The sequence below is a fragment of the Streptomyces sp. NPDC059355 genome (assembly GCF_042752335.1).
In the GTDB taxonomy this organism is placed as follows: Bacteria; Actinomycetota; Actinomycetes; order Streptomycetales; family Streptomycetaceae; genus Streptomyces.
On record NZ_JBHYXN010000006.1, the window covers coordinates 1 to 55743 of the forward strand.

The 55743-nt window shown below is 72.0% G+C and carries 55 protein-coding genes and 3 pseudogenes (1 of these 58 only partly in view); 32 read left to right on the forward strand and 26 right to left on the reverse strand.

Annotation, left to right across the window (positions count from 1 at the left end):
- Both ACFXGI_RS07670 and ACFXGI_RS07675 read left to right on the forward strand, forming a co-directional pair.
- Window positions 1-503, forward strand: a pseudogene (locus ACFXGI_RS07670) (IS5 family transposase); the annotation flags it as partial.
- A 20-nt stretch (window positions 504-523) separates the two neighbouring features.
- Complete coding sequence (locus tag ACFXGI_RS07675) at window positions 524-1375, forward strand: hypothetical protein (RefSeq protein ID WP_384704550.1); 852 nt, start codon at window positions 524-526, stop codon at window positions 1373-1375.
- Window positions 1376-1410: 35 nt separating this feature from the next.
- Here ACFXGI_RS07675 and ACFXGI_RS07680 read toward each other — a convergent pair whose 3' ends face one another.
- On the reverse strand, window positions 1411-3237 hold the full coding sequence (locus ACFXGI_RS07680; RefSeq protein WP_384704552.1) for a hypothetical protein: 1827 nt from the start codon (window positions 3235-3237) through the stop codon (window positions 1411-1413).
- Window positions 3238-3434: 197 nt separating this feature from the next.
- Here ACFXGI_RS07680 and radA point away from each other — a divergent pair, with 197 nt between their 5' ends.
- A complete protein-coding gene (radA, locus tag ACFXGI_RS07685) occupies window positions 3435-4838 on the forward strand; it encodes a DNA repair protein RadA (protein WP_384704553.1) in 1404 nt (467 codons plus the stop codon).
- Between the two features lie 152 nt (window positions 4839-4990).
- Complete coding sequence (gene disA, locus ACFXGI_RS07690) at window positions 4991-6115, forward strand: DNA integrity scanning diadenylate cyclase DisA (protein WP_384704554.1); 1125 nt, start codon at window positions 4991-4993, stop codon at window positions 6113-6115.
- 140 nt (window positions 6116-6255) lie between these two features.
- Here disA and ACFXGI_RS07695 read toward each other — a convergent pair whose 3' ends face one another.
- The gene (locus ACFXGI_RS07695) at window positions 6256-7035 is read right to left on the reverse strand and encodes a hypothetical protein (protein WP_384704749.1); all 780 of its coding nucleotides are present in this window, start codon (window positions 7033-7035) and stop codon (window positions 6256-6258) included.
- Between the two features lie 169 nt (window positions 7036-7204).
- Here ACFXGI_RS07695 and ACFXGI_RS07700 point away from each other — a divergent pair, with 169 nt between their 5' ends.
- The 5 genes from ACFXGI_RS07700 (at window position 7205) to cseB (ending at window position 10986) form a co-directional block, all read left to right on the forward strand.
- Window positions 7205-7834, forward strand: coding sequence for a phosphatase PAP2 family protein (locus ACFXGI_RS07700; RefSeq protein WP_384704555.1), 630 nt, complete (start codon window positions 7205-7207; stop codon window positions 7832-7834).
- A gap of 21 nt (window positions 7835-7855) precedes the next feature.
- On the forward strand, window positions 7856-8821 hold the full coding sequence (locus tag ACFXGI_RS07705; protein ID WP_384704556.1) for an A/G-specific adenine glycosylase: 966 nt from the start codon (window positions 7856-7858) through the stop codon (window positions 8819-8821).
- Window positions 8822-9001: 180 nt separating this feature from the next.
- Window positions 9002-9574: a SigE family RNA polymerase sigma factor gene (locus ACFXGI_RS07710; protein ID WP_229337378.1), complete on the forward strand. Its 573-nt coding sequence runs from the start codon at window positions 9002-9004 to the stop codon at window positions 9572-9574.
- Window positions 9575-9612: 38 nt separating this feature from the next.
- Window positions 9613-10251, forward strand: a complete 639-nt coding sequence (locus ACFXGI_RS07715) for a hypothetical protein (RefSeq protein WP_384704557.1) — start codon at window positions 9613-9615, stop codon at window positions 10249-10251.
- Window positions 10252-10272: 21 nt separating this feature from the next.
- A complete protein-coding gene (gene cseB, locus ACFXGI_RS07720; protein WP_384704558.1) occupies window positions 10273-10986 on the forward strand; it encodes a two-component system response regulator CseB in 714 nt (237 codons plus the stop codon).
- On the opposite strand, the pseudogene ACFXGI_RS07725 reads toward cseB, so the two are convergent.
- A pseudogene (locus ACFXGI_RS07725) lies at window positions 10976-11671 on the reverse strand (zinc ribbon domain-containing protein). The gene cseB and the pseudogene ACFXGI_RS07725 overlap by 11 nt on opposite strands.
- A 116-nt stretch (window positions 11672-11787) precedes the next feature.
- Here ACFXGI_RS07725 and cseC point away from each other — a divergent pair.
- Together cseC and ACFXGI_RS07735 are read left to right on the forward strand one after the other, a co-directional pair.
- Window positions 11788-13104 carry a two-component system sensor histidine kinase CseC gene (cseC, locus tag ACFXGI_RS07730; protein ID WP_384704559.1) on the forward strand — a complete coding sequence of 439 codons (1317 nt, stop codon included), beginning with the start codon at window positions 11788-11790 and terminating at the stop codon, window positions 13102-13104.
- A gap of 122 nt (window positions 13105-13226) precedes the next feature.
- Window positions 13227-14408, forward strand: a complete 1182-nt coding sequence (locus tag ACFXGI_RS07735) for a LamG-like jellyroll fold domain-containing protein (protein WP_384704560.1) — start codon at window positions 13227-13229, stop codon at window positions 14406-14408.
- 81 nt (window positions 14409-14489) lie between these two features.
- Here the strand turns inward: ACFXGI_RS07735 and ACFXGI_RS07740 are convergent, their stop codons facing one another.
- Both ACFXGI_RS07740 and ACFXGI_RS07745 read right to left on the reverse strand, forming a co-directional pair.
- A complete protein-coding gene (locus ACFXGI_RS07740) occupies window positions 14490-15119 on the reverse strand; it encodes a M23 family metallopeptidase (RefSeq protein WP_384704561.1) in 630 nt (209 codons plus the stop codon).
- Between the two features lie 816 nt (window positions 15120-15935).
- Complete coding sequence (locus ACFXGI_RS07745) at window positions 15936-18461, reverse strand: ATP-dependent Clp protease ATP-binding subunit (RefSeq protein ID WP_384704562.1); 2526 nt, start codon at window positions 18459-18461, stop codon at window positions 15936-15938.
- Window positions 18462-18911: 450 nt separating this feature from the next.
- On the opposite strand from ACFXGI_RS07745, the gene ACFXGI_RS07750 reads away from it, so the two are divergent.
- Complete coding sequence (locus ACFXGI_RS07750) at window positions 18912-19559, forward strand: SCO3374 family protein (RefSeq protein WP_384704563.1); 648 nt, start codon at window positions 18912-18914, stop codon at window positions 19557-19559.
- Here ACFXGI_RS07750 and ACFXGI_RS07755 read toward each other — a convergent pair.
- The 7 genes from ACFXGI_RS07755 to ACFXGI_RS07785 all read right to left on the reverse strand — a co-directional run bounded on the left by ACFXGI_RS07755 (window position 19538) and on the right by ACFXGI_RS07785 (window position 23614).
- A complete protein-coding gene (locus ACFXGI_RS07755; protein WP_030867899.1) occupies window positions 19538-19876 on the reverse strand; it encodes an Lsr2 family protein in 339 nt (112 codons plus the stop codon). The genes ACFXGI_RS07750 and ACFXGI_RS07755 overlap by 22 nt on opposite strands.
- A gap of 165 nt (window positions 19877-20041) precedes the next feature.
- Window positions 20042-20572, reverse strand: coding sequence for an amino-acid N-acetyltransferase (locus tag ACFXGI_RS07760; RefSeq protein ID WP_384704564.1), 531 nt, complete (start codon window positions 20570-20572; stop codon window positions 20042-20044).
- A gap of 9 nt (window positions 20573-20581) precedes the next feature.
- A complete protein-coding gene (locus ACFXGI_RS07765; RefSeq protein ID WP_384704565.1) occupies window positions 20582-21061 on the reverse strand; it encodes a BlaI/MecI/CopY family transcriptional regulator in 480 nt (159 codons plus the stop codon).
- A gap of 142 nt (window positions 21062-21203) precedes the next feature.
- A complete protein-coding gene (locus ACFXGI_RS07770; protein WP_384704566.1) occupies window positions 21204-21377 on the reverse strand; it encodes a hypothetical protein in 174 nt (57 codons plus the stop codon).
- Window positions 21378-21390: 13 nt separating this feature from the next.
- Window positions 21391-22050 (reverse strand): hypothetical protein, encoded by a 660-nt coding sequence (locus ACFXGI_RS07775; RefSeq protein WP_384704567.1) that lies wholly within the window; start codon window positions 22048-22050, stop codon window positions 21391-21393.
- Window positions 22051-22115: 65 nt separating this feature from the next.
- Window positions 22116-22301: a DUF397 domain-containing protein gene (locus ACFXGI_RS07780; RefSeq protein WP_030867911.1), complete on the reverse strand. Its 186-nt coding sequence runs from the start codon at window positions 22299-22301 to the stop codon at window positions 22116-22118.
- A 197-nt stretch (window positions 22302-22498) separates the two neighbouring features.
- Window positions 22499-23614, reverse strand: a complete 1116-nt coding sequence (locus tag ACFXGI_RS07785) for a threonine aldolase family protein (protein ID WP_384704568.1) — start codon at window positions 23612-23614, stop codon at window positions 22499-22501.
- 98 nt (window positions 23615-23712) lie between these two features.
- Here ACFXGI_RS07785 and ACFXGI_RS07790 point away from each other — a divergent pair, with 98 nt between their 5' ends.
- The 6 genes from ACFXGI_RS07790 (at window position 23713) to ACFXGI_RS07815 (ending at window position 30050) form a co-directional block, all read left to right on the forward strand.
- Complete coding sequence (locus ACFXGI_RS07790) at window positions 23713-24618, forward strand: Rossmann-like and DUF2520 domain-containing protein (protein WP_384704569.1); 906 nt, start codon at window positions 23713-23715, stop codon at window positions 24616-24618.
- On the forward strand, window positions 24615-25616 hold the full coding sequence (gene panC, locus ACFXGI_RS07795) for a pantoate--beta-alanine ligase (RefSeq protein ID WP_384704570.1): 1002 nt from the start codon (window positions 24615-24617) through the stop codon (window positions 25614-25616). The genes ACFXGI_RS07790 and panC overlap by 4 nt, the downstream gene beginning before the upstream one ends.
- Window positions 25613-27346: an L-aspartate oxidase gene (locus ACFXGI_RS07800; RefSeq protein ID WP_384704571.1), complete on the forward strand. Its 1734-nt coding sequence runs from the start codon at window positions 25613-25615 to the stop codon at window positions 27344-27346. The genes panC and ACFXGI_RS07800 overlap by 4 nt, the downstream gene beginning before the upstream one ends.
- Window positions 27343-28341, forward strand: coding sequence for a carboxylating nicotinate-nucleotide diphosphorylase (gene nadC / locus ACFXGI_RS07805; protein ID WP_384704572.1), 999 nt, complete (start codon window positions 27343-27345; stop codon window positions 28339-28341). Before ACFXGI_RS07800 ends, nadC begins: the two co-directional genes overlap by 4 nt.
- The gene (locus tag ACFXGI_RS07810; protein ID WP_384704573.1) at window positions 28341-29150 is read left to right on the forward strand and encodes a type III pantothenate kinase; all 810 of its coding nucleotides are present in this window, start codon (window positions 28341-28343) and stop codon (window positions 29148-29150) included. The genes nadC and ACFXGI_RS07810 overlap by 1 nt, the downstream gene beginning before the upstream one ends.
- Window positions 29151-29312: 162 nt before the next feature.
- On the forward strand, window positions 29313-30050 hold the full coding sequence (locus ACFXGI_RS07815) for a GntR family transcriptional regulator (RefSeq protein WP_384704574.1): 738 nt from the start codon (window positions 29313-29315) through the stop codon (window positions 30048-30050).
- A 33-nt stretch (window positions 30051-30083) separates the two neighbouring features.
- Here the strand turns inward: ACFXGI_RS07815 and ACFXGI_RS07820 are convergent, their stop codons facing one another.
- Window positions 30084-30293, reverse strand: a complete 210-nt coding sequence (locus ACFXGI_RS07820; RefSeq protein WP_384704575.1) for a hypothetical protein — start codon at window positions 30291-30293, stop codon at window positions 30084-30086.
- A gap of 108 nt (window positions 30294-30401) precedes the next feature.
- On the opposite strand from ACFXGI_RS07820, the gene ACFXGI_RS07825 reads away from it, so the two are divergent.
- Both ACFXGI_RS07825 and ACFXGI_RS07830 read left to right on the forward strand, forming a co-directional pair.
- Entirely contained in the window at window positions 30402-31523 is a 1122-nt protein-coding gene (locus tag ACFXGI_RS07825) for a DUF5937 family protein (protein WP_384704576.1), read from the forward strand.
- Window positions 31524-31681: 158 nt separating this feature from the next.
- Window positions 31682-33235 (forward strand): M28 family metallopeptidase, encoded by a 1554-nt coding sequence (locus ACFXGI_RS07830; protein ID WP_384704577.1) that lies wholly within the window; start codon window positions 31682-31684, stop codon window positions 33233-33235.
- A gap of 44 nt (window positions 33236-33279) precedes the next feature.
- Here ACFXGI_RS07830 and ACFXGI_RS07835 read toward each other — a convergent pair whose 3' ends face one another.
- On the reverse strand, window positions 33280-34275 hold the full coding sequence (locus ACFXGI_RS07835) for an SAM-dependent methyltransferase (protein WP_384704578.1): 996 nt from the start codon (window positions 34273-34275) through the stop codon (window positions 33280-33282).
- A gap of 107 nt (window positions 34276-34382) precedes the next feature.
- Between ACFXGI_RS07835 and ACFXGI_RS07840 the strand changes: the two genes are divergently transcribed.
- Window positions 34383-35585: a sensor histidine kinase gene (locus tag ACFXGI_RS07840; RefSeq protein ID WP_384704579.1), complete on the forward strand. Its 1203-nt coding sequence runs from the start codon at window positions 34383-34385 to the stop codon at window positions 35583-35585.
- 17 nt (window positions 35586-35602) lie between these two features.
- A complete protein-coding gene (locus ACFXGI_RS07845) occupies window positions 35603-36271 on the forward strand; it encodes a response regulator (protein WP_384704580.1) in 669 nt (222 codons plus the stop codon).
- Window positions 36272-36338: 67 nt separating this feature from the next.
- Here the strand turns inward: ACFXGI_RS07845 and ACFXGI_RS07850 are convergent, their stop codons facing one another.
- Together ACFXGI_RS07850 and ACFXGI_RS07855 are read right to left on the reverse strand one after the other, a co-directional pair.
- Window positions 36339-37661: a PH domain-containing protein gene (locus ACFXGI_RS07850; RefSeq protein ID WP_384704581.1), complete on the reverse strand. Its 1323-nt coding sequence runs from the start codon at window positions 37659-37661 to the stop codon at window positions 36339-36341.
- Window positions 37658-38149, reverse strand: a complete 492-nt coding sequence (locus tag ACFXGI_RS07855) for a PH domain-containing protein (RefSeq protein ID WP_384704582.1) — start codon at window positions 38147-38149, stop codon at window positions 37658-37660. Before ACFXGI_RS07855 ends, ACFXGI_RS07850 begins: the two co-directional genes overlap by 4 nt.
- A gap of 88 nt (window positions 38150-38237) precedes the next feature.
- On the opposite strand from ACFXGI_RS07855, the gene ACFXGI_RS07860 reads away from it, so the two are divergent.
- The 3 genes from ACFXGI_RS07860 to ACFXGI_RS07870 are packed head-to-tail and all read left to right on the forward strand — an operon-like array spanning window position 38238 to window position 40527.
- Entirely contained in the window at window positions 38238-39380 is a 1143-nt protein-coding gene (locus ACFXGI_RS07860) for an NADH-quinone oxidoreductase subunit D (protein WP_384704583.1), read from the forward strand.
- Between the two features lie 54 nt (window positions 39381-39434).
- Entirely contained in the window at window positions 39435-40283 is an 849-nt protein-coding gene (locus tag ACFXGI_RS07865; protein ID WP_384704584.1) for an arylamine N-acetyltransferase, read from the forward strand.
- 28 nt (window positions 40284-40311) lie between these two features.
- A complete protein-coding gene (locus tag ACFXGI_RS07870; protein WP_030867954.1) occupies window positions 40312-40527 on the forward strand; it encodes a hypothetical protein in 216 nt (71 codons plus the stop codon).
- 3 nt (window positions 40528-40530) lie between these two features.
- Here ACFXGI_RS07870 and ACFXGI_RS07875 read toward each other — a convergent pair whose 3' ends face one another.
- The 4 genes and pseudogenes from ACFXGI_RS07875 to ACFXGI_RS07890 form a co-directional block, all read right to left on the reverse strand.
- A complete protein-coding gene (locus ACFXGI_RS07875; protein WP_384704585.1) occupies window positions 40531-41598 on the reverse strand; it encodes a hypothetical protein in 1068 nt (355 codons plus the stop codon).
- Between the two features lie 101 nt (window positions 41599-41699).
- Window positions 41700-42692, reverse strand: coding sequence for an ABC transporter substrate-binding protein (locus ACFXGI_RS07880; RefSeq protein ID WP_384704586.1), 993 nt, complete (start codon window positions 42690-42692; stop codon window positions 41700-41702).
- A gap of 64 nt (window positions 42693-42756) precedes the next feature.
- Window positions 42757-43426, reverse strand: a pseudogene (locus ACFXGI_RS07885) (ABC transporter permease); the annotation flags it as partial.
- Between the two features lie 4 nt (window positions 43427-43430).
- Window positions 43431-44180: an ABC transporter permease gene (locus tag ACFXGI_RS07890; RefSeq protein WP_384704587.1), complete on the reverse strand. Its 750-nt coding sequence runs from the start codon at window positions 44178-44180 to the stop codon at window positions 43431-43433.
- A 154-nt stretch (window positions 44181-44334) separates the two neighbouring features.
- On the opposite strand from ACFXGI_RS07890, the gene ACFXGI_RS07895 reads away from it, so the two are divergent.
- Window positions 44335-45303, forward strand: coding sequence for an ABC transporter ATP-binding protein (locus ACFXGI_RS07895; protein WP_384704588.1), 969 nt, complete (start codon window positions 44335-44337; stop codon window positions 45301-45303).
- Between the two features lie 37 nt (window positions 45304-45340).
- Here the strand turns inward: ACFXGI_RS07895 and ACFXGI_RS07900 are convergent, their stop codons facing one another.
- On the reverse strand, window positions 45341-46450 hold the full coding sequence (locus tag ACFXGI_RS07900) for an alpha/beta hydrolase (protein WP_384704589.1): 1110 nt from the start codon (window positions 46448-46450) through the stop codon (window positions 45341-45343).
- Window positions 46451-46602: 152 nt separating this feature from the next.
- Between ACFXGI_RS07900 and ACFXGI_RS07905 the strand changes: the two genes are divergently transcribed.
- The 6 genes from ACFXGI_RS07905 to ACFXGI_RS07930 all read left to right on the forward strand — a co-directional run bounded on the left by ACFXGI_RS07905 (window position 46603) and on the right by ACFXGI_RS07930 (window position 51600).
- Window positions 46603-48462: a phosphatidylglycerol lysyltransferase domain-containing protein gene (locus tag ACFXGI_RS07905; protein WP_384704590.1), complete on the forward strand. Its 1860-nt coding sequence runs from the start codon at window positions 46603-46605 to the stop codon at window positions 48460-48462.
- Between the two features lie 147 nt (window positions 48463-48609).
- Complete coding sequence (folP, locus tag ACFXGI_RS07910) at window positions 48610-49482, forward strand: dihydropteroate synthase (RefSeq protein ID WP_384704591.1); 873 nt, start codon at window positions 48610-48612, stop codon at window positions 49480-49482.
- A gap of 22 nt (window positions 49483-49504) precedes the next feature.
- Window positions 49505-49948, forward strand: a complete 444-nt coding sequence (locus ACFXGI_RS07915) for a nuclear transport factor 2 family protein (protein ID WP_308284605.1) — start codon at window positions 49505-49507, stop codon at window positions 49946-49948.
- 130 nt (window positions 49949-50078) lie between these two features.
- Window positions 50079-50438, forward strand: coding sequence for a dihydroneopterin aldolase (gene folB, locus ACFXGI_RS07920; RefSeq protein WP_030158540.1), 360 nt, complete (start codon window positions 50079-50081; stop codon window positions 50436-50438).
- On the forward strand, window positions 50435-51043 hold the full coding sequence (folK, locus tag ACFXGI_RS07925; RefSeq protein WP_384704592.1) for a 2-amino-4-hydroxy-6-hydroxymethyldihydropteridine diphosphokinase: 609 nt from the start codon (window positions 50435-50437) through the stop codon (window positions 51041-51043). Before folB ends, folK begins: the two co-directional genes overlap by 4 nt.
- Window positions 51044-51111: 68 nt before the next feature.
- Entirely contained in the window at window positions 51112-51600 is a 489-nt protein-coding gene (locus tag ACFXGI_RS07930) for a DUF3180 domain-containing protein (RefSeq protein WP_384704593.1), read from the forward strand.
- Between the two features lie 71 nt (window positions 51601-51671).
- On the opposite strand, the gene ACFXGI_RS07935 is transcribed toward ACFXGI_RS07930, so the two are convergent.
- From ACFXGI_RS07935 to tilS, 5 genes are all read right to left on the reverse strand, one after another.
- Entirely contained in the window at window positions 51672-52103 is a 432-nt protein-coding gene (locus ACFXGI_RS07935; protein WP_384704594.1) for a hypothetical protein, read from the reverse strand.
- Window positions 52104-52107: 4 nt separating this feature from the next.
- Window positions 52108-52716, reverse strand: a complete 609-nt coding sequence (gene folE / locus ACFXGI_RS07940) for a GTP cyclohydrolase I FolE (protein ID WP_384704595.1) — start codon at window positions 52714-52716, stop codon at window positions 52108-52110.
- Window positions 52717-52829: 113 nt separating this feature from the next.
- Complete coding sequence (gene ftsH, locus ACFXGI_RS07945; RefSeq protein WP_384704596.1) at window positions 52830-54851, reverse strand: ATP-dependent zinc metalloprotease FtsH; 2022 nt, start codon at window positions 54849-54851, stop codon at window positions 52830-52832.
- Between the two features lie 207 nt (window positions 54852-55058).
- Window positions 55059-55619 (reverse strand): hypoxanthine phosphoribosyltransferase, encoded by a 561-nt coding sequence (gene hpt / locus ACFXGI_RS07950; RefSeq protein ID WP_384704597.1) that lies wholly within the window; start codon window positions 55617-55619, stop codon window positions 55059-55061.
- Between the two features lie 65 nt (window positions 55620-55684).
- On the reverse strand, window positions 55685-55743 hold the 3' end of the coding sequence (gene tilS / locus ACFXGI_RS07955) for a tRNA lysidine(34) synthetase TilS (protein ID WP_384704598.1). The gene runs 994 nt beyond the window's last position; the window shows 59 of its 1053 coding nt (coding positions 995-1053); the start codon falls outside the window, past its right edge — the gene reads right to left on this strand; its stop codon occupies window positions 55685-55687.

The following is a 55743-nucleotide window of genomic DNA, read 5'->3' on the forward strand; positions in this document are numbered from 1 at the left end:
GCGGTGATCGACTCCTCCCACGTCAGGGCCGCTCGACGGGGCCCAAAAGCGGTCCCAGCCCGGTCGACCGCGCTCGGCCGGGCAGCAAGCACCACTTGATCGTCGACGGCCGGGGCATCCCGCTTGCCGTGTCGCTGACCGGCGGGAACCGTAACGACGTCACTCAGCTGATACCCCTGCTGAAGAAGATCCCGTCCGTCGCCGGCCTGGTTGGACGGCCACGCAGCCGACCCGACAGCCTCCTCGCAGACCGCGGCTACGACCACGACAAATACCGCCGCCTTGTCTGGGCGCTCGGCATCAAACCCGTGATCGCCCGCCGCGGTGTCCCACACGGATCCGGCCTCGGAATCCACCGCTGGGTTGTCGAGCGGACCATCGCCTGGCTCCATGGCTTCCGCCGACTCCGGATCCGGTGGGAACGACGCGACGACATCCACGAAGCCTTCCTCGGCCTCGCCACCTGCCTCATCACCCACCGACACGTCCAACGCCTTTGTTAGGACCTCTTAGGCTTGGGTTTGTGCCAAATACGAAGAAGGCCAACAAGTCCAACAAGGCGAAGAAGGCCAAGGTCTCCACCAAGACTTCCGCCAAGGCCTCCGCCGCCGCTCGTAACGACGAGAAGGGGCTCGACTTTCCCCGGGCCTGGGTGGAGTTCCCCGATCCCGCCGATGCCGAGCAGGTCTTCCGCTGCGACCTGACCTGGCTGACCTCCCGCTGGACGTGCATCTTCGGCAGCGGCTGCCAGGGCATCCAGGCCGGCCGGGCCGACGACGGCTGCTGCACCCTCGGCGCGCACTTCTCGGACGAGGACGACGAGAAGCGGGTCGCCGAGCACGTGGCGCGGCTGACCCCCGAGCTGTGGCAGTTCCACGACGTCGGCAGCGAGACCGGGTGGACGCAGCTCGACGACGACGGGGAGAAGCAGACCCGCCGCTGGGACGGTGCGTGCATCTTCCTCAACCGGCCCGGCTTCCCGGCCGGGGCGGGCTGCTCGCTGCACATCCTGGCGCTCAAGAGCGGCCAGGAGCCGCTGGAGACCAAGCCCGACGTGTGCTGGCAGCTGCCGATCCGCCGGACCTACGAGTGGATCGACCGGCCCGACGACACCCGCGTGCTCCAGGTGTCGATCGGCGAGTACGACCGGCGCGGCTGGGGTCCGGGCGGCCACGACCTGCACTGGTGGTGCACGTCGGCGACGTCCGCGCACGGCGCCGGCGATCCGGTGTACGTGTCGTACCGCGCCGAGCTGACCGAGCTGATGGGCAAGGAGGGGTACGAGGCCCTCGTGCGGCTGTGCGAGGCACGGCTGTCCTCGCTGCTGCCGATGGCGCCGCACCCCGCGGACCCCGCCGAGCCCGTCACCCCGTAATCCCGCAATCCCGTCACCCCGTCACCCCGTAAGCCTCAGGACGGCCCCGGCCCGCTCGGATCCGCCGACGGGCCAACCGTTCCTCCTGGCGCGCTCGCCGTCGCGGTGGGAGTCGGCGCCGGGGTGGGCGGGGGCGTCGGCGCCGGGGTTTCCGCCGGCTTCGGTGTGGGCGTCGGCGTCGGGCTCGGCGTCGGGTCCGCGGACTCCGGCGGGGGCGGGGGCGCCGGACGGCCGCGGCCCTGGATGGAGATCACCGCGCCGCCCGGCTCCACCCCGATCCGGGCTGACCAGGCGCCCACGGGCTGGGCCGCGGTGTCGACGGTGATCCACACGGTGAACGAGGCGCCGGGATCCAGCGTGCCCGCGGACCGGCTCGCCTTCAGCCACGGCGCGTCGGACCAGAGCTGCCAGTCCACCGGCGCCCCGCCCGACGCGGTGAGCGTGAGCATGGTGGTGCCCCCGTGCGATGAGGCGGCGACGGAGAGCCGCCCGGGGTTCCCCGGCCGGCCGTCGGGGGCGGCGGACTCCCCGGTGCTGATCACCTCGACGGAGACGTCCGAGCCGTCCGGGCCGGCGCCGCCCCGGGCGAAGCCGGGCTCGCCGGTGGTGTGCGCGGTGTTGCCGGCGTTGTCGTACGCGCGCAGCGCGCGGCCGTCCCGGCCCGGGACCGGGAGCTCGGACTCGCTCGCGGAGATGCGGGTGGCGTCCGATCCGACGGGCTCGCCGGTCTCCGGGGCGCCGCGGTAGGCCGCCCACAGCGCCAGGACGGGGGCCGCGACCACGGTGGCCACGACGGTGGTGGTCACGGCCCGGGCCCGCAGCCGGTCGCGGCGGGCCGCGCGGTCCCGGGGGTCCATCGGGAAGCCGGTGCGGTCGAAGCGCGGGCCGGGGCGGCGCCCGCGGCGGCCGCCGGAGCGGACCATGGCCGCGCGGACGGCGGTGCGCGGGGCGGGGACCAGCGGGAGGGCGGCGTCGATGCCGCCGGTGCCGGGCCAGGGGGCCGCGGCGTCGACGCGCTCGGCGACGCGGCGGCAGCGCGGGCAGTCGTCGACGTGGCGGACCAGCTCGGCGCGCAGGGTGGTGGACAGCAGCACCTGCCCGTCGCCGTCGCCGGTGAGCCGGGACACGGAGGGGCAGCCGCCGGTCTCGACGACGGCGAGGGCGGCGCGGGTCCGCTCGACCTCGCAGGCGGCGCCGGCCAGCAGCTCCCGGGCGATGGCGGGGGGCGTGCCGAGCACGGCGGCGAGTTCGGGGACGCCGAGGCGGTGGCGTACGGCGAGTTCGAGGGCCTCGCGCTGCGCGGGCGTGGTCCCGGCGGCCTCGGGCCAGGCGAGCCGGGCCAGTTCGGTGCGCCGGTACGCGCCCACGTCGAGGGTGCCGGAACGGTACGCCTCCGGCGCGTGCTCGGCATCCTTGCGCTCCGGCGTGCGCCGGGCGGAATGCACTCCCAGCCGGGTCCGCCGGTGCTCGGCCAGCCGCCGCAGGCAGGCCCAGCGGGCGAGGGCGTACAGCCAGGCCCGCCGGTCACCCTCGTCGGGACAGCGGCCGGGTTGGCGCTCCGCGACGGCGAGGACGTCGGCGAGGACGTCGGTGGCGGTGTCGTGGTCGCACAGGACCGACAGGCAGTAGGTGAACAGGCCGTCCAGATACGGCTCGTGCCGGAACGGGGGCGGCGGGGTCGGCTGTTCCCGTTCCGGGCTTCCGGGACGTCCGACACCTGCGAGACCTGCGAAGCCTTCGGCACCCTCGGGGTCTTCTGCGAGGCCCTCGGGACGTTCAGGGGGGCCCGCGAGGGGTGTGCGCCCGTGCGCCCGGTGTGCGCCGGTGCGCTGGGCGGGGCTTTCCTGATTGCTGCTGTTCACCCTGGCGAAGGTAGGCCGCACGCCGGTGACGGCCGTGAAGCCTTCAGCTGTTTTAGCCCTTACGGGTGAACAGATCGAACGCGTGCTGACCGCGGCCCTGACGCCGGGTCCGCGGCCGGGCGCCGGGACCCGGCCGCGGACCCGCCCACGTCCCGGCCCGGGACCCGCTGTCACAGGCTCCGGATACCGTGGGCCGCATGGCTGCCCGTACATCTCGTTCATCCGCCAAGGACCGGCCGTCCTACCGCTGCTCCGAGTGCGGCTGGACGACCGCGAAATGGCTCGGTCGGTGCCCCGAGTGCCAGGCGTGGGGCACCGTCGAGGAGATGGGCGGCGCGCCCGCCGTACGGACCACCGCCGCCGGCCGGGTCTCCGCGCCCGCGCTCCCGATCGCGCAGGTCGACGGCCGGACGGCGACCGCCCGCAGCACCGGAGTGGACGAGCTGGACCGGGTCCTCGGCGGCGGGCTCGTACCCGGCGCCGTCGTCCTGCTGGCCGGCGAGCCGGGCGTCGGCAAGTCGACGCTGCTGCTCGACGTCGCGGCGAAGGCGGCGAGCGAAGCGCACCGCACCCTCTACGTCACGGGCGAGGAGTCGGCGAGCCAGGTGCGGCTGCGGGCCGACCGGATCAACGCGCTCAACGACCACCTCTTCCTCGCCGCCGAGACCGATCTGTCCGCCGTACTGGGCCACCTCGACGCCGTACAGCCCTCGCTGCTGATCCTGGACTCCGTACAGACCGTCGCCTCGCCCGAGATCGACGGCGCGCCGGGCGGCATGGCCCAGGTCCGCGAGGTGGCCGGAGCGCTGATCCGCGCTTCCAAGGATCGCGGCATGGCCACCCTGCTGGTCGGGCACGTCACCAAGGACGGGGCGATCGCCGGCCCCCGCCTGCTGGAGCACCTCGTCGACGTGGTCCTCAGCTTCGAGGGCGACCGGCACGCGCGGCTGCGCCTCGTGCGCGGGGTGAAGAACCGGTACGGCGCGACCGACGAGGTCGGCTGCTTCGAACTGCACGACGAGGGGATCACCGGGCTCGCCGACCCGAGCGGGCTGTTCCTGACCCGGCGCGCGGAGGCCGTCCCCGGGACCTGCCTGACGGTGACCCTGGAGGGCAAGCGCCCGCTGGTCGCCGAGGTGCAGGCGCTGACCGTGGACTCGCAGATCCCCTCGCCCCGGCGGACCACCTCGGGCCTGGAGACCTCGCGCGTCTCGATGATGCTGGCCGTGCTGGAGCAGCGCGGCCGGATCACCGCGCTCGGCAAGCGCGACATCTACTCCGCCACCGTGGGCGGGGTGAAGCTGACCGAGCCGGCCGCCGACCTGGCGATCGCGCTCGCGCTGGCATCGGCGGCCAGCGACGTCCCGCTGCCGAAGAACCTCGTGGCGATCGGCGAGGTCGGGCTCGCGGGCGAGGTGCGGCGGGTGACGGGCGTGCAGCGGCGGCTCGCCGAGGCGCACCGGCTCGGCTTCACGCACGCGCTGGTGCCGGGCGATCCGGGGAAGGTCCCGGCCGGGATGAAGGTGATCGAGGTCGCGGACATGGGCGACGCCCTGCGGGTGCTGCCGCGCGGGCGTTCGCGGGCGGCGGCCAAGGAGTAGCCGCTGGTGGCGGGGGTATGAGGGGGCCCGTACGGGGTCCCGCCGGGGCGCACCTGGCCAAGCCACGGCGGGCGCGCAGCGCACGCCGGTAGACTTTGTGCTGGTCCGCCCGGCTGTACGCAGGCGGCGCAACCCGCGACCGGAGGAGTGCAGTGGCAGCCAAGGACGGGGCAGCAGCACCCGGGAAGTCCGGCGCGAGCTCCAAGCACGACGCGCTGATGCGCGCCTCGCTGAGTGCGGTCGCCCCCGGTCAGCCCCTGCGCGACGGCCTGGAGCGGATCGTCCGGGGCAACACCGGCGGCCTGATCGTCCTCGGCATGGACAAGGCCGTCGAGGCGATGTGCACGGGCGGTTTCGTCCTGGACGTGGAGTTCACCGCGACCCGGCTGCGCGAGCTGTGCAAGCTCGACGGGGCACTGATCCTGGACAAGGACCTCACCAAGATCCTGCGGGCCGGCGTCCAGCTGGTGCCGGACGCGTCGATCCCGACGGAGGAGACGGGCACCCGTCACCGCACCGCGGACCGCGTCTCGAAGCAGTGCGGGTTCCCCGTCGTCTCGGTGTCGCAGTCGATGCGGCTGATCGCGCTGTACGTGGACGGGGAGCGGCGGGTCCTGGAGGAGTCCGGGGCGATCCTGTCGCGGGCGAACCAGGCACTGGCCACGCTGGAGCGGTACAAGCTCCGCCTGGACGAGGTCGCCGGCACGCTGTCCGCGCTGGAGATCGAGGACCTGGTCACGGTGCGCGACGTGACGGCGGTCGCGCAGCGGCTGGAAATGGTTCGCCGCATCGCCACGGAAATCGCTGAATACGTGGTGGAGCTGGGCACGGACGGGCGACTGCTGTCACTCCAGCTGGACGAGCTGACGATCGGGATCGAGCAGGAGCGGGAGCTGGTGATCCGGGACTACGTTCCGGAGCCGACGGCGAAGCGCTCGCGCACGGTCGAGGAGGCGCTGCCGGCGCTGGACGCGCTGACGCATCCGGAGCTGCTGGAGCTGGCGATCGTGGCACGGGCGCTGGGGTACACGGGCTCGCCCGAGACCCTGGACTCCGCGGTGTCCCCGCGCGGGTACCGGCTGCTGGCGAAGATTCCGCGGCTGCCGGGGGCCATCATCGAGCGGCTGGTCGAGCACTTCGGCGGCCTGCAGAAGCTGCTGGCCGCGAGCGTCGACGACCTCCAGGCCGTGGACGGTGTCGGCGAAGCCCGTGCGCGCAGCGTCCGCGAGGGCCTCTCCCGCCTCGCGGAGTCCTCGATCCTCGAGCGCTACGTCTGACCCTCTCGGCGCGGCCCTCGCACCGCTCGGCGCCGGGGCGCCTCGCGGGCTCCGGTCCGCTGCGCCGGACTCCGTCCGGCGGTGGCCGGGCGGTGGCGCGCGCCACCGCCGTCCGCTGCGGGGCCGGGCCCCGGCCGGGCTCAGTCCTGCTTCAGGACGAACGAGGTCCGGGCGACCGGCATACCCGGGGACTTGACCTCCACCACGTACGTGTCGGGAGCCGCGGCGCCCGCCGGAGGCGTCTGGCACTGGTCGGGGGCGCTGAACTTCCTGTCCCATTCCAGCGACTGCTTCGTCTCGCCCTGCGCCGGTACGCGGAAGAACGCGTTGCCCGCGCCGGAGGGGCAGTCCGCCGAGGACCAGACCGCCTTGCTGGTGCTGGCCTGAAGGATGGTCAGGACGGCCTGCTTCGGGCCGAGATCGACCTTGCAGGTCGTACCCGACACATTGCGCGCGACCAGTTCGAGGCGGGGCTTCTCGCTCGTCTCGTACTCGTTCTTCACGCTCTTGACCTCCCACTGCAGCCCGCCCGAGGCGCAGGTGGGGAGGGGGGAGTCCGCCGGGACCTGGGGCGCGCTGCCGGCCGTACCGCCGGTGCCGCCGGCACCGGAGCCACCGCCCGAAGCGGAACCCGTCCCCGAAGCGCCGCCCGGATCGCCGTTCTTGCCCGCGCCGCCGCCCGACTCCGCGCGCCCGCCCGGTGCCTGACTGATCGCCGGACCCGTCCCCGCCGGCCCCGGGGTGATGGACGTGACGGGCTTCGGCCCCTTGTCGCCGCCCTTGCCGTTCGTACTCGACCTGCCCCCACCGGAACTGACGGTCCATACGGCGAGCAGTGCGAGGAGCGCGACGACGGACGCCAGCACGGCCCTCCGTCGCCAGTAGATGGAGGAGGGGAGCGGCCCGACCGGATTGCGCATAGATCCCACGGACGGAACTTTACGAGAGTCCTCGGCCCGATCCGCGCCCCACATGCCGCGCAACCGGCTTGTTTTGCCGATGATCATCCTGCGGGCCGACCCCCGACCGTCGAGAACCGGCCAAGAGTCCGGCGCCGGACTTGATCGGCTTTGGGTACGGTCGGTGAGCATGGACTCCTCCGGCCTCTACCGTGACATCACCGATTCCGCCCGTTCCGCACCCGGCTGGGTGCAGTCGGTGTTCGAGGTCTGGACGGAGTACGGGCTGCTGCTCTTCGGCCTGCTCTTCATAGCCGTGTGGTGGCGTGCGCGCACCCAGGCGGGCCCGCGGGCCGTCGCCCTCGCCCTCGCCGTCGCCGCGCCGCTCGCCACCGCCCTCGCCTACGCCGCCTCCGAGCTCGTGAAGTCCGCCGTGGACGAGGAACGGCCCTGCCGGGCGGTCGCCGGGGCCGCCGCCTCCCTCGTCGCCTGCCCGGCCCCCGGCGACTGGTCGTTCCCCAGCAACCACTCCGCCATCGCCGGAGCCGCCGCCGTCGCGCTGGCCCTCGCCGTACGCCGCGTCGGCCGCCTCGCGCTGCTGACCGTCCCGCTCGCGGTGCTGATGGCCTTCTCCCGGGTCTTCGTCGGCGTCCACTACCCCCACGACGTACTGGCCGGCCTGCTGCTCGGCGGGGCCCTCGCCGCGCTGGCCGTCCCCGCCCTGACCGGTCCGATCAGTACGATCACCACCGCCATGCGGGCGAGCGGAGGCCGCGCCGCTGTCTGGTTCACCGGCCCGGGCCCCGCGCGGCGGCCCTGAACGTGCCAGGATGCCGTTGCCATGACTGCATCCACCAGCCCTTCCCCCGAGACGTCCTCCGACGCGTCCCACGCGCTGCACTCCCCGGTCATCGCCTGGTTCGAGGAGCACGCCCGCGACCTGCCCTGGCGCCGCCCCGAGGCCGGCCCCTGGGGGGTCATGGTCAGCGAGTTCATGCTCCAGCAGACCCCCGTCAGCCGGGTCCTGCCCGTGTACGAGCAGTGGCTCGCCCGCTGGCCCCGCCCCGCCGACCTGGCCGCCGAGGCCCCCGGCGAGGCCGTACGGGCCTGGGGGCGGCTCGGCTACCCGCGGCGGGCCCTGCGCCTGCACGGCGCGGCCGTCGCGATAACGGAGCGGCACGCGGGCGACGTACCGCGGGAGCACGCGCAGCTGCTCGCGCTGCCCGGGATCGGCGAGTACACGGCGGCGGCCGTCGCCTCCTTCGCGTACGGGCAGCGGCACGCCGTGCTCGACACCAACGTGCGGCGGGTCTTCGCCCGCACCACGACCGGGGTCGAGTACCCGCCGAACGCCACCACCGCGGCCGAGCGGCGCCTGGCCCGGGCCCTGCTGCCCGAGGACGAGGACACGGCGGCCCGCTGGGCGGCGGCCTCGATGGAGCTCGGCGCCCTGGTGTGCACCGCCAAGTCCCCTGACTGCGCCCGCTGCCCGGTGGCCGGGCTGTGCGCGTGGCGTCTCGCCGGGAAGCCGGCCCACGACGGGCCGCCGCGGCGCGGGCAGACGTACGCGGGGACCGACCGGCAGGTGCGCGGCAAGCTCCTCGCGGTGCTGCGGGACGCGGTCGGGCCCGTTCCGCAGGCCGTGCTCGACACGGTCTGGGACGAACCGGTGCAGCGGGCCCGGTCACTGGACGGACTGGTCTCCGACGGACTGGTCGAACCGCTCGCGGCGGGGCTGTACCGGCTGCCGCAAGGCACCGCCACGAGCACCCCCACGAGCCCCTCCGCGAGCACCCCCGCAAGCTGAGCCGGAGATTCCGTTTATCGAGGCGAAACCCCAGCTCACGGCACTGTTACACAACCTATGGGTGTCCGTGCGCCCACCGAAGGCTGGCTCGCACAGGCCCGTGACAACCCCTCCGTACCTTCGAATCCGTAAGGCGAAGCGCAACGGACGAGCGGTTGCACGGGACGGAGGCGGTCTGAGATGGCGCACGGCGAGGTACTCGGATTCGAGGAGTACGTACGCACTCGGCAGGACGCGCTCCTGCGCAGTGCCCGTCGCCTGGTTCCGGACCCCACGGACGCGCAGGACCTTCTCCAGACCGCCCTGGTGCGCACCTACGGCCGCTGGGACGGCATCGCCGACAAGTCCCTGGCCGACGCCTACATGCGCCGCGTCATGATCAACACCCGTACCGAGTGGTGGCGCGCCCGCAAGCTGGAGGAAGTCCCCACCGAGCAGCTCCCGGACGCCTCGGTCGAGGACGGCACCGACCAGCGCGCCGACCGCGCCCTGCTGATGGACATCCTCAAGGTGCTCGCGCCCAAGCAGCGCAGCGTGGTCGTGCTGCGACACTGGGAGCAGATGAGCACCGAGGAGACCGCCGCCGCGCTCGGCATGTCTGCGGGTACTGTGAAGAGCACCCTGCACCGCGCACTGGCCCGTCTCCGACAGGAACTGGAGAGCCGGGATCTGGACATGCGCGCGCTGGAGCGCGGTGACCACCGCGGTGACCACACCATCCGGTACGAGGGGCGTGAGCGGTGCGCGGCCTGAACGGCCAATCCCTGAGGGGCACAAGTTCGCTGGTACTGATGTCGGCGGGGACGGTCGTCCTCGCCGGCACTGTGCTGTTCGCGGCCGGATGCAGCGCGGGCGGGACCGGCCTGCGCGACGGTGGGCCCGCCCACACCGACCCCGTGTCCAAGACCGGCTCGCCGACGGCCACACCGCCCGACCACGTCCCGGCCACGACCGGCGCGTCGGGCAAGCCCTCGAAGAAGGTCGACCCGGTCGCGCTGCTGAAGGCGGACCCGAAGGTCGGCGCCGACGTCAAGCGGGACCTGAAGCCCTGCACGGGCAAGGAGTACCCGATCGACGTGAGCTACGGGAAGGTCACCGGGAACTCGGCCGTGGACATCGTGGTGAACGTACTGTCCTGCGCCGATGCGCTGGGGCGGGGCTCGTACGTGTACAGGTCGGAGGGCGGGACGTACGAGAATGTGTTCTCGGACGAGCAGCCGCCCGTCTACGCGGAGATCGACCGGGGCGACCTGGTGGTCACCAAGCCGGTGTACGGCAAGAGCGACGCGCTCGCGTACCCGTCCGGCGAGGACGTGATCACGTACCGCTGGGACGGGGAGAAGTTCACCGAGCAGGACCGGGTGCACACCGACTACAGCAACGTCGACGGCGGGGCCCAGCCCGCCCCCGCGGTCACCCAGAAGAACTAGCAGCGAGGCGAGGCTCCCCGCATGGCCGAGACCCATGTCCTGTTCGTGGAGGACGACGACGTCATCCGTGAGGCCACGACCCTGGCGCTGGAACGCGACGGGTTCGTGGTCACCGCCATGCCCGACGGCCTGTCCGGCCTGGAGTCCTTCCGGGCCAACCGCCCGGACATCGCCCTGCTCGACGTGATGGTGCCCGGCATGGACGGCGTGAGCCTGTGCCGCCGGATCCGCGACGAGTCCACCGTCCCGGTGATCATGCTGTCGGCGCGGGCCGACTCCATCGACGTGGTCCTGGGCCTGGAGGCCGGCGCCGACGACTACGTCACCAAGCCGTTCGACGGCTCGGTCCTCGTGGCCCGCATCCGTGCGGTGCTGCGCCGCTTCGGCCACGCCGGCGGCCCGCAGAACGGCCGGCCCGGAGCGAACGACGAGGACGGCTCCGAGGAACGCGGGGTCCTGCTCTTCGGCGACCTGGAGGTCGACACCGAGGGCATGGAGGTGCGCAAGGCCGGCGCCCCGGTGGCGCTGACGCCGACCGAGATGCGGCTGCTGCTGGAATTCTCCTCCGCGCCCGGCACCGTTCTCTCGCGCGACCGCCTGCTGGAGCGGGTGTGGGACTACGACTGGGGCGGCGACACCCGCGTCGTGGACGTCCACGTCCAGCGGCTGCGCACCAAGATCGGGCAGGACCGCATCGAAACGGTCCGAGGATTCGGATACAAGCTCAAGGCTTGACCTGATCCCCCGCCTGACGAGAGGGGATTCCAGCGGTCACCCGCTGGGGTTTCTGCTTCACCGACGACTGCCCGCCCGGAGTTCTCCGTTGAGGTCTTACACCGTCTCCACAGACTGTCACCGCCTGCCCGGCGGCCAGAAGGTTGACTGCGGCATGCTAGTCCCGGCCATGGGGCGTACCGCAGTTCGCGCACGTCCGGCTGCGGACGTGCAGGGGCATGCTCGCGACAAGAACGCCGCAGCGGGAGCACAGCTTCGTACTGGGGAACCACCGGTCGACGGTGACCGGCCGACGCCCGTACCAACCGCACTTGCACTCCGGCATGAACCGCAGCTCCGCCCACGACGCATCGCTGATGGAGCGGGCGAGCCGGCGCTGGGCCTTCACAAGGCGGGCCCGGTCCTGCGACCGGCGAGGATCCAGAGGCTTCCGCATCTTTGCCAGGGTCAGCCGACCATCCCGGAAGACGAAGGCACTACGGGTGCATTCGGCACTGGTACGGCATTTCTTCCGCGACGTGAAGCGCGGGTAATCCGAGCGCCGCTCCCAGAGGGCCACGAGGGCACCCTCCAAGTGCCGCGGTGTCTGCCGGAGCGGGACCGAGGAGACCTCGGACGGAAAAGCCGGCTCCTCCGTGGGGTGGAGGCGGTACTTGAACGCCCGCTTCACCGGGGAGGCCGTCACGGCTCACACGCTGGAGAGCGTTTCCGTAAGTGGACAAGCTCTGCCCTTAGGACTACACAAAGACACGTCACTCGTCTGCGGCCCGGTACCCGGCCATCCCACGCAAGGATTCATTGATGAAGCGGTTCACCCTCCGTACGGGGATCCGCTGGAAGATCACGCTCGCCATCGCCGCCGTCGGTGCGCTCGTCGCCGTGGCACTGAGCCTGGTCGTGCACAGTGCTGCCCGCGTGTCGATGCTGGAGAGCGCCCGCGAAGCCCAGCTCGCCAACGTGAACGTGATCGCCCGCTTCGTCGAGGCCGGGCGCAAGCCGGCCCTGGGGGCGAAGATCAACGACCCCGAACTGCCCGTCGCGCTGCGCGAGAAGGCGCGGTCGGGACGGCGCGGGACGTACGTCCAGGAGTCGGGCGGGGGCGTGCCCCAGGTGTGGGCCGCGGTGCCGCTCGGGAACGGGCAGGTGCTGTCGCTGCACAACGAGTTCAAGGAGAGCGCCAACATGGTGCGCGACCTGGACCGGGCCCTGGTCGTCGGGTCGATCTCCGTCGTGGTCGCGGGCGCCGCGCTCGGCGTGCTCATCGGCGGCCAGATCTCGCGCCGGCTGCGCAAGGCCGCGACCGCGGCGCAGCGGGTGGCGCACGGGGATCCCGACGTACGGGTGCGGGACGCGGTCGGGGGCGTCGTACGGGACGAGACCGACGACCTCGCGCGGGCCGTCGACGCCATGGCGGACGCGCTCCAGCAGCGGCTGGAGGCCGAGCAGCGGGTGACCGCGGACATCGCGCACGAGCTGCGCACCCCGGTGACGGGCCTGCTCACGGCGGCGGAACTACTGCCTCCGGGGCGGCCCACGGAGCTCGTGCGGGACCGGGCGCAGGCGATGCGGGCGCTGGTCGAGGACGTACTGGAGGTGGCCCGGCTGGACAGCGCGTCCGAGCGGGCGGAGCTGCAGGACGTGGCGCTGGGCGAGTTCGTGAGCCGGCGGGTGACCGCGCTGATGCCGGAGGCGACGGTACGGGTGGTGGCGGACGAGATCGTCAGCACCGACCCGCGGCGGCTGGAGCGGATCCTGGGCAACCTCCTGGCGAACGCGGCGCGGTACGGGCAGGCGCCGGTCCAGGTCGACATCGAGGGCCGGGTCGTACGGGTCCGGGACCACGGGCCGGGCTTCCCGGAGGCGCTGCTGCGCGAGGGGCCGAGCCGGTTCCGCACCGGGTCGACGGACCGGGCGGGCGTCGGGCACGGGCTGGGCCTGACCATCGCGGAGGGGCAGGCTCGGGTGCTGGGTGCCCGGCTGACGTTCCGCAACGTGGCGGCCCCGGGCGGGATGGACCGCGAGGGCGCGGCGGCGGGGGCGGTGGCGGTGCTGTGGCTGCCGGAGCACGCGCCGACGGCGACGGGGAGCTTCCCGACCGTCAAGCTGTCGGGGGCGTAGGGATGTTGGAGCGGTCCGGGGCGCGGCGGCCCGGCTGAACCGGTCGCGGAGCGGAGTCGGACCACCACCGGACCCGGACCGGGCCGCACGGATGTGCGGGCCGGTGTCTTAGCATCCCTGGCATGACCGACGGTACGAATCCCCCCAGCAACCCGCAGCCCCACCCCGCCCCCGGGGACGGGGGATACGGGTTCCCGCCGGTCCCGCCGGCCCCCGCGGCCGGCTACGGCTACGGCTACCCGCCCGGTGCGCCGGCACCGGGCGGCGGTGGCGGTTTCGGCCCGGCCCCGCAGCAGTGGGCCCAGGGGCTTCCGGACATGGGCGCGCCGACGCCGCCCGGCGCTCCGGGCGGTCCTGGGTTCCCCGGAGCCCCCGGGCCGTTCACGCCGCGGTCGGACCAGCCGGACTGGGATGCCATGGCGGACCGCTCAGCGGCCGAGAAGCGCAAGAAGCGGCTGTGGATGATCGGCGGCGCGGTGACCGTACTGGCGCTGCTCGCCGGCGGCGGAACGTTCCTGCTCATGGGCGGCGACGACAAGGGCAAGAACGAGGCGGTGGACGACAAGGAGTCCCCGAGCGCGTCGGCCTCGCCCTCCCCCAGCGGGTCGAAGAGCAAGGCGCCGGTCGACAACACCCCGACCGTCAAGGACGACCCGACGCAGATCCGGGACCGCAGCGGAAAGGCCCCGCTGAAGATGGGCCCCGACACCGGGGTCTTCCCGATCGACAAGCGCTTCGAGGTCCGTACGAAGGGCAACGAGAACTCGTACGCCGAGTCCGAGAAGCGCGTGGTGGACACGGCCAAGAGCTTCACCGTCTCGGCCCGCGTCTGGAACCGGGCGCCGAAGGGGCGCCAGATCGCCGTCAGCCAGGGCAACGAGAAGTCCTTCTCGTTCGAGCTGGGCCTGGACCAGGTGAACGGCAAGCCCGCATGGGTCTTCCGCGTCCAGACCGGCGACCAGGGGGCCGAGGCGACCGCCGTGACCGTCACCGGCGAGAGCCCGAAGATGGAGAAGACCTTCTCCATCCTGACCGGAACCTACGACGCCGAACGCAAGCAGATCGCGCTCTACGTCAACGGCAAGAAGACCGGCGAGGCCCCCGTCCCCGGGGTCTTCCAGGCGCAGGGGCCGCTGGAGCTGGCCCGCTCCCGCCACGAGGACAAGTGGACCGCGCCGTGGAACGGTGCGATGGAGAGCGTGCAGACGTACGCCTCGGTGCTGTCGCCCGCCCAGATCGACACCCTCAAGGCGGGCCGGGTCGACGCGAAGACGAAGCCGACGGGCTCCTGGCTCCTCTACTGACCCCGGTCGCGGGACCCGGATCAACGGAACCCGGGTCAACGGAACCCCGGGTCAACGGGACCCCGGCAGGGACCGGAGGGGTCAGACGGTGACGCCGGCGGTGCGCAGGAACGCGACCGGGTTCACGGCCGAGCCGTAGTTCGGGGTGGTCCGGATCTCGAAGTGGAGGTGCGGGCCGCTGGAGTTGCCGGTGTTGCCGGACAGCGCGATCTGCGAGCCCTTGGCGACCTTCTGGCCGATCCGGACCTTGATCTTCGAGAGGTGCGCGTACTGCGAGTACGTGTTGTTCGCGTGCTTGATCACGATGGCGTTGCCGTACGCCGGGCCGTCGCCGCCGCCGTTCGGGCCGGCCTTGACGACGGTGCCGGCGGAGGCGGCCTTGACCTGGGTGCCGACGGGGCAGGCGAAGTCCTGGCCCGAGTGCTTGTGGGACCACATGGTGCCGCCCTTGCCGAAGGTGGCGGAGAGCGTGTAGGTCGACACCGGCTTCTGCCAGGCGACGACGGCCTTGGCAGCCGTGTTGGCGGCGGCCGCGGAGGCCTGGGCCTTCGCCTGGGCCGCGACCAGCGCGGCGGTGCCGGTCAGGGCGGTCTCGGGAGCCGTGTCGGCGAAGGCGGCGGTCGTCCCGGCCCCGAGAGCCAGGGCCGCACCGAGAGCGGTGGCGCCGATGGCGATACGGGTACGACGGGTGCTGTTGCGCTTCGCGGACATAAGGAGACCTCCGGGCCGGGGACAAGGGGGCGCTTCGGGCAAGAAGCCACCCGGCACGCTGGAGAGCGGATGCCGGGCTTGCCCATCCTTGGTAACCCGTGCCCCGCCGTATCCCCAAACCTCCCGATTACTACCGGGGCTCGTAGGGCCGGAGGGTGTGACGCAACCGGTTGACCGCGCCCCCACTGGACCGAGGGCCCGCCCCGACAGGGGCAAAACGGACATCCGATCTACGAGACGTCCTAGTAGGTCCGTTTTGCCCTGTGCGGCTTGTCACCGGCGCGGGACCTCTGCCGCCCGGCTGCCATCGGGGATCGCGGCTCCCCTGACCACGAGGCTCTTCCGAGGGGAGGGGGCGCGCGCGGGCCTGGCGGACCGGCCCGTACGGATCTCCTCGTACGTGTCGCTGCGCGAGAGACGCGCTCTGGAAGCGGTCAGGCCGGGCCCCGGGCCTTCGCACGCGAGCTGCGCTCGGCGGCACCCGGCCCTCTCCTGTCCCGCGACGCCGCGCACTCGGAGCCGAGTGGGGCCCGCGACCGCCGCGGACCGGCGGGAACCGGGTGGCCTGTCCGAGCTGCGCATCGTGGTTCTGGAGGCCGCGGCGCTCGACGAGATGCCGGAAGACCTCCGGCTGCCCGCCCGCCTGCCCGGCCTGCGGCTGCTGAGCGTGCTGCGTAGCCGGGAGCACGCCGATGTGATCGCCGACGGGCTGCGGACCGGCCCGGTCCGGCTGGGATGGCGCCGAGGACGCCAAAGGGGCGGCCCCGGGACCTTTCGGTTCCGGGGCCGCCCCTCGGTACAGCCGGCGCTCGCGCGTTACGCGCCCTTCGACAGGTCCGGGCCGGAGCCCGTGGCCTCGATCGGGGGGAGGTCCGGCAGGGCCGACTTCTCCTCGCCGCGGAAGGTGAACTTGGCCTCTTCGCCGTCACCCTCCTTGCCGACGACCACGATGTGACCGGGACGCAGCTCGCCGAAGAGGATCTTCTCCGACAGGATGTCCTCGATCTCGCGCTGGATGGTCCGGCGCAGCGGCCGGGCACCCAGGATCGGGTCGTAGCCGCGCTTGGCGAGCAGGAGCTTCGCGTCACCGCTCAGCTCGATGCCCATGTCGCGGTCCTTCAGGCGCTCGTCGACCTTGGCGATCATCAGGTCGACGATCTGGATGATGTCTTCCTCGGTGAGCTGGTGGAAGACGACCGTGTCGTCGACACGGTTCAGGAACTCGGGCCGGAAGTGCTGCTTGAGCTCTTCGTTGACCTTCGCCTTCATCCGCTCGTAGCCGGTCTTGGTGTCGCCGACAGCGGCGAAACCGAGGTTGAAGCCCTTCGAGATGTCCCGCGTACCCAGGTTGGTCGTCATGATGATGACCGTGTTCTTGAAGTCCACGACCCGGCCCTGGGAGTCGGTCAGGCGACCGTCCTCCAGGATCTGGAGAAGGGAATTGAAGATATCCGGGTGGGCCTTCTCGACCTCGTCGAAGAGGACGACGGAGAACGGCTTGCGGCGCACCTTCTCGGTGAGCTGGCCGCCCTCTTCGTAGCCCACGTAGCCGGGGGGCGAACCGAAGAGGCGCGAAACCGTGTGCTTCTCGCTGAACTCCGACATGTCGAGGGAGATCAGCGCGTCCTCGTCGCCGAAGAGGAATTCGGCGAGCGTCTTGGAGAGCTCGGTCTTACCGACACCGGACGGGCCGGCGAAGATGAACGAGCCACCCGGGCGCTTCGGGTCCTTCAGACCCGCACGGGTACGGCGGATCGCCTGGGAGAGCGCCTTGATGGCGTCCTTCTGGCCGATGACCCGACGGTGGAGCTCGTCTTCCATGCGGAGCAGTCGCGAGGACTCCTCCTCGGTGAGCTTGAAGACGGGAATGCCGGTCGCGGTCGCGAGGACCTCGGCGATGAGCTCGCCGTCGACCTCGGCGACGACGTCCATGTCGCCGGCCTTCCATTCCTTCTCGCGCTTGGCCTTCGCCGCCAGCAGCTGCTTCTCCTTGTCGCGGAGAGAAGCCGCCTTCTCGAAGTCCTGGGAGTCGATGGCCGACTCCTTGTCGCGGCGCACGCCCGCGATCTTCTCGTCGAACTCGCGGAGGTCCGGCGGCGCGGTCATCCGGCGGATGCGCATCCGGGAGCCGGCCTCGTCGATCAGGTCGATCGCCTTGTCCGGCAGGAAGCGGTCCGAGATGTACCGGTCGGCCAGCGTCGCCGCCTGGACCAGGGCCTCGTCCGTGATGGAGACGCGGTGGTGGGCCTCGTAGCGGTCGCGCAGTCCCTTGAGGATCTCGATCGTGTGGGGGAGGGAAGGCTCCGCCACCTGGATCGGCTGGAAGCGGCGCTCGAGGGCCGCGTCCTTCTCGAGGTGCTTGCGGTACTCGTCCAGCGTCGTGGCACCGATGGTCTGGAGCTCACCACGGGCCAGCATGGGCTTGAGGATGCTGGCGGCGTCGATCGCGCCCTCGGCGGCACCCGCACCCACGAGGGTGTGGAGCTCGTCGATGAACAGGATGATGTCGCCGCGGGTGCGGATCTCCTTGAGCACCTTCTTCAGGCGCTCCTCGAAGTCACCGCGGTAGCGGGAGCCCGCGACCAGGGCGCCGAGGTCCAGGGTGTAGAGGTGCTTGTCCTTGAGGGTCTCGGGCACCTCGCCCTTGACGATCGCCTGGGCCAGGCCCTCGACGACGGCGGTCTTGCCGACGCCGGGCTCGCCGATGAGGACCGGGTTGTTCTTGGTACGGCGGGACAGGACCTGCATGACCCGCTCGATCTCCTTCTCGCGCCCGATGACCGGGTCGAGCTTGGATTCGCGGGCGGCCTGCGTGAGATTGCGGCCGAACTGGTCCAGGACGAGGGAGGTCGAGGGGGTGCCCTCGGCCGGGCCGCCGGCCGTGGCCGACTCCTTGCCTCCGCCGGAGTAGCCGGAGAGCAGCTGGATGACCTGCTGCCGGACTCGGTTGAGATCGGCACCCAGCTTCACCAGGACCTGGGCGGCGACGCCCTCGCCCTCGCGAATGAGGCCGAGCAGGATGTGCTCGGTGCCGATGTAGTTGTGGCCGAGCTGGAGGGCCTCTCGGAGCGAAAGCTCCAGGACCTTCTTCGCCCGCGGGGTGAAGGGGATGTGGCCGGACGGGGCCTGCTGCCCCTGACCGATGATCTCCTCAACCTGCTGGCGAACAGCCTCGAGCGAAATCCCGAGGCTCTCCAGGGCCTTAGCGGCGACACCCTCACCCTCGTGGATCAAGCCCAGGAGGATGTGCTCGGTGCCGATGTAGTTGTGGTTGAGCATCCGGGCTTCTTCCTGAGCCAGGACGACAACCCGCCGCGCGCGGTCGGTGAACCTCTCGAACATCGTTTATCGCTCCTCAGAGCGGTCGGGCAGTTCGGGGTCGGTCCCCGCCCTGTCCTTCCGCATGCTAGTCCCGCGGGGCGGGACAGCTCATTCCAACTGCCGACATCCGTCCGCGATCACCCCCACGTCAGTGGGGAAAACCGGCTTCAACAGCCGACAACTGCTCCAACCCGATGGTGCGAGACGATGTTCCCGCAGGCCAGGCAGATACCCGTCACACGTGTACGCCGATGGCGAACGGAAGCCGCCCAAATCAGCGTGTCGCCCCGATCCACTAGGAATGTCTTACCCGTAAGGACTGACACTCCATGCCGGCGGCACCGGTTCCCTCCGCTACGGGCGAACACGATTGCGTCCCGAATGTGGGGCTGCATCTCGGCGGATGTTTACGTTCCGCATTGAGACCGCCGCGCAGCGTAACTCCCGCGTCCCTCCGGAGTTGCTCCGGTCATGGCCGCCACCGTTCCACCGCCCCGCGTCGCGCCCGAGGATTCAGCCGCGGATCCGCCCCGGGGCGCGTACGCGTCCTGGTACGAGGAGGTGCTCGGCTGGCCCGTCGCCGGCGGACCGCCCGCCCGGCTGGTCACCGGGGTGCTGTTCGACGTGCTGGAGCTGCCGGCCGATGCCGGGGAGCGGCTGCTGCGCGGGCCGGTCGCCACGGGTCCGGTGGCGCTCTCGGGGCTCAGGATGCGCTTCCTGGTGGCCGCGGGGAGCGCGGACGAGCTGGAGGGGCTGCTCGACTGGCTGGAGTGGGGCGGGGTCGCCCTGGACCTCGGCGCGCTGGGCGACGGCGGCCGGATCTCGGCCCCGGTCCCGCCCGGACACCCCCAGGGAAGTCCCCGGAGGGCCGCCGTGTGGCTGCGACCCCCCGAGCAGGGGTGTGAGGCGCTGCTGCCCTCCCTGCCCGGTCCGGGGCAGGGCGCCGGTCCCCGGCACGGTGGTGCCGGTCCCGATCTCGTACGCCTGGTCGCGGCGGCGGCGACGGAATGCCACCGGGCGCGCCTGTGGCGGCGTACGCCCCTGCGAGCCCCTTCCCCCGGCAGCCCGCGGGCACTGGGGGAACGAGAGGCCGAGGGTCAGCCCTTGGCGTTCTCGTAGGCCTCGCGGATCTCCTGCGGAACGCGCCCGCGGTCGTTGACGCTCATCCCCTGGGCCTTGGCCCACGCGCGGATCTCGGCGGTGTCCGGGTTCCCGGACGTCGCGGCCGTACGCGTCTTGGCGCGACCGCCCGAGGCGCGGCCACCGGTGCGGCGGGCGCCCTTGACGTAGTCGGCGAGCGCGGAGCGCAGCTTCTCCGCGTTGGCGGTGGTGAGGTCGATCTCGTAGGTCTTGCCATCCAGAGCGAACGTCACGGTCTCGTCCGCCTCGCCACCGTCGAGGTCGTCGACAAGAAGGACCTGAACCTTCTGTGCCACCGGGATTTCCTTTCATCGAAAAGCAGTACGCGGAAAGGAAACCGCTTTTCCCTGGAAAACACAAACCCCCGGGGAGAGGTTCGAGACCGCAACGCGGCGGGAAACGTGCGCGATTCGGACATAGGCCACAGGTGCGCGGAGCACGGGAAAAGCCGCCGTGATCGTTCAGAGGTGCAGAAGCATCCGACTGTTGCCCAAGGTGTTCGGCTTCACTCGTTCGAGACCGAGGAACTCGGCGACACCCTCGTCATAGGAACGCAGGAGCTCCATGTAGACATCCGTCTCGACCGGGGTCTCCCCGATCTCGACGAAGCCGTGCTTCGCGAAGAAGTCCACTTCGAAGGTCAGGCAGAAAACCTTGGCGACACCGAGGGTCCGCGCGGTGTCCAACAACTGCCGCAGCAGCTGATGGCCGACTCCGGCGCCCTTCAACTCGCGGTCCACCGCGAGAGTGCGGACTTCGGCCAGGTCTTCCCACATGACGTGGAGAGCGCCGCAGCCGACCACCTGGCCGTCCCGGTCCCGTTCCGCGACCCAGAACTCCTGGATGTCCTCGTAAAGAACCACGGGGGCTTTGTCGAGGAGGATCCGCTGCTGCACGTACTGGTCGAGGAGGCGGCGCAGCGCGGGAACATCGCCGGTGCGGGCACGGCGGATCGTCACTGTTTTTGCGTGTTCAGCGGAAAACTCACCCATGCCCGGACGCTATCGCCCGGGCTCGGTCCCACGCCCGGCGGAGTCCCCTTCGGCGGGAGGGGGTTCGGAGGGCGTCGCGGCGGGGGCCGGGGCCGCGGACCCGGCGGGCGGCTCGGCGGCCGACCCGTCGTCGTACCCCACGATGCGGAAGGCGTCGCGCAGGGCGTCGCGCTGTTCCGCGGACATCATGCCGAAGAAGGCCACGAGGGCGGCCGCGGGGTTGTCGCTCGTCGACCAGGCTTCGTTCATCAGTGCGGCCGAGTAGGCGGCGCGGGTGGAGACCGCGGTATATCGATAGGCGCGGCCTTCGGCTTCCCGGCGGACCCAGCCCTTCTGATGGAGATTGTCCATAACCGTCATGACCGTGGTGTACGCGATGGACCGTTCCTGCTGGAGGTCTTCCAGAACTTCACGAACAGTGACCGGGCGGTTCCACTGCCACACCCGCGTCATGACCGCGTCTTCGAGTTCTCCCAAGGGGCGAGGCACAACAGCACGATAGTGCGGAATGTGCGGAATTGCCCGGCTATTCGGAACGCAACGCGCCGCGAGAATGCGGTGGCACCGCGTTACGCGGCAGTTGCCGTGCGCGAGAGCGGTGCTCGGGAAGAGGGAGGGAAGGCCGGGCGGGCTACTGGCCGGGCTGCGTCTGCTTGGCGGCCTCGGCGCGGGCGATCACGGCGTCGACGGCCGCGTCTTCCTTGGCCTTGTTGGCGCCGCCCTGGCTCTTCACGATCGTCACGACGAGCGCGATGAAGAATCCGGCCATCACTACGGGGGGCACGAGCGCGGAAACATAGTCCATGCCCCCAGCGTAGCTACCCGGCCGCGAGCCCGGCCGCCGGGGGCGGGGTGGGCTTGCGGCGCGGCGGGAACACCTCGCCGGGGGTCGGGATGGGCCGCTCGGACGGGCGCTCGGACGGGCGCTCGGGGTGCGGTGGCTCCTTGGGCGCCGGCGCGGGCCGGGCCGGCTCCTCCTTGCCGTCCTTCCCGTCCTTGGCCGCTCTGGCCTCCCTGGTGTCCTTGCCCCCGGACAGCGCCAGCAGGCGGGTCCGGGGCTGCGGGGTCGTGGACAGCCTCCGGCGTACGGAGCGCTCCGCGATGCCCTGGCAGCGTTCCAGCAGCGCCGCCGCGACCGCGTTGGCCCGCAGCGCGCGCAGGGCGGCCAGATCGTCGGGCGCGGGCTCGTACCCCGCCGCCAGGGCGTCCTGGAGCAGCTCCAGGTAGCCGGAGAGGCTGCCGGGCAGGGCGCCCCGGTAGCGGTCCAGGTCGGCGAGGAGGAACTCTCTGAGCCGCCCCGCCTCCTGGACCGCGTCGTCCACCGACTGCGCGAGGCGCAGACAGTCCTGGACCTCGGGGGTCGTCAGGGGGGCGGGGGCCGTGGAGGACTGGAGGGCGTGGGCGAGCGTTCGCCTGAGCACGTGCAGCTCGGCGGCGCTGAACGCCATGCCGCCGCGGGATCCGTAGGGCGTGGGCATGGGCCGAAGATACGCGCTAATCGGACAAAATCCCCTGAGCGGCATGATTCCGGGCGCGCCGACCGCTACCCGTCCGCCTTGACGGCGTCAAGGAAGTCGGCCCAGGCGGACTGGGTCGTGGCCAGAACCAGGTGCGCCGGGTCGGCCCGGTCGGCGACGCGCACGAGGTGGCCGGGGGCCGCGGAGACGTACACGCAGTTGTCTCCTTCGCCGCAGTACGTGGACTTCTGCCAGTCGGGGTGAGCGGTCATGGTGTCTCCTCCGGGGGACGGCTCCGTTGCTTTCCCGTGCAGGGAAGGTAACCGGGAGGCGGCGCCGGACCGATGACTTCGGCGGAAATCGGTGCGCCGTCGTTGCACTGGCGGGACCATTCGCGCATCTTCGGCGCCGTTGCCGGGGCCCGGGGAATCGGGGCGCGGCCCCGCCGGAGACCCCGTCCGCGGCCCCGTCAGAGGCGGGCGGTGAAGGCCCGGGCGGCCTCCTGGACCTCCTCGCGGGTCCAGGTCAGCCCCGGAGCGGTGACCGTCAGTTCCGTCATCGATACGCCCGGGACCGGCGCCGCCGACCAGCGGCGGAAGAGGACCGTGCCCGTTTCCTCCGCCGTCCGGACCCCCGCCTCCGTCAGCCGGTCCGCCTCGTACGGCAGCCAGACCTGGAACTGGTGCGTGTGCGGGGTCTCCGGGTTGATCCGGAACCACGGGACCGGGCCGCCGGCCAGCGCCTCCGCCAGGGCCGCGGCCACCATGCGGGCCTGGGCCACGTACGAGGGCAGGCGCGGGAGCTCCCCGTCCAGGCCTGCCAGCGCGGAGAGGGCCTGCGGGAACTGGCGGAACACCTGGCCCCCGTACCGGTGGCGCCAGACCCGCGCCTCCGCGACCAGGGAGGAGGAGCCCGCCAGGGCCGCCCCGCCGAGGCCGCCGAGCGACTTGTAGAACGAGACGTACACCGAGTCCGCGAGCCCCGCGATCTCCTTCAGCGGCCGCCCGAAGTGCACGGTCGCCTCCCACAGCCGGGCCCCGTCGAAGTGGACCACCGCGTCCCGTTCGCGGGCCGCTTCGACCAGCGCCTCCAGCTCCTCCCAGGACGGCAGCAGGAACCCGGCGTCGCGCAGCGGGAGCTCCAGCATCAGCGTGCCGAAGGGCTCCGCCAGGTCCGCGACCTCCTCCGCCGTCGGCTGGCGCGGGTCCGTCGTCGGGTACACCGTCCGCAGGCCCGAGACCAGCGACAGCGCGCCGCCCTCCCACAGCTCCGGATGACTCATCGGGTGCAGTGCGACCACCGGGTTCCCGGTCCGCGCCGCCCAGCAGCGCAGCGCGATCTGCTGGGCCATCGTCCCCGACGGGAAGAACGCCGCGTCCTGCGTGCCGAGGAGCTCCGCCACCCGCCGCTCCAGCCGGGCCACCACCCCGTCCCCGTACAGGTCGGCCGGCTCGTCGGGATCCGGCGCGGCCAGCCCCGCCAGCAGCTCCCCGACCGTCGCCTCGCGCACGCCCGGCGAGAGCGTCCGATCCGCCGTACGCCCCGCCGCCAGCAGCCGCTTCGTCAGATCATCGTCATCCGTCATGCCCCCGATCATCGCCGACCGGCCAACACGCCCAGGGGCTAGCATGGCGACGTATCGTCCGGTACCCCCCGCGGACTGGAACGGAAGGCCTTCCCCGCGTGAACTCATCCCAGCAACCGCGCCCCGCCCGGCTCACCGTCGGTGTCGTCGGCGCAGGCCGGGTCGGCCCCGCGCTGGCCCGTGCGCTCCAGCAGGCCGGACACCGGCCGGTCGCCGTCTCCGGCGTCTCCGACGCATCCCGCCGGCGCGCCGCGCGGATGCTGCCCGACGTGCCGCTCGTACCGCCCGCGCAGGTGCTGGAGCTGGCCGACCTGGTGCTGCTGACCGTGCCCGACGACGCGCTGCCGGCCCTCGTCGAGGGGCTCGCGGAGACCGGCGCGATCCGGCCCGGACAGCTCCTCGTCCACACCTCCGGGCGGTACGGGACCGCCGTGCTGGATCCGGCCCGGCGCGCGGGCGCGCTCCCGCTGGCCCTGCACCCCGCGATGACCTTCACCGGCACCGAGGTCGACGTCCAGCGGCTCGCCGGCTGCTCTTTCGGCGTCACGGCCCCCGAGGAGCTGCGGCTCGCGGCAGAGGCCCTGGTCATCGAGATGGGCGGGGAGCCCGAGTGGATCGCGGAGGAGAACCGTCCGCTCTACCACGCGGCCCTCGCCCTCGGCGCGAACCACCTGGTCACCCTGGTCGCCCAGGCCATGGAACTGCTGCACAAGGCCGGGGTCGAGCACCCCGACCGGATGCTCGGCCCACTGCTCGGCGCGGCCCTCGACAACGCCCTGCGCTCGGGCGACGCCGCACTGACCGGCCCCGTGGCCCGCGGCGACGCCGGCACGGTCGCCGCGCACGTCGCGGAGCTGCGCAGGCACGCCCCGGCCTCGGTCGCCGGCTACCTGGCGATGGCCCGTACGACCGCCGACCGGGCCCTCGCGCACGGCCTCCTCAAGCCCGAACTCGCCGAGGACCTCCTGGGCGTGCTCGCCGATCCCGAGGGTGGGGACCAGTGACCGGCCTGCTGCTGATCGACACCGCCGAGGAGCTGCACAAGCTCCCGCGCGCCGCCGACGGCCCCCGCGCCGTCGTCATGACCATGGGCGCCCTCCACGAGGGCCACGCCACCTTGATCCGTACGGCCCGCGAGCGGGCCGGGGACGCGGGCCAGGTCGTGGTCACCGTCTTCGTGAACCCCCTGCAGTTCGGGGCGAACGAGGACCTCGACCGCTACCCCCGCACCCTCGACGCCGACCTGGAGATCGCCCGCGCGGCCGGCGCCGACGCCGTGTTCGCCCCGGCCGTCGACGAGGTCTACCCCGGCGGCGACCCCCAGGTACGGGTCACCGCCGGCCCGATGGGCGAGCGCCTCGAAGGGGCCACCCGGCCCGGCCACTTCGACGGCATGCTGACCGTCGTCGCCAAGCTGCTCCACCTCACCCGCCCGGACCTGGCCCTCTTCGGCCAGAAGGACGCGCAGCAACTGGCCCTGATCCGGCGGATGGTGACCGACCTGAACTTCCCCGTCGAGGTGGTCGGCGTGACGACCGTCCGCGAGGAGGACGGGCTCGCACTGTCCTCCCGCAACCGGTACCTGTCCGCCCAGGAGCGCCGCACCGCCCTGGCCCTGTCCCGCGCCCTGTTCGCCGGCCAGGACCGGCTCGCCGCCCAGGCCGCGCTGCGCGCCCGCGCCGAGGCCTCCCCCGCCAGCGACGAGCGGGCCACCGCCCTGGCCCGGCTCGGCGAGATCCGGTCCGCCGCCGACGCGCACGCCGTGTCCGCCGCGGGCACCGGGCTGCCGGACGCCGTACGCGCCGCCGCCCGGCACGTCCTGGAGGAGGCCGGCCGGCACGATCCACCGCTGCTGCTGGACTACCTGGCGCTGGTGGATCCGCAGGACTTCACCGACGTCCGCCCCGGCTTCACCGGGCAGGCGGTCCTGGCCGTCGCCGCCAAGGTGGGGACGACCCGGCTGATCGACAACATTCCATTGGAGTTCGGAGCACACACGTGAGCACCCCAGGCACAGGCACCGCCGGCACCGGCATACGGCTGCACGCCAACGCCCCCGGCTGGGCCGTCGACGCCGACGTCGTGGTCGTCGGCTCCGGCGTCGCCGGCCTGACCGCAGCACTGCGGTGCGCCGCCGCGGGCCGCCGTACGGTCGTGGTCACCAAGGCCCGCCTCGACGACGGCTCCACCCGCTGGGCACAGGGCGGCATCGCCGCGGCCATCGGGGACGGCGACACCCCCGAACAGCACCTGGACGACACGCTGGTCGCGGGCGCCGGGCTGTGCGACGAGGCCGCCGTACGGCTCCTGGTGACCGAGGGGCCGGACGCCGTGCGCCGGCTCATGGCCACCGGCGCGGTCTTCGACACCTCGGCCGAGACCGGCGAGATAGAGCTGACCCGCGAGGGCGGCCACCACCGCCGCCGGATCGCGCACGCGGGCGGCGACGCCACCGGCGCGGAGATCTCCCGCGCGCTGGTCGAAGCCGTCCAGCGCGCGGGCATCCGTACGGTCGAGAACGCGCTCGTACTGGACCTCCTGCAGGACGCCCGGGGCCGCACGGCCGGGGTCACCCTGCACGTCATGGGCGAGGGCCAGCACGACGGCGTCGGCGCCGTCCACGCGCCGGCCGTGATCCTGGCGACCGGCGGCATGGGCCAGGTCTTCTCGGCCACCACCAACCCGTCGGTGTCCACGGGCGACGGGGTCGCGCTCGCGCTGCGGGCCGGGGCCGAGGTCTCCGACCTGGAGTTCGTCCAGTTCCACCCGACCGTGCTCTTCCTCGGCCCGGACGCCGAGGGCCAGCAGCCGCTGGTCTCGGAGGCCGTCCGCGGCGAGGGCGCGTACCTCGTCGACGCCGACGGGGTGCGCTTCATGCAGGGGCAGCACGAGCTCGCCGAGCTGGCCCCGCGCGACATCGTCGCCAAGGGCATCATGCGCCGCATGCAGGAGCAGGGCGCGCAGCACATGTACCTGGACGCCCGGCACTTCGGCGCGCAGATGTGGGAGCAGCGCTTCCCGACCATCCTGGCCGCCTGCCGCTCCCACGGCATCGACCCGGTCACCGAGCCCATCCCGGTCGCACCCGCCGCGCACTACGCCTCCGGCGGCGTACGGACCGACCTGCACGGCCGCACCACCGTCCCCGGCCTGTACGCGTGCGGCGAGGTGGCCTGCACCGGCGTGCACGGCGCGAACCGGCTCGCCTCCAACTCCCTGCTGGAGGGGCTGGTCTTCGCCGAGCGGATCGCCGACGACATCGCGGGCGGCGCGCCCGCCGGCAGCGGCCCCGGCATCCCGGTCCCCGCGACCGGCCCGCTCCAGCCCGCCGAGGCGCGCTACGAGGTCCAGCGCATCATGACGGACGGCGCGGGCGTGCTCCGCTCCGCCGCGTCCCTGCGCACGGCGGCCGCCGCCCTGGAGGACCTCTACGCGACGGCCCTCACGGCGCTGGAGACGGACGGCAAGACCGCCGTGCCCGGCGTCGAGACCTGGGAGGCCACGAACCTGCTGTGCGTGGCCCGCGTCCTGGTCGCCGCCGCCCTGCGCCGCGAGGAGACCCGCGGCTGCCACTGGCGCGAGGACCACCCCGACCGGGACGACGCCGCCTGGCGCCGCCACCTCGTCGTCCGGCTGTCCGCCACCGAGAGGCGGGCCCTGGTCGTCACCCCCACCGACTCCGCGGGCTTTCCGTCCGTACAGCACCCCCTGAGCCAGGAGCAGTCATCGTGAGCACCCCCGAACAGCACGAGCACGACCACGAGCACGCGGAGCTGCCGCTCCTCGACCAGTCCGCGGGCGGCTGCGGCGACGACTGCGCGTGCGGCGACGGCGAGGAGAGCGGCCTGGACCCGGCGCTCGCCCAGCTGCTCGCCGACGCGGGCCTGGACCCCATCGAGGTCGAGGACATCGCCCACATGGCGATCTCCGAGGACCTGGACGGCGGCGAGGACGTGACCACCGTCGCCACCGTGCCCGAGGACGCCGTCGCCACCGCCGACTTCACGGCGCGCGAGGCGGGCACGGTCGCCGGCCTGCGGGTCGCCGAGGCCGTCCTGTCGGTCGTCTTCACCGACACGTTCCAGGTCGAGCGCCACGTCGAGGACGGCGCGCGCGTCCAACCCGGCCAGGTGCTGCTGTCGGTCACGGCCCGCACCCGGGACCTGCTGACCGCCGAGCGCAGCGCGCTGAACCTGCTCTGCCTGATGTCCGGCATCGCGACGGCGACCCGCACGTGGGCCGACGAGCTGGAGGGCACCAAGGCGAAGGTCCGCGACACCCGCAAGACCACGCCGGGCCTGCGCTCCCTGGAGAAGTACGCGGTGCGCTGCGGCGGCGGTGTCAACCACCGCATGTCGCTGTCGGACGCCGCGCTGATCAAGGACAACCACGTGATCGCGGCGGGCGGTGTCGCGGAGGCGTTCACGGCCGTCCGCGAGCAGTTCCCCGACCTGCCGATCGAGGTCGAGGTCGACACCCTCCAGCAGGTCCGCGAGGCCCTGGACGCGGGCGCGGACCTGATCCTGCTCGACAACTTCACGCCGATCGAGACCGAGGAGGCCGTCGCGCTCGTCCACGGCCGCGCGGTGCTGGAGTCCTCGGGCCGGCTGACCATGGCCAACGCCCGTACGTACGCGGAGACGGGCGTCGACTACCTCGCGGTCGGCGGCCTCACGCACTCCTCCCCGATCCTGGACATCGGCCTGGACCTGCGCGAGGAGCGGTAATGCTGCTGACCATCGACGTCGGCAACACCCACACCGTGCTCGGCCTGTTCGACGGCGACGAGATCGTCGAACACTGGCGCATCTCCACCGACCCGCGCCGGACGGCCGACGAGATGGCCGTCCTGATGCAGGGCCTGATGGGCATGCACCCGATGCTCGGCAACGAGCTCGGCGACGGCATCCACGGCATCGCGATCTGCTCGACCGTCCCGTCGGTGCTGCACGAGCTGCGCGAGGTGACCCGCCGCTACTACGGCGACGTCCCCGCGGTGCTGGTGGAGCCCGGGATCAAGACGGGCGTGCCGATCCTGATGGACAACCCCAAGGAGGTCGGCGCGGACCGCATCATCAACGCGGTCGCCGCCGTCGAGCTCTACGGCGGCCCGGCGATCGTGGTCGACTTCGGTACGGCGACCACCTTCGACGCCGTGTCCGCGAAGGGCGAGTACGTGGGCGGGGTGATCTCCCCGGGCATCGAGATCTCGATGGAGGCCCTCGGCGTACGGGGCGCCCAGCTCCGCAAGATCGAGCTGGCGCGGCCGCGCAACGTCATCGGCAAGTCCACGGTCGAGGCGATGCAGTCGGGCGTGGTCTACGGCTTCGCCGGGCAGGTCGACGGGGTCGTCACGCGCATGGCCAAGGAGCTGGCCGGCCCGCACGGCGACCCGAGCGACGTCCGGGTGATCGCCACCGGCGGCCTGGCGCCGATGGTCCTCGGCGAGTCCTCGGTCATCGACGACCACGAGCCGTGGCTGACGCTGATCGGGCTGCGCCTGGTCTACGAGCGCAACGCGCCGAACTTCGACTGAGGCCCCCCCCCGGCCGCCCCCCCGGCCGCCCGCCTGCGGCCGGCGTGCGGCCGGCCGGGCGGCGGTGTGGCGCTCGTCTCACTCCCCGCCGTTCCGAAGACTCGGGTTCGACCTGATGAATTAGCTTGAGCCCAACTCGTCGACAGGTACAGGACGGCTCAAATGGCCTGTGATACGGCGTACTTGAAGGTGGCCGACGCACTGCGGGCGCGGATCCGGGCCGGGGAGTGGCCCGTCGGCGCCAAGCTGCCGTCGCGGTCCCGGTTCGCCCGGGAGTACGAGGTCGGGCAGAGCGTCACGCAGCGCGCGCTGGAGCTGCTGATCATCGAGGGGCTCCTGGAGGGCCGCGCGGGATCGGGCACCTACCTGAGCGCGCCGCGCGAGCGGCTGCGGATAGTCCGCTCCCGGCGGCGCCGCCGGGCCGGGCCGGGCGGTGGCGGCCTGACCTGGGAGTCGCGTTCCACGGCCCGTGCGCCGGCGCCCGAGCGGATCGCGGAGCGGCTCGCCGTCGCGCCGGGCGACCCGTGCGTGCACACCACGTACGAGTTCCTGGCCGAGGGCAGGCCGGTGGAGATCTGCGAGTCCTGGGAGCCGATGGCGGTCACGGACGGCACTCCGGTCGTCCTGCCGGAGGCGGGTCCGTTCAAGGGGGCCGGGGTCATCGAGCGGATGCGCTCGATCGGCGTGCTGGTCGCCTCGGCCACGGAGGTCCCCCGCCCGGCGCGCGCGAACCGGACGCAGGCCGGTCTGCTCGGGATCGGCGTCGGCGAGCTGATCACCGAGATCGAGCGGACGTACTACGCGGTGGACGGCCGGGCCGTGGAGACGGCGGACATCGTGGTCGCGGACCGGCGCTCGGAGATCGCGTACGAGATCGACTTCCACCCCGGGGACCGCTGACCGGTCCGCGTCACCGTCGCTTCCCGGGCCGCACTACCGGGCCCCGTGCGCGTGCGTCAGCCGGCGCAGGGCGGCCCACCAGGGGTGCCGGGCCTCCCCGCCGTCGAGGACGGCCCGGAACTGGGCGTACGTACGGGCCGAGCGCAGGACGGCGACGTCGTCGCGGCCCGGCGGCGGGGGCATCGGCGCACCCTGCTGGGATGCCCGCCAGGTGTCTATGAGGTACTGCTCGATCGCTGTCATTCCTCCACCCTGGACCCGCTCGGGCCACCTCGCACGACGATTGACGCTCCTCGTCAATCGAACCGTGTCCGTCCAGGTCACGGGCCCGGGACAGGTCAGAATGGCCCGATGAGCGTCACCATCGACATCGCCGGGCTCCCCGCGGAGCGCATCCGTTTCGCGCCCTCTCCGCTCTCCGAGCTCTGCATGACGCTGCACGCCCTCTCGCAGCCCGCCCACCACCCGGGGCTCGCCTCGTGGACCACGGCCACCGCGGCCGCTCTGGAGCCGTGTCTCGCGGACCGGCTGCTGGAGGGCGACTTCATGTGGCGCAGCTCCTTCTCGGACATCTTCATGGCCTTCGCGGGGATCCCCGGCGGCAGCGGCCTGCCCGCCGCGACCCTGGCCGAGGAGCTCGACGTACTCGACCGGATGGACGACGAGCGGTTCGTGATGGCCGCCCTGGAGCACTGCTGGCTGGCGCTCTACAACGAGGGTGGCGGGCCCTCCCCGCTGAAGAACCCGCAGGCCAGGACCAAGGCGCTGGAGACGGCCGCCGCGCGCGGCCCGCGCCAGCTGGACTTCTCGCTGCGGCTGCTGGACGACACGGCCGCCGTACGGGTGTGGCTGCGGCGGCTCCTGGAGGACTGCGACGAGGCGTTCTTCGCGGAGACCTGGCGGCGGCTGGAGCCGCAGCAGAGCGCGGACGCCCGGCACAAGACGGAGGTCCTGCGCCGCAAGGGGCTGGCGGCGACGCTGCACGAGGTGTCGCCGGCACTGAGCGTCGACGCGGCCGCCACCACCATCACCGTCGACAAGATGGTCCACGGCTCGGCCACCGCGACGGACCCGGAGATAGGCCCCGGCCTGGTCTTCATCCCGACGAACTTCGGCTGGCCGCACCTGCTGGTGCTGCACGCGCCCGGCTGGATGCCGGTGGTCCACTATCCGATCCGCTCCCCCGAACTGCCCGAGCCGGGTTCGGTCGAGCTGCTCCAGCGCCGGATGGAGGCGCTGGCGCATCCGATGCGGATGATGCTGTGCCGGAGCCTGGCCAGGGCCCCGTACACGACGAGCGAGCTGGCGACCGTACACGGGATCACGGCGCCGGAGGTCTCGCGGCACCTGTCGGCGATGAAGAAGGCGGGCCTGCTGCACACGTGGCGCCAAGGGCGGTACGTCCAGCACCAGTTGGACCTGAAGGTCGTCGCCCGGATCGGCTCGGAGTTCATCGAGGGCATCCTGCGCTGAAGCCGGCGGCGGGCTTTCACCGATATGCGGAGGACGTCACCCGGAATCAGCGAAACCTCTGGCGAGATCGGCCGGACGGTCTATACCGTGCGTCCACCGCGCACCACTGACGCCCGACCATCCGTCTGTCTGCCCGTACTTGTCGTGGAAGGACCTTCATGCCCTCACGCCGTATAGCCGCAGCAACCGCCTCCCTGGCCGCCGCGGCCCTCGTCTCCCCGCTGATGCTCGCCGGGCCGGCCGGCGCCACCGGCAGCCCGCAGAGCGACGCCGCACGGGGTGACGCGCTGGCCCGGAAGCTGGTCAAGGACTCGACCGGCAAAGGCGCCAACAACCACCTGAAGGTCTTCCAGGCCATCGCCGACTACAACAAGGGCACCCGCGTGGCCGGTTCCAAGGGCCACGTGCAGTCCGCCCAGTACGTCGAGGCCGTGATGCGGGCGGCCGGCTACAAGGTCTCGAAGAACGAGTTCGACTTCGTGTACGTCGAGACGATCGCCGAGACGCTGAAGGTCAACGGCACGGGCGGGCGCGACGTCCCGATCAAGCTGATGACGTACACGGCGAGCGGCCCGGAGGCCGGCGTGACCGCGCGGATCGCCGTCGCGCCGGTGGACGCGGACGGTACGAACGGCTGCGAGCCCGGCGACTTCGCCGCGGGCGCCTTCACCGGCAAGATCGCGCTGGTCAAGCGCGGCGGCTGCACCTTCGCGATCAAGCAGGCCAACGCGGCGGCGGCCGGGGCGGTCGGCGCGATCATCTACAACAACACCGCGGGCGCCCTCAACGGCACCCTGGGCGACGCGAACGCGGGCAAGGTCCCGACCGGCGGCCTCTCCCAGGCCGAGGGCGAGCGGCTGGCCGCCGAGGCGACGGCCGGGCCGGTCGAGGTGACCCTCGACATCCGCCAGTTCCGGGAGAACCGCAAGACCTACAACGTGATCGCGGAGACGCGGGGCGGCGACGAGAACAACACCGTCTTCCTCGGCGCGCACCTCGACTCGGTCGCGGCGGGCCCGGGCATCAACGACAACGGGTCGGGCTCGGCCGGCATCCTCCAGGTCGCCCAGCGCCTCGCGAGCAGCCAGACCAAGATCAAGAACAAGGTCAAGTTCGCGTGGTGGTCGGCGGAGGAGTTCGGCCTGCTGGGCTCCGAGGCGTACGTCGGCGGGCTGACGGACGCGCAGAAGAAGCAGATCCGGCTCTACCTGAACTTCGACATGATCGCCTCGCCGAACGCGGCGTACTTCGTCTACGACGGCGACGACTCGGACAAGGTCGGCTCGGGCCCGGGGCCGGAGGGCTCGGCGCAGCTGGAGAAGGGCATCACCGACTTCCTCGACGCGCAGAAGATCCCGCACGAGGGGTCCGACTTCACGGGCCGCTCGGACTACGGCCCGTTCATCGAGGCGGGCATCCCGTCCGGCGGTACGGACACGGGCGCCGAGGGCATCAAGACGGCGGCGCAGGCGGCGAAGTTCGGGGGCCGGGCCGGGGTCGCGTACGACGTGAACTACCACGGCAAGGGCGACGACATCACGAACATCGACCAGAAGGCGCTGGACATCAACGTGGACGTGATCGCGAACGCGGTCGGCCACTACGCCTTCGACCTGGCGCCGCTGTCGAAGCCGGTCCCCCCGGCCCCGACCACCGGCGGCAGCACCGGCGGCGGCCTGCGCCCGGGCCACGACCACGAGCTCGCACAGTAGCGGCATCCGCTGCGCGGGGTCCTCTCCCCGCGCAGCGGGACCGGTCAGCCGGGCCAGGGGGCGACGCCCACCGGCTGGATCAGCCAGGCGAAGTCCCCGAGACCACCGCGGGCGGTGAGTTCCGCCGCCTCACCGGCGCGGGCCAGGGCGCGGACGTAGGCCGCGGGGTCCGTCGACGCCAGGGCCAGCGGGGGACGGGCCCCCGAGACCCCGAGAAGGGCCAGCGCCTCGCGCTGCGAAACCAGCACCGCCCCGGCCGCCGCGCACGCGTCCAGCGCCACGTGAGCCGTGACGTCACAGCTCCCGTCCGGCACGGGCGCCACCTCCCGGCCGGCCCGGAAGCCCGTCAGGGTGCCGTACGGGGGCCGGGCGTCCCGGGTGTGGGCGTAGTCCACCGCCACCGCCAGGCCGCGCGACACCGAGCGCACGGCACCGGCCCACGCCTCGTCCCGCCCCCGCCCGATCTCCGCGCGGCCGGCGCCCGGCCACCACCGCTCCAGCCACGCCCGGTCCTCCCCCGCCACCGCCGGCCCGCGGGTCTCCGTACCCTCCCGGTCGACCAGTACGTAGTGCCCGTCCTGCGCCACGTCCAGCGGTACGTTGTCCAGCCACTCGTTCGCGAACAGCAGCCCCGCCGTCCCCTGCGGCACCTCCGCGGCCCACCGGATCCGCCCGTCCAGGCCCGCCGGCCGCTCCGCCCGCTCCACCGCCACCGCCCGCACCCGCCCGGCGACCTCCGCGGGCAGCGCGCCCAGCACCCCGGTCAGCAGCTCCCCCCGCCCTGCCCCGACGTCGACCAGGTCCAGCTCCGGCGGATGCCCGAGCTCCGCGTCCACCCACCGCAGCAGCCGGGCCACGGCCCCCGCGTACAGCGGCGAGGCGTGCACGGACGTGCGGAAGTGCCCGGCCGGCCCCGGCCCGCCCGGCCGTACGTAGAACCCGTCCGGCCCGTACAGCGCGGCCTCCATCGCTTCCTTCCACCCGACCGGAAGATCATCCGGAACCGGATCGGGATCTGCGACTTCTCCCTCAGTCCTCATCCCCGAAAGGTTAAGCTCGGCCTCCACCTTGGGGAGTACACCCCCGTCACACGGATCGCACCTGTGGTTGACTCCAGCACCTATCTCCTTTGCCTACTCTGGGTTACGTGCAGCGCCTTTACGACTTCCTCCGCAGACACCCGACGGGCGTCGACAGCTTCTGGGCTGTCCTCCTGGTCGGGTTCGGGATGCTGCAAGTCGCCGAAGACAGTTTCAGCAGCACCACCGCGCGTCTGATCGCCGTCCCCTCGGTGCTCGCGATGGGCGTGGTGGTGGCCCTGCGGCGCAAGTGGACGCAGCAGATGTTCTGGCTCGCCGTCGGCACCGGCGTCTACAAGCTGGTCACCCACACCGAGTTGATCAACTCCGACCTCGCGATGCTGATCATCCTGTACACGGTGGCCGCCTCGGCCGAGATCCCCCGCTGGCTGTCCCGTACGGCCCTCGGCATCGGGCTGGCCGCCGCCCCGGTGTACGTGCTGGCCTTCCGCGCGAACCAGCTCGACACCTCCGAGAACATCCTGACCTCGATCTTCGCGATCGTCCCGTTCGCCCTCGCCTGGGTGCTCGGCGACTCCCTGCGCACCCGCCGGGCCTACTACGCCCAGCTCGTCGAGCGGAACCAGCGCCTGGAGAAGGAGCGCGAGGCGCAGGCCAAGGTGGCCGTCGCCGCCGAGCGCGCCCGGATCGCCCGCGAGCTGCACGACGTCGTCGCGCACAACGTCTCGGTGATGGTCGTCCAGGCCGACGGCGCCGCGTACGTGATGGACGTGGCCCCGGACCAGGCCAAGGAGGCCCTCCAGACCATCTCCGGCACCGGCCGCCAGGCCCTGGCGGAAATGCGCCGGCTGCTCGGCGTGCTGCGCACCGGAGAGCCGCAGGAGTCCGAGGACTACGTGCCCCAGCCCGATGTGGAGCAGATCGAGGTCCTGGTCGAGCAGGTGCGGGCGGCCGGGCTCACGGTGGACTTCCAGGTCGAGGGCGCGCCCCGCCGGCTGCCCACGGGCGTCGAGCTCACCGCGTACCGGATCGTGCAGGAGGCGCTGACGAACACCCGCAAGCACGGCGGCCCCGACGCCAAGGCGAGCGTCCGGCTGGTCTACTTCGACGACGGGCTGGGCCTGCTGGTCGAGGACGACGGCCGGGGGGCGGCCCACGAGCTGTACGAGGACGGCGGCGCCGACGGCGCCGGGCACGGGCTGATCGGCATGCGCGAGCGGATCGGCATGGTCGGAGGCACCCTGGACGCGGGCCCGCGTCCCGGCGGCGGCTTCCGGATCAGCGCACTGCTCCCGCTCAAGAAGAAATGACGAGGTCGAGGTAACTGATGTCCATCCGAGTGATGCTGGTCGACGACCAGGTACTGCTGCGCACGGGCTTCCGCATGGTGCTCGCGGCCCAGCCGGACATGGAGGTCGTCGCCGAGGCCGGCAACGGCCTGGAGGCGCTGGAGGTGCTGCGGTCCACGAAGGTGGACGTGGTGCTGATGGACGTCCGCATGCCGAAGCTCGACGGGGTCGAGGCCACGCGCCGGATCTGCGAGCGGGACGAGCACCCCGATGTGATCATCCTGACCACCTTCGACCTCGACGAGTACGCCTTCTCGGGGCTGAAGGCCGGTGCGAGCGGGTTCATGCTGAAGGACGTGCCGCCGGCCGAGCTGCTGGCCGCGATCCGCTCGGTGCACAGCGGCGACGCGGTGGTGGCCCCGTCCACCACCCGGCGCCTGCTGGACCGTTTCGCGCCGATGCTCCCGTCGAACACGCAGGAGCCGCAGAACAAGGAGATCGAGCGGCTGACGGAGCGCGAGCGCGAGGTCATGCTGCTCGTGGCCCAGGGCCTGTCGAACGGCGAGATCGCCGCCCGGCTGGTCCTCTCCGAGGCCACGGTCAAGACGCACGTGGGCCGCATCCTGACCAAGCTGAGCCTGCGCGACCGCGTCCAGGTGGTCGTCCTCGCGTACGAAACGGGGCTGGTCCGCGCCGGCGGCGCGTAGCACCGTCCCGTACGCGTGCCGGTCAGGCCGGGCCGGGCCAGGTCAGGTCAGGTCAGGTCAGGTCAGGTCAGGTCATCCAGCGGTCCGGGCGGGCGTCCGCGCGGGAGGTGCGGGAGCGGGCCGCCTGGGCGTCCAGCAGCCCGGCGGCCCCGGCCGCCGGGCGCAGCCGCGCCGTGACCGTGCCGTTGGCACCGGTGTCCACATGGACGTCGGCGAGGCCCTGCACCCGCTCCCACGGGCCCTGGGTGAGCCGGACGCTCTGCACCTTGGCATGCGGGACGATCTCCGTACGGCGGCACAGCAGCCCCTTGCGGACGGCGAACACGTCCGCGGAGACGGCCAGGGCATAACCCCTCCACCACACCGGGACCACCCACCGCGACCCGGCCTTCGGGGACCGGCCGAAGGCGAGGCCGGCCAGGTCCACGCCGGGCAGCACCCGGGCGACGACCGCCTGGGCGGCCTCCCGCGAGGCCACCGGCACCAGGACGTCGTTCTTCGAGCCGGCCACCGCCAGCTCCACCCGTACCCATCCGCGGCGCCGCCACAGCAGCGGCTCCACGATCCGTACGGTCTGCACCCGCCCCGGCGGCACCGTCTCGTGCGCCCGGTCCAGCAGCCCGTGGTCGAGGCGCAGCCCGTCGGGGGACTCGGCGACCCGCCAGTCGAACTCGCTCAGGAAACGGCCGACCGTGCCCGACCAGAGACCGCCCAGCATGGGCAGCATCGTCGCGATCGTCGCCCAGTGGTTCCCGCTGAACCACCACACGGCGACCGGCACGCCCAGTCCGGCGGCCAGCGCCCCCCACGCCGAGAGCGTGAGCAGCAGCGACACCACCAGGTCCCGGGGGCCGACGCGCAACAGCGCCTGCTCCGGGGCCTCGCCGAGCGCGACGGCCTCCGCCGGAGCGAAACCGGCCGCCCGGGCCAGCAGCTCGGCGCGCAGCGCCACGGCCTCGCGCTCGTCGAGGAAGGCGAGCTCGTCCTTGTCCTCGGTGCCGATCACGTCGAGCCGCAGCTTGGCGACACCGGCGACCCGGGCCAGCAGCGGCCGGGTCACGTCGATCGCCTGGATGCGGTCGAGGCGGATGTGCGCGGTGCGCCGGAAGAGCAGCCCGCTGCGGATGCGCAGCTCGGTGTCGGTCACCGCGTAATGGGTGAACCACCAGCTCAGGAACCCGTACACGCCGAACACCACGACCAGTGCGAGCAGCGCGAGGGCGCGCAGGGTCACGGAGAGCCCGCTCGCCCAGCGCTGGAGCTGGTCGGCCTGCTGGACGACGACGCCGACGGTAGCGGCGATCGGCACCCACGCCCGGCGCAGCGGCGTGAGCAGGTGCAGCCGGCGCTCGACGACGGATTCGGCCGCAGCGGCCGATTCGGCGGTCACAGGCCCGCCGACCTTGCCTCGCCGAGCTCCGTCAGCCGGTCCCGCAACCGCTGCGCCTCGTCCGGGACCAGTCCCGGAATCTTGGCGTCCGTGGCAGCGGCCGCCGTGTGCAGCTGTACGGAGGCCAGCCCGAAGCGCCGCTCCAGCGGCCCCGAGGTCACCTCGACCAGCTGCATGCGCCCGTACGGGACCACGGTCTGCGCCCGCCACAGCACGCCCCGGCTGATCAGCAGGTCGTCGGCGCGCTCCGCGTACCGCCAGGACCGCCAGTTGCGGCCGAGCACCACCCACCCCCAGACCAGGGCGACCAGCCAGACCGCCCCCGCGGCCGCCCACCCCGGGCCGGCCGTCAGCCCGAGCAGCAGCGCGGTCCCGACGGCGAGCGGCACCGCCCAGATCACCAGCAGCAGCCGCCGCAGCCTGAGCAGCCCACCCGGCAACCCCACCCATTCGGGCCGGCCCGTCTCACCCGAAGTCCCCGTTTCCATGGGTCCAGCGTAGGGGGGTGGCGCCCCGGCCAGGCCGGGCTCGCGGCCTGGCCGACGCGCCACCCCCTGCGGCTGCGAGAATGCCGCCATGACGGAGACCACGGTCGGTATCGGCGGAGCGGCGGAGAGCACCGACATGGTGCTCAACATCGGACCCCAGCACCCTTCCACGCACGGCGTGCTGCGGCTGCGCCTCGTCCTGGACGGCGAGCGGATCGTCAGCGCCGAGCCGGTCGTCGGCTACATGCACCGCGGCGCCGAGAAGCTCTTCGAGGCGCGCGACTACCGGCAGATCGTGATGCTCGCGAACCGGCACGACTGGCTGTCCGCGTTCTCCAACGAGCTCGGCGTCGTCATGGCCGTCGAGCGGATGCTCGGCATGGAGGTCCCCGAGCGGGCCGTGTGGATGCGGACCCTGCTCGCCGAGCTGAACCGGGTGCTGAACCACCTGATGTTCCTCGGCTCGTACCCCCTCGAACTGGGCGGTATCACCCCGATCTTCCACGCGTTCCGCGAGCGCGAGGAGCTGCAGGCCGTCATGGAGGAGATCTCCGGCGGCCGCATGCACTACATGTTCAACCGGGTCGGCGGCCTCAAGGAGGACCTGCCGGCGGGCTGGCTCGGCCGGGCGCGCGCCGCGATCGCCGACGTCCGCACCCGCATGGACGTCTACGACAAGCTCGTCCACGGCAACGAGATCTTCCGCGGCCGCACGCGCGGAGTGGGCGTGCTGTCCGCCGAGGCGGTGCACGCGTACGGGGTCTCCGGCCCGATCGCCCGCGCCTGCGGCGTCGACTTCGACCTGCGCCGCGACGAGCCGTACCTGGCGTACGGGGAGCTCCAGGACGTCCTGAAGGTGATCACCCGCACCGAGGGCGACTGCCTGGCCCGCTTCGAATGCCTGCTGGACCAGACGCACAACGCGCTCGACCTGGCCGTGGCCTGCCTGGACCGGATGGCCGAGCTGCCGCCCGGGCCGATCAACCAGCGCCTCCCGAAGGTGCTGAAGGCGCCCGAGGGGGCCACGTACGCCTGGACGGAGAACCCCCTCGGCATCAACGGCTACTACCTGGTCTCCAAGGGCGAGAAGACCCCGTACCGGCTGAAGCTGCGCTCCGCCTCCTTCAACAACATCCAGGCGCTGGCGGTGCTGCTCCCGGGACAGCTGGTCGCGGACATGGTGGCGATCCTGGGCTCGCTGTTCTTCGTCGTGGGAGACATCGACAAGTGATAAGACGCGGGAACTCCCGCGACTGCGCGGGCGTTTCCTGTTTAGGGTGCGGCCATGACCCCTGGCCTGTTCGACGGCTACCTGCGACGGCTCGGCTTCGCCCGGCCGCCCCGGCCCACCGCCGAGGCGCTGTTCGCGCTCCAGCGCGCCCACGTCGAGCGCATCCCGTACGAGAACCTCGACATCCAGCTCGGCCGGCCGCCCGGCATCGACCCCGAGCTGTCCGCACGCCGCATCGCGGCCGGGCGCGGCGGGTACTGCTTCCACCTCAACGGCGCCTTCGCCCTCCTCCTTGAGCACCTCGGCTTCGAAGTGACCCGGCACCTGGCGGGCGTCCTCGTCGCGGCGGAGCGCGAACGCCGCGATGTCAACGGCGACCACCTCGCGCTGACGGTCCGGGTCGGCGGCGAGGAGTACTTCGTCGACGCCGGGCTCGGCGACGGCCCGTACGAGCCGCTGCCGCTGCGCGCCGGAACGCACCGGCAGGGGAGGTTCACGTACGAGCTGGGCCCGCTGGGCGGGGACCTGCCGGGCTGGAGGTACGTCTACGAGGCGGGGCCCTGCCCGGTGGTCAACATGCTCTCGGCGCCGGCGGCGATACCGGCCGACTTCGAGGCCACGCACGTCCGGCTGTCGACGGCGCCGGACTCCGGTTTCGTACGGACCCTCGCGCTGCTGCGGCGCGACGCCCACGGCACCGACGCGCTGCGCGGCCGGCTGCTGAGCCGGACCGAACCGGCGAAGGGGACGACCGAGCGGGTCCTGGACACGCCGGGCGAGTTCTGGGCGGTGGTGGGCGGCCTCTTCGAGCGGAAGCTCGACGACCTGACCCCGGAGGACCGGACTGCGCTGTGGGGCCGGGTCTGCGCGGCCCACGAGACATGGCTGGCCGCCCGGCGCTGATGCCGGTACGGGGGTGCAGACTTGGGGCATGTCCCACTCCCCCAGACGGGCCTGCCCCGCATGCGGACGCGACTGCGCCGTGACCGCCGGCCGGATCGCCCGCCACGACCCGCCCGCAGGCCGCGGCCGAGCGGACCTGATCTCCTGCCCCGGCTCCCGGGCCCGCGTGGTGCTCGGTGCCTCGGCCCCGACCCTGGACGGCTTCGCCCTCGCGCCGCTGCCGGGCCAGCTCCCGCTGTTCTGAGGCCTACGAGATCGCGGTGCGCAGGCGGACCACGTCGATCGGCTCCGTCTCGTCGTGAGCCGTCAGGTCGATGACCTGGCCCACCGCGCGCTGTTCGGGGGTGGGCTGCTTGAAGCCCTGATCCTTGACCGGCTGCTCGGCGGCGGTACGTTCCGCCTGGGCCGACTCCGCCTGGTGCACCGCGAGGGCCTCCGCGCCGACCACGTCGGCCAGGTCCTCGTTCTGGACCGATTCGATCACCGCTCGGGCCTGGGCCGCGGTCTTGGTGCCGAAGAAGTCGAAGCCGCCCTCGACCCGCGACGCCGAGCGGCGCGCGGCCGAGTAGGGGGCGACCGCCGCGGAGGGCCGACGCGCGGGGACGGCGCCCGGGCGGGCGTGCCCGGCCTCCAGCGCCATCGGCTCGGCGGCCTTGGCCTGCAGCATCTTCGGCTGGGCCGGCTGCGCCTCCGCCTTGCCCTCGACCTTGCCTTCGGCCTTCGCCTCCGCCTTGCGGACGAGGGCCGCCATGGCGGCATTGGCCCGGGCGTAGCCGACGCTGGTGGGCGCACCGCTCGACGTGCGCTCCTCGGTCACCGGCGGGAGCTCCTTCGGCGCCGCCGCGGACTCCGGGGCGGCCGAGGCCTCGATGGCGAGCAGCCGGCGGCCCTCCAGGGCGCTGGCCCGCTCGGTCTCGGCGGTGGCGTAGCGCCGCAGCAGCGCCGCGTGCTCGCCGCGCAGCCCCGCGAGTTCGACCCGCTTGGCCCGCAGCTTCGCGTCCAGCTTGGCGCGCAGTGCCCGGGCCTCTTCGAGGTCGGACTCGAGCTCGGCTATCCGCTCCTCGGTCTTCCACTCGTCCTTGATCCGCTCGCGGGCGAGTTCGGCCACGCGGCGCCCGGCCGCACGGTCCCAGGCGCGCATGAGGACCGCGCCGGACACGCCCGCGGCCCCCGCGAGGGCCGCGAGCAGGCGCAGGGGCAAAGGATCCGCGAGCAGCCAGGCCGCGGCCGCACTGGCGACGGAGACTCCGGCCACGGTCGTCGGCGTGAGCAGCCGGTGCAGGGGTTCGGGATTGCGGTGGCGTCCACGGGGCATGGCCTGAAATTTACAGGGCGTGGAGGGTGCGTGGGGTAACTGCCCGGCAATCTGTGGCCGGGCAGTTACCCGTCATTTCTCCACCAAACCCGTAACTACTCCTACTTCGTGAGGCCCTTCGCCTTCAGATAGGCCTTCGCGGCATCCGCCGGCTTCTCGCGCTGGGCGTCCACCTGCTTGTTCAACTCGACGAGGTCGGCGGTCGTGAGGACCTTGGTCAGCTTGTCGAGGGCGGCCGCGATCTCCGGGGATCCCGCGTCCTTGGCGTTGACCACCGGCAGGACGTTGTCGGCGTTCTGGAGCTTCTTGTCGTCCTCCAGCAGGACCAGGCCGAAGCTGTCGAGCGTGGCGTCCGTGGTGGTCGTGAGCGCCAGCTGGTCCACGCCGTCCTTGACCGCCTGCTTGGCCTGCGGGGTGCCGACGCCCTTCGGGTCGATCCCGGAAACGTCGATTCCGTACGCCTTCTTCAACCCCGGTGCGCAGAACGGCCGTACCGCGCATTCGTCGCCCGCCGCGATCTTCACCTTCAGCCCCGACTTGCCAAGATCGGAAAGGGTCTTCAGGTTGTTCTTCCGGGCGAATTCCTTCGACACCGCGAAGGCGTTCTGGTCGACCGCCGGGCCGGCCGGCAGCGCCTTGAGGCCGAGCGGGGCCGCGAGCTTCTCCAGCCCCGCGACCGTCGCCGCCACGTCGCTCGACGCGACCGGCTTCTCCTCCGGCGCCTTCGGGCCGTTCACCTTGGCGTTGAGGAACTCCGCGAGGGTGGCCGCGTACTCCGGGACGACGTCGATCTCGCCCTTCTCCAGCGAGGGCTCGTAGAGCTCGCGGTTGTTCACCGTGGTGATCGACGTGCTGTAGCCCGCGTCCCCCAGTACCTGTGCGTACAGCTCCGCCAGCACGTTGGACTCCGTGAACCCGGCCGCGCCGATCACGACCTTGCCCTTGGCGGAACCGGAGCCGGAGTCCGAGGGGGCGGAGGCGCCCGACCCGGTGTCCTTGCTCTTCTCCAGGCTGTCGCCGCCGCACGCGGCGAGGGAGGCGGTCAGGGCCGCCGCCCCCAGTACGGCGCCGAGGACGCGCGTGGACTTGCTCATCTTGTGCTCCTCCAGGGAGTGGGAACGACCAACGAACGAGGGAGGGCCCGCGGGGACGGGCGGACGCGTCAGCGCGCCGCCGGACGGGGGAAGAGCCGGCCTGCCGCCACCAGGGCGCCCTCGACCAGCAGGGCCAGCGCCGCCACCAGCAGCGCCCCCGCGAAGACCTGCGCAGTGTTGTACGTGTTGAAGCCGGCGGTGATGATCCGGCCGAGGCCGCCCTGCCCCACCATGGCCGCGATCGTGGCCGTGGCGATCACCTGGACGGCGCCCGAGCGCAGCCCGGTCATCACCAGCTCGCGCGCGAGCGGCAGTTCCACCCGCCAGAACAGCTGGCCGCCGGACATTCCCATGCCCCGGGCGGCCTCCACCACCGAGCGGTCCACCTCGCGCATGCCGACGTACGCGTTGGTCAGCAGCGGCGGCAGGGCGAAGAGCACGAGCGCGACGATGGTGGGCAGATAGCCCGCGCCGCGCAGCGGCGAGACCATGAACAGGGCCAGCACCGCGAAGACGGGGACGGCCCGCCCGATGTTGGAGATGTTGACGGCGAGCGCGCCGCCCTTGCCTATGTGGCCGAGCCACAGCCCGATGGGGAGGGCCACGGCGCAGGCGACGGCGAGGGAGATCCCGCTGACGTAGACGTGCTCGCCGAGCCGGTGCCACACCCCGTTCTCCCCGGACCAGTTGGCTCCGTTCGCCAGCCAGTCCCAGGCTCCCGCGAGCACGCCCATCGCCTCAGGCCCCCTTCGCGGTCGCCGCGGCCGGCGCGGCGGGCTCCGCGGGCACCGGCTTCGTCCGACGGGCCGCCCGCGGCGCGCGCGTCGCCCGGGTCCACGGCGTGAGCAGCCGCTGCACGCCGAGCAGCAGCAGGTCCGCCACCAGGGCGAGCAGGACGCACAGCACGGAGGCCGTGAGCACCTGGGCCTTGAAGGAGCTGTTGACCGCCGGGGCGATGAGGTTGCCGAGGCCGCCCTGGCCGACGATGGACCCGACGGTGGTCAGGGCCACCGTGGACACCGTGGCGATCCGCACACCGGCGAGCAGCGCGGGCAGCGCCAGCGGCAGTTCGACCTGCCACAGCAGCCGACCCGGCCCGTACCCCATCCCGCGCGCGGCCTCCCGTACCTCCTCGGGCACGGCTTCCAGGCCGGCCATCGCGTTGCGGACCAGGATGGTCAGCGAGTACAGGACCAGCCCGGTCACCACGAGTGAGGCCGACAGTCCGAACAGCGGCAGCAGCAGGGAGAACATGGCGAGCGAGGGAACCGTGTAGAGCAGGGTGGTCAGGCCCAGCACGGGTGCGGCCCAGCGCCGGCCGCGGCGGGCCAGCAGGGCCAGCGGGAGGGACACGACGAGGCCGACAAGCACCGAAACGCCCGTGATCCAGACGTGTTGGACCGTGGCGTCGGTGAGCTCCTGGGAGCGGGACGTGACGTAGTCCCAGCAGATCCAGTCGTTCGCCACCAGGCAGTTCTGCCCGGCCATGCCCTCACCCCCCTGCCACCGTCACGTACACCCGTCCGAACGGGCACGGCCAAGAGCGACCATAACCCCCGGGGCTGACAATGGCCGGAAACCTTCGCACCGGGGTAATACTCCCGTCACAAACAACCCGCAGCGTGTGGGGGAGGATGGGCGGGTGATCCGATTCGAGCATGTGACCAAGCGCTACCCCGACGGGACCACGGCCGTCGAGGACCTGTCCTTCGAGGTGGCGGAGGGTGAGCTGGTCACGCTCGTGGGCCCGTCCGGCTGCGGCAAGACGACCACGATGAAGATGGTCAACCGGCTCATCGAGCCGACCTCCGGCCGGATCCTGCTCGGCGGCGAGGACATCGCGGGCGCCGATCCCGTGGAGCTGCGCCGGCACATCGGATACGTCCTCCAGCAGGTCGGGCTGTTCCCGCACAAGACGGTGCTGGAGAACACCGCGACCGTCCCGCAGCTGATCGGCACCCCCAAGGCCAAGGCCCGCGCCCGCGCGGCCGAGCTCCTCGAACTGGTGGGGCTGGACCCGGCCGTGTACGGGGGCCGGTACCCGGAGCAGCTCTCCGGCGGACAGCGCCAGCGCGTCGGCGTCGCGAGGGCGCTGGCAGCCGATCCGCCGGTGCTGCTGATGGACGAGCCGTTCGGGGCGGTGGACCCGGTGGTCCGCGAGCGGCTCCAGAACGAGTTCCTGGAGCTCCAGCGAACGGTGCGCAAGACGATCCTGCTGGTCACGCACGACCTGGAGGAGGCGATCCGGCTCGGCGACCGCATCGCCGTCTACGGCACGGGCACCATCGAGCAGTTCGCGCGCCCGGCCGCGGTGCTGGCCGCGCCGGCCACCGAGTACGTGGCCTCCTTCGTCGGCGCCGACCGCGGGCTGAAGCGGCTCGCGGTCACCCCGGTGGAGCGGGCCGATCTGACGCAGGCGGGGGCGGACGGGAAAGCCCCCACCGCCGAAGTGGCGCTGGGGGCGAGTCTGCGCGAGGCGCTCGCGCTGCTGCTGCAGGAGGACTCCGGCCGGATCGGGGTCACGGACCCGGACTCCGGCGAGCTGGTCGGCGTACTGACCCCGGAGGGGGTCCACCGGGCGCTGCGCCGGGCCCAACGGCAAGAGGCGTAGGGGGCTCCGGGCCCGGCCTCGGGCCAGGGGCCGGGCGTCAGGCCTGGATGCGGTTGCTCATCCACACCAGCATCGGCGGGATCTCGCGGCGCCAGGTGTTGAAGTTGTGGCCGCCGCTGTCGAGGATGATCGAGGAGACCCGGTCCGGGCCCTTGACCAGCTTGATGAACTTCTTGGTGTCGTCGAGGTTGGGCTCGCCCGTCTCGCTGCTGGTGACCAGGAAGGACGTACCGTTCGGCTTCTTGTGCTCGATGCTGTGCAGGACGTCGGCACGCTTCTTCAGCTTGTCGTCGCCCTGGAACAGGTTGCCGGTCGTCGCGTCGTTCGCCGCGTCGTAGTACGCGGACAGACCCGCGGCGGCGCCGAAGGTCTGCGGGTAGTGCGCGGCGATCTTCAGGGCGCAGTAGCCGCCCGTCGAGTTCCCGATGAAGCCCATGTTCTGCGGCTTGTCGCCGACCCGGAACGTGTCCTGGATGGCCTGCGGCAGGTCCTCGGCGAAGAAGGTCTCCGTCTGCGGTCCGCCGGGTATGTCCACGCACTCGGTGTCACGCGGCGGCGCGACGGTCGGGCGCAGCATCACCAGGATCATCGGCTTCATCTTGCCCGCCTTGGCCTGCTTGAAGGCCGTCATCGGGTAGTTCAGCCCTTTGATCAGGTTCTCGGCGGTGCCCGGGTAGCCCGTCAGCACGATGGAGGCCGGAAAGTTCTGCTCCTTGTGCTGCGGCTGGAAGTACTCCGGCGGCAGCCACACGTACCCGGGGCTCGTTATTTTCGACTTCTGCCCGGTTATGGCAATCTTCAGGATCTGTCCGCCGACCTGGGGCTGGGCCCCGCCCGGCACGTCGAGCTTCTGCTTGTCGACGACCTTGATGTCCTTGCTGCTCATGGAGTGGTCCACGACCTTGCCGACAGATGTCTGCTGGCCGAACAGGTCCGCCCACGAGCCGTAGAAGGAGAAGGACTTGTTCGCCGCCAGGCCCACGGCCGAGAACAGCGCCAGCTGGGTCGCGAGCAGGAGAGCGACCCGGCCGAGCAGCGCACGCCAGGTGCGGCCCGAGAGCCGGGGCCAGAACCACACCGTGGCTGCGAACAGCAGCACACCGGCGATGATGGCCAGCGCCAGAACCGTATTACTGGTGAGACCCATGAGCAGTCAGTCGACTTTCTGATGGCAGGACTAGTTTTTCTCGGCGGAAGAGTGAACCCGCTCGACCCCGATGTCGTCCTAGTGGACGCACCACACTCCGGAGGCTGTCGCGGCCTTCGGCCACATGATCTCTCGCGGAGCAACGGGAAGCGATGTCTAGCAGGATAGATGGCGATAAGTCGGGACAGGTTCCGAAGCAGGTCCGCCGAATCTTCCGCGGCCCACGACCGGAGTCGGTGCCCGGGCTGGTAGGTACGGCCGTCATGATCGTCGGCCTTCTGGACATCGCGGCGGGAGTCTTCCCGCGGTTCCGGCACAGCCGGATCCACGCGGTCACCGAGGTCCTGCCCGGTTCACTGGGCCCCTTCGCAGCCGCCCTCGCCATCAGCGCGGGCGTTCTGCTCCTCCTGCTCGCCCACGGCCTCAAGCGCCGCAAGCGCCGGGCCTGGCGGGCCGCCGTCGTCCTGCTCCCGGCCGGGGCCGCGGCGCAGTTCATGTACCGGCACTCCGTCATCAGCGTCGTCCTCGCGGCGGTGCTCCTGGCACTCATCGTGCGCCACCAGGGTGAATTCAAGGCGCTGCCGGACCCGCGCAGCCGCTGGAAGGCGCTCGCCAACTTCGTGCTGATGAGCGCCGGCTCCATCGGCCTGGGCCTGGTCATCGTCAACTCCCACCCCGGCCGCGTCGTCGGCCATCCGGGTATTTACGAGCAGATCAGCCACGTCGTGTACGGGCTCTTCGGCATGGAGGGACCGGTCGACTACTCCGGCCGCGTCTCCTGGACCGTGGGCTACTCCCTCGGCGCCCTCGGCATGCTGACCGCGCTCACCACCATCTACCTGGCCTTCCGCCCCGAGCACCCGGCCGCCCGGCTCACCGCCGACGACGAGACCAAGCTGCGCGAGCTGCTCACCAAGCACGGCGGCCGCGACTCGCTGGGCCACTTCGCGCTCCGCCGAGACAAGGCCGTCGTCTTCTCCCCCAGCGGCAAGGCCGCCGTCACCTACCGCGTCGTCTCCGGCGTGATGCTCGCCTCCGGCGACCCCATCGGCGACGTCGAGGCCTGGCCCGGCGCCATCGAGCGGTTCATGGAGGAGGCCAAGGCCCACTCCTGGACCCCGGCCGTCGTGGGCTGCAGCGAGACCGGCGGCGAGGTCTGGACCCGCGAGACCGGGCTGGACGCCCTGGAGCTGGGCGACGAGGCGATCGTCGACGTCAAAGACTTCTCGCTCACCGGCCGCCCCATGCGCAACGTCCGCCAGATGGTGAAGCGCATCGAGCGCAACGGCTACACCACCAAGGTCCGCCGCGTCAGCGAGCTGACCGAGGAGGAGCTGGATCAGGTCCGCGGCGCGGCCGTCGCCTGGCGCGGCACCGACACCGAGCGCGGCTTCTCCATGGCCCTGGGCCGCGTCGGCGACGAGGGCGACGGCGACTGCTACATCGCCACCGCCCACCGGGTCGAGGAGGGCGACACCAGCCCGTTCGGCGACCTCAAGGCCATCCAGCACTTCGTGCCGTGGGGCAAGGACGGCATGTCGCTGGAGATGATGCGCCGCGACCGCGCCGCCGACCCGGGCATGAACGAGCTGCTGATCGTCGCCTCCCTTCAGCAGGCCCCCGACCTGGGCATCGAGAAGGTCTCCCTGAACTTCGCGATGTTCCGCGCGGCCCTGGCCCGCGGCGAGAAGATCGGCGCGGGCCCGGTCCTGCGCATGTGGCGCAGCCTGCTGGTCTTCCTGTCCCGCTGGTTCCAGATCGAGTCGCTGTACAAGTTCAACGAGAAGTTCCGCCCCCGCTGGGAGCCGCGCTTCATGGTCTACCGCAACAGCCGCGACCTGCCCCGCATCGGCTTCGCCGTGATGCAGGCCGAGGGCTTCGTCACGCTGGCCCTGCCCCGGCTGTTCGCCAGCCGCCGCCGTCCCAAGCCGATCCGCACCTGCGCCCACACGCACCCGACCGCCCCGGTACCGGCCCAGGCCAAGGCCGAGCGCGAGGTCCAGGTCGCGTAGACCCGCCCGGGGGCCCGCCCCCGGGTACGAAGCCCGGTCCGCCGCATCCCCGGCGGACCGGGCTTCGGCGTGTGCACCCGGTCCGGTGCCGGGCGGCCGAAGCGGCCGCATACGGCCCGGCCAGGGCGGCGGCCCTACCCTGGAGCCATGAACATCAAGCGCGGGGCCACCGGCAGGGGCCGGGTCGCAGGCCTGCCGGAATGGGACCGCTGCGGGGTCATGGGCGTCGTCAACGTCACCCCCGACTCCTTCTCCGACGGCGGGCGCTGGTTCGACACCACCGCCGCCGTCAAGCGCGGCCTCGACCTCGTCGCCCAGGGCGCCGACCTCGTCGACGTCGGCGGAGAGTCCACCCGCCCCGGCGCCTCCCGCGTCGGCGAGGAGGAGGAGCTGCGCCGCGTGGTCCCCGTGGTGCGCGGCCTGGCCTCCGAGGGGGTCGCCGTCTCCGTCGACACCATGCGCGCCTCCGTGGCCGCCCAGGCCGTCGCGGCCGGCGCGATGCTGGTCAACGACGTGAGCGGCGGACTCGCCGACCCCGGCATGATCCCGGCCGTCGCCGCCGCCGAGGTGCCGTTCGTGGTGATGCACTGGCGCGGCTTCAGTGATGGCATGAACAAGCTCGCCGTCTACGAGGACGTCGTCGCCGAGGTCACCGCCGAGCTCCGGGTCCGCATCGACGCCGTCGTGGCCGGCGGGATCGCCCCCGAGCGCCTCCTCGTCGATCCCGGCCTCGGCTTCGCGAAGATGGCCGAGCACGACCTGGCCCTGGTCGCCCACCTCCCCGAGCTGCGTGCCCTCGGCTTCCCGCTGCTGGTCGCCGCCTCGCGCAAACGATTCCTCGGCCGGATCCTGGCGGGCGCGGCCGATGCCGCCCCGCCGCCCGCCCGCGAGCGCGACGCCGCCACCGCGGCCGTCTCCGCCATCGCGGCCCACCAGGGGGCCTGGGCCGTACGGGTCCACGAGGTACGGGCGACCGCCGACGCGGTTCGGGTGGCCCGTGCCGTGGAAGGAGCGCTTTGACCATCGAACGAGAAGGAGCACGGTGAGCAGAACCGACATCGAAGCGGTCGACGAGGTCAACACGGCCTTCTACGAGGCCATGGAACGGGGGGACTTCGACGCACTGTCGGCGCTCTGGCTCGAGGACGAGATCTCCTGCGTGCATCCCGGCTGGCCGGTGCTCTCCGGCCGCGGCGAGGTGCTGCGCTCGTACGCGCTGATCATGTCCCACACCGACTACATCCAGTTCTTCCTCACCGACACGAAGGTCGCCGTCATAGGTGACACAGCACTGGTGACGTGTACGGAGAACATCCTCAGCGGCGGGCCCGCCGAGGACGGCGGAGAACTCGGCCCGCTCGTCGGCCAGCTGGTCGTCGCCACGAATGTGTTCCGACGCACATCGGAGGGGTGGCGGCTCTGGTCCCACCACGGTTCTCCCGTGCTGACGGACTCCGAGGAGGACGAGGCGGAGGACTCCGCCTGACCCCGACGGCGGGGCCCGAAGTCTTTCGCAGGTAAATTCGAAGACGGACGACGCCGACCGCACTCGGCTTAGGCCCATGGATCCGGGGAGTCCCGGACCGGAAGCACCTACGAAAGCAGGAGTGATTCGCGTGGATCGTGTCGCGCTGCGCGGCCTCAAGGCTCGCGGGCACCACGGCGTCTTCCCCCGGGAACGCGAGGAAGGCCAGACCTTCATCGTCGACCTCGTGCTGCACATCGACACCCGCCCCGCGGCGGCCGACGACGACCTGGCGAAGACCGTGCACTACGGGGTCGTCGCCGAAGAGGTCGTCGATGTGGTCCAGGGAGAACCCGTCGACCTGATCGAGACCCTCGCCGAGCGGATCGCCCAGCAGTGCCTCAAGCACGAAGCGGTGGCACAGGTGGAGGTCGTCGTCCACAAACCGGACGCCCCCATCACCGTCCCCTTCGACGACGTGACCATCACGATCACCCGGAGCCGCGTGTGAACAACGGACTGAACGCCCCGAGCGACCCCACCGTCCAGCCGGTGCCCGCATCCGTCGTGGAGACGGTGGACGCCGCCGACACCACCCTCTCCAACCCCAAGTGGGCCGTCATCGCGCTCGGCGCGAACCTCGGCAACCGCCTGGAGACCCTCCAGGGCGCCATCGACGCCCTCGGGGACACCCCCGGCCTGCGGGTCAAGGCCGTCTCCCCCGTCTACGAGACCGAGCCGTGGGGCGTCGAGCCCGGCTCGCAGCCCTCGTACCTCAACGCGGTCGTCGCGCTGAAGACCACCCTGCCGCCGTCCTCCCTGCTGGAGCGCGGCCACGCCATCGAAGAGGCCTTCGACCGCGTCCGCGAGGAGCGCTGGGGCCCGCGCACGATCGACGTCGACATCGTGTCGTACGCCGACGTGGTCTCGGACGACCCGGTCCTCACCCTCCCGCACCCGCGGGCCCACCAGCGGGCCTTCGTCCTGGCCCCGTGGAACGACATCGACCCCGAGGCGCAGATCCCGGGCCGCGGCCCCGTCGCCGCGCTGCTGGCCGGAATCGGCCTGGCGGGCGTCACGCCGCGCCCGGACCTGGAACTCCGCCTGCCCGAGTAGTCGTTAACCTGTGGCTATGGCCGAGGAACGCCGATGAGTCGGCGGCGCGGAAAGCGGGGAACGGGTACGTGAAGCAACTGAGGCCGGCGGTCCTGGCGGGGATCTTCGCCGTCGCCGGGGTGCTGTCCTGGGCGGGCGCCCGGCTGTGGAACGCGTACGGGAACCTGCCGGGCGTCCCGCTCGCCGCGCCCATCGTGCTGGGCGCCATCGCGGTCGTCCTGCTGGCCACGGCCCTCTCGCTCCGCGCCCGCCTCAAGGCGCAGCGCGAGCGGCGGCCGGGCGCCAAGGGCGTGGAGCCGCTGATGGCGGCCCGCGCGGTCGTCTTCGGACAGGCCAGCGCCCTCGTGGCGGCCCTCGTGGCGGGCATGTACGGCGGCGTGGGCGTCTTCCTGCTGCTGGACTCCCTCGACGTCCCCGCCCGCCGCGACCAGACCTGGTACGCCGGCTTCGCGGTCCTGGCGGGCGCGGCCGTCATCGCCGCCGCCCTCTTCCTGGAGCACGTCCTCAAACTCCCCGAGGACGACGACACCGCCCCCCAGGCCCCCTCCCGCGCCTGACGGCCCCACCGGGCGCGGTGGGGGCCGGCCACCCGCCGCGCGGGCTCGGCCCGCGCCCCGGGGGTCTCCGTCTAGGCCACGTCGTGGCGGGGGCCCAGCCACTCCCAGAGCCGGAGCGGCTCCGGCCCCCGGTCCTCCCAGTCGCAGAACTGCAGGTCGACGAGGAAACCGCCGGACGCGAGGACGGTCGCCTCGCCGTCGTAGCCACCCCGCGCGTTGACGAGGGGGGCGCCCGCGACCGAGCCGGTCGCCTTCTCCATCGGCACGGCCGCCACCCCCTCCGCGTCCACGCTCAGGAGCACGCACGGGCAGGAGCAGCAGTCCGTTCTCATCACGGTGTACGGAATCTGCGCCCGAAAGCCGCGCCGGGCGTCCGAATCCCCGTCGAACAGCACCTCCAGGGTCCGCCGGACGTCCTCGCTCAGCGGCTTCCAGCCATCGGCGGCCTCGCCCCCCGCTTCCTGACCGGCCCCGCCCGCGGCCGCGGCCGCCCCCGCGCCCATCCGCTCAGCGCGCGATGATCAGGCTCATGGCCTCGTTGCGGGTCGCGGGGTCGCGGAGCTGGCCGCGGACCGCCGAGGTGATCGTCTTGGCACCGGGCTTGCGGACCCCGCGCATGGTCATGCACATGTGCTCGCACTCGACGACGACGATGACCCCGCGCGGCTCCAGGATCTCCATCAGGGAGTCCGCTATCTGCGTGGTCAGCCGCTCCTGTACCTGAGGACGGCGGGCGAACACGTCCACGAGGCGGGCCAGCTTCGACAGCCCGGTGATCTTGCCGTCGACGGACGGGATGTAGCCGACGTGCGCCACGCCGTGGAACGGCACCAGGTGGTGCTCACAGTTGCTCATGACCTCGATGTCCTTCACCAGGACCATCTCGTCGTGCCCCAGGTCGAAGGTGGTCGTCAGGACCTCTTCGGGCTTCTGGTAGAGGCCGGCGAATATCTCCTTGTACGCGCGGGCCACACGGGCCGGGGTCTCGAGGAGGCCTTCGCGGTCCGGGTCCTCGCCGACCGCGATCAGGAGTTCGCGGACCGCCGCCTGGGCGCGCTTCTCGTCGAACTCGCCGATCGTGCCCTCGTCACCGGTCAGGGTCACTGGGTCGGTCATCTCTTCCTCGTTCCTGTGTGCACTGGCGCCTCTCACGGGCACGCAAAAGTGCCGCGCCCCCAGGCTAGAACCTGGGGGGCGCGGCATCCATTCCGGGACGGTCCGGCCGAGGGCTACTCGGCGCGGTCCTCCGGCGCGGGGTCCTTCTCCACGGACACGGCCGGCGTGACCGCCGAGGTGCCGTTCGCCGAGTTCGTCAGCTGGAGCTCCTTGGGAGAGAGCACCGGCGGACGGGTCGACGGGGTGCGGTGCGAGGATCCGGTCCACGCCGGGCGGGCCGGGCGCTTCACGATCGTCGAGAAGACCTCGGCGATCTCCTCCTTGCCCAGCGTCTCCTTCTCGAGGAGCGCGAGGACCAGGTTGTCGAGGACGTCGCGGTTCTCGACCAGGATCTCCCAGGCCTCGTTGTGCGCCGTCTCGATGAGCTTCTTGACCTCTTCGTCGACGAGCGCCGCGACCTCTTCCGAGTAGTCCCGCGGGTGCGACATCTCGCGGCCCAGGAACGGCTCGGTGTTGTCCCCGCCGAACTTGATCGCGCCGAGGCGCTCGGTCATGCCGTACTGGGTCACCATCGCGCGGGCCGTCGCCGTGGCCTTCTCGATGTCGTTCGCCGCGCCGGTCGTCGGGTCGTGGAAGACCAGCTCCTCGGCCGCGCGCCCGCCCAGCATGTACGCCAGCTGGTCGAGCATCTCGTTGCGCGTGGTCGAGTACCTGTCCTCGTCGGGCAGGACCATGGTGTAGCCCAGGGCCCGGCCGCGGGACAGGATCGTGATCTTGTGGACCGGGTCGGAGTTCGGGGAGGCCGCCGCGACCAGGGCGTGGCCGCCCTCGTGGTACGCGGTGATCTTCTTTTCCCGGTCCGACATGATCCGGGTCCGCTTCTGCGGGCCCGCCACGACGCGGTCGATCGCCTCGTCCAGCATGTCGTTGTCGATCAGCTTGCGGTCCGAACGGGCGGTGAGGAGCGCCGCCTCGTTCAGGACGTTGGACAGATCGGCACCGGTGAAGCCGGGGGTGCGGCGGGCGACGGCCGAAAGGTCGACGTCCGGAGCGACCGGCTTGCCCTTCTGGTGGACCTTGAGGATCTCCAGACGGCCCTGCATGTCCGGACGGTCGACCGCGATCTGCCGGTCGAAACGGCCCGGGCGCAGCAGCGCCGGGTCGAGGATGTCCGGGCGGTTCGTGGCGGCGATCAGGATGACGCCGCCCTTCACGTCGAAGCCGTCCATCTCGACGAGCAGCTGGTTCAGGGTCTGCTCGCGCTCGTCGTGGCCGCCGCCGAGACCCGCACCGCGGTGCCGGCCGACGGCGTCGATCTCGTCGACGAAGACGATCGCCGGGGCGTTGGCCTTGGCCTGCTCGAACAGGTCGCGGACACGCGAGGCGCCGACACCGACGAACATCTCGACGAAGTCGGAACCGGAGATCGAGTAGAACGGGACGCCGGCCTCACCCGCGACGGCGCGGGCCAGCAGGGTCTTGCCGGTACCGGGCGGGCCGTACAGCAGCACGCCCTTGGGGATCTTGGCACCGACGGCCTGGAACTTGGCCGGCTCCTGCAGGAACTCCTTGATCTCGTGGAGTTCCTCGACGGCCTCGTCCGAGCCCGCGACGTCGGCGAACGTCGTCTTCGGGGTGTCCTTGGTGATGAGCTTGGCCTTGGACTTCCCGAAGTTCATCACCCGGGAGCCGCCGCCCTGCATCTGATTCATCAGGAACAGGAAGACGACGACGATGAGGACGAAGGGCAGCAGGGAGAGCAGCACGCTGAGGAACGGGCTGGTCTTGTCCGGAGAGACGGTGTACCCGTCCGGGATCTGACCGGCTTCGAACTTGGTCTGGAGGTTCTGGGCGAGCTGGACGCCCTGGTCCCCGATGTAGTTGGCCTGGAACTTGGTGCCGTCGTTGTCGCCGAGCTTCTGGTCCTTCTTCAGCTCGATCTTGATCATCTGGCTGTCACCGGTGGTGAGCTTGGCGCTCTCCACCTGGCCACTGTTGATCGCCTTGATGACCTCGCTGGTCTCCACCGACTTGTAGCCGCCGCCGGAGCCGACGACGTTCATCAACACGACCACGGCGAGGACGGCCAGCACGATCCACATGACCGGCCCACGGAAGTATCGCTTCACGTCCATCCATACGGGGCGCCAGGCGCCCCGTCCCTCCTGCCCGTAGGTAAATGCTGCTGTGAGTAAAGACTGTTCTTCGGAATGTACCCCTGTATTGTCACCCGCGGCCTCGTGGGACGGCTGACAGAACTGCTTTCCCCTGCTCCAACGGCAGGAATCGTTCCAGGGTTCCCCTGAGCGGGCCCCGACCGGGGCCCGATCCCGTCCGGGGCGTCAGCCGCCGTAGACGTGCGGGGCGAGGGTGCCGACGAACGGCAGGTTGCGGTACTTCTCCGCGTAGTCGAGGCCGTAGCCGACGACGAACTCGTTCGGGATGTCGAAGGCGACCCACTTCACGTCGATCGCGACCTTCGCGGCGTCGGGCTTGCGCAGCAGCGTGACGACCTCGAGCGAGGCCGGCTGGCGGGAGCCCAGGTTCGACAGCAGCCAGGACAGGGTCAGGCCCGAGTCGATGATGTCCTCGACGATCAGGACGTGCTTGTCCTTGATGTCGGTGTCCAGGTCCTTGAGGATCCGGACCACACCGGAGGACTGGGTCCCGGCGCCGTACGAGGACACCGCCATCCAGTCCATGGTGAGCGGGGTGGACAAGGCACGCGCCAGGTCCGCCATCACCATCACCGCGCCCTTGAGGACGCCGACGATGAGCAGGTCCTTGCCCGCGTACTCCGCGTCGATCTTCGCGGCCAGCTCGGCCAGCTTCGCGTCGATCTCTTCCTTGGTGATGAGCACCGACTGGAGGTCGCTGCCCATGTCCTTCTCGTCCACCCGCATCACTTTCGTTTGCGGCCGGGGCTCCGGGGGTGCCCCCGGAGGACTCAGCCGTGTTTCAGCACCAATCAGCCCTGCCGGATGACAAGTCTGCCACCCTGCCGCTGGGCCTCGACCCGGCCGGGCA

Coding starts and splice junctions, on each gene's coding strand:
- ACFXGI_RS07785 (WP_384704568.1), bottom strand. CDS start 23,614: ATGACGGATGACGATGATCTGACGAAGCGGCTGCTGGCGGCGGGGCGT.
- ACFXGI_RS07905 (WP_384704590.1), top strand. CDS start 46,603: ATGTCTAGCAGGATAGATGGCGATAAGTCGGGACAGGTTCCGAAGCAG.
- ACFXGI_RS07700 (WP_384704555.1), top strand. CDS start 7,205: ATGGACTCCTCCGGCCTCTACCGTGACATCACCGATTCCGCCCGTTCC.
- ACFXGI_RS07890 (WP_384704587.1), bottom strand. CDS start 44,180: ATGGCCGGGCAGAACTGCCTGGTGGCGAACGACTGGATCTGCTGGGAC.
- ACFXGI_RS07935 (WP_384704594.1), bottom strand. CDS start 52,103: ATGGGCGCGGGGGCGGCCGCGGCCGCGGGCGGGGCCGGTCAGGAAGCG.
- ACFXGI_RS07815 (WP_384704574.1), top strand. CDS start 29,313: ATGGCCTGTGATACGGCGTACTTGAAGGTGGCCGACGCACTGCGGGCG.
- ACFXGI_RS07870 (WP_030867954.1), top strand. CDS start 40,312: ATGTCCCACTCCCCCAGACGGGCCTGCCCCGCATGCGGACGCGACTGC.
- ACFXGI_RS07825 (WP_384704576.1), top strand. CDS start 30,402: ATGAGCGTCACCATCGACATCGCCGGGCTCCCCGCGGAGCGCATCCGT.
- ACFXGI_RS07835 (WP_384704578.1), bottom strand. CDS start 34,275: ATGAGGACTGAGGGAGAAGTCGCAGATCCCGATCCGGTTCCGGATGAT.
- ACFXGI_RS07750 (WP_384704563.1), top strand. CDS start 18,912: ATGGCCGCCACCGTTCCACCGCCCCGCGTCGCGCCCGAGGATTCAGCC.
- ACFXGI_RS07740 (WP_384704561.1), bottom strand. CDS start 15,119: ATGTCCGCGAAGCGCAACAGCACCCGTCGTACCCGTATCGCCATCGGC.
- folE (WP_384704595.1), bottom strand. CDS start 52,716: ATGACCGACCCAGTGACCCTGACCGGTGACGAGGGCACGATCGGCGAG.
- ACFXGI_RS07715 (WP_384704557.1), top strand. CDS start 9,613: ATGTCGGCGGGGACGGTCGTCCTCGCCGGCACTGTGCTGTTCGCGGCC.
- ACFXGI_RS07875 (WP_384704585.1), bottom strand. CDS start 41,598: ATGCCCCGTGGACGCCACCGCAATCCCGAACCCCTGCACCGGCTGCTC.
- ACFXGI_RS07745 (WP_384704562.1), bottom strand. CDS start 18,461: ATGTTCGAGAGGTTCACCGACCGCGCGCGGCGGGTTGTCGTCCTGGCT.
- ACFXGI_RS07695 (WP_384704749.1), bottom strand. CDS start 7,035: ATGCGCAATCCGGTCGGGCCGCTCCCCTCCTCCATCTACTGGCGACGG.
- ACFXGI_RS07845 (WP_384704580.1), top strand. CDS start 35,603: ATGTCCATCCGAGTGATGCTGGTCGACGACCAGGTACTGCTGCGCACG.
- ACFXGI_RS07735 (WP_384704560.1), top strand. CDS start 13,227: ATGACCGACGGTACGAATCCCCCCAGCAACCCGCAGCCCCACCCCGCC.
- hpt (WP_384704597.1), bottom strand. CDS start 55,619: ATGCGGGTGGACGAGAAGGACATGGGCAGCGACCTCCAGTCGGTGCTC.
- ACFXGI_RS07830 (WP_384704577.1), top strand. CDS start 31,682: ATGCCCTCACGCCGTATAGCCGCAGCAACCGCCTCCCTGGCCGCCGCG.
- cseC (WP_384704559.1), top strand. CDS start 11,788: ATGAAGCGGTTCACCCTCCGTACGGGGATCCGCTGGAAGATCACGCTC.
- ACFXGI_RS07865 (WP_384704584.1), top strand. CDS start 39,435: ATGACCCCTGGCCTGTTCGACGGCTACCTGCGACGGCTCGGCTTCGCC.
- folP (WP_384704591.1), top strand. CDS start 48,610: ATGAACATCAAGCGCGGGGCCACCGGCAGGGGCCGGGTCGCAGGCCTG.
- ACFXGI_RS07710 (WP_229337378.1), top strand. CDS start 9,002: ATGGCGCACGGCGAGGTACTCGGATTCGAGGAGTACGTACGCACTCGG.
- cseB (WP_384704558.1), top strand. CDS start 10,273: ATGGCCGAGACCCATGTCCTGTTCGTGGAGGACGACGACGTCATCCGT.
- ACFXGI_RS07775 (WP_384704567.1), bottom strand. CDS start 22,050: ATGCCCACGCCCTACGGATCCCGCGGCGGCATGGCGTTCAGCGCCGCC.
- ACFXGI_RS07770 (WP_384704566.1), bottom strand. CDS start 21,377: ATGGACTATGTTTCCGCGCTCGTGCCCCCCGTAGTGATGGCCGGATTC.
- radA (WP_384704553.1), top strand. CDS start 3,435: ATGGCTGCCCGTACATCTCGTTCATCCGCCAAGGACCGGCCGTCCTAC.
- ACFXGI_RS07880 (WP_384704586.1), bottom strand. CDS start 42,692: ATGAGCAAGTCCACGCGCGTCCTCGGCGCCGTACTGGGGGCGGCGGCC.
- ACFXGI_RS07810 (WP_384704573.1), top strand. CDS start 28,341: ATGCTGCTGACCATCGACGTCGGCAACACCCACACCGTGCTCGGCCTG.
- ACFXGI_RS07760 (WP_384704564.1), bottom strand. CDS start 20,572: ATGGGTGAGTTTTCCGCTGAACACGCAAAAACAGTGACGATCCGCCGT.
- ACFXGI_RS07860 (WP_384704583.1), top strand. CDS start 38,238: ATGACGGAGACCACGGTCGGTATCGGCGGAGCGGCGGAGAGCACCGAC.
- ACFXGI_RS07705 (WP_384704556.1), top strand. CDS start 7,856: ATGACTGCATCCACCAGCCCTTCCCCCGAGACGTCCTCCGACGCGTCC.
- ACFXGI_RS07820 (WP_384704575.1), bottom strand. CDS start 30,293: ATGACAGCGATCGAGCAGTACCTCATAGACACCTGGCGGGCATCCCAG.
- ftsH (WP_384704596.1), bottom strand. CDS start 54,851: ATGGACGTGAAGCGATACTTCCGTGGGCCGGTCATGTGGATCGTGCTG.
- ACFXGI_RS07780 (WP_030867911.1), bottom strand. CDS start 22,301: ATGACCGCTCACCCCGACTGGCAGAAGTCCACGTACTGCGGCGAAGGA.
- ACFXGI_RS07855 (WP_384704582.1), bottom strand. CDS start 38,149: ATGGAAACGGGGACTTCGGGTGAGACGGGCCGGCCCGAATGGGTGGGG.
- ACFXGI_RS07900 (WP_384704589.1), bottom strand. CDS start 46,450: ATGGGTCTCACCAGTAATACGGTTCTGGCGCTGGCCATCATCGCCGGT.